General features: G+C 37.9%; 43 protein-coding genes (1 of these 43 cut by a window edge). 23 read left to right on the forward strand and 20 right to left on the reverse strand.

Annotated elements, in window-relative coordinates:
- Positions 1–120: 120 nt before the first annotated feature.
- The gene (locus I6F45_RS05635; RefSeq protein ID WP_197159912.1) at positions 121–1527 is read left to right on the forward strand and encodes an alanine/glycine:cation symporter family protein; all 1407 of its coding nucleotides are present in this window, start codon (positions 121–123) and stop codon (positions 1525–1527) included.
- Positions 1528–1665: 138 nt separating this feature from the next.
- Positions 1666–2685 (forward strand): patatin-like phospholipase family protein, encoded by a 1020-nt coding sequence (locus I6F45_RS05640; RefSeq protein ID WP_197159914.1) that lies wholly within the window; start codon positions 1666–1668, stop codon positions 2683–2685.
- Between the two features lie 26 nt (positions 2686–2711).
- On the opposite strand, the gene I6F45_RS05645 is transcribed toward I6F45_RS05640, so the two are convergent.
- Both I6F45_RS05645 and I6F45_RS05650 read right to left on the reverse strand, forming a co-directional pair.
- Positions 2712–3395 carry a hypothetical protein gene (locus I6F45_RS05645; RefSeq protein WP_197159916.1) on the reverse strand — a complete coding sequence of 228 codons (684 nt, stop codon included), beginning with the start codon at positions 3393–3395 and terminating at the stop codon, positions 2712–2714.
- 215 nt (positions 3396–3610) lie between these two features.
- Positions 3611–4174 carry a YSC84-related protein gene (locus I6F45_RS05650; RefSeq protein WP_007583197.1) on the reverse strand — a complete coding sequence of 188 codons (564 nt, stop codon included), beginning with the start codon at positions 4172–4174 and terminating at the stop codon, positions 3611–3613.
- Positions 4175–4323: 149 nt separating this feature from the next.
- Between I6F45_RS05650 and I6F45_RS05655 the strand changes: the two genes are divergently transcribed.
- Together I6F45_RS05655 and I6F45_RS05660 are read left to right on the forward strand one after the other, a co-directional pair.
- The gene (locus tag I6F45_RS05655; protein WP_007583195.1) at positions 4324–5535 is read left to right on the forward strand and encodes a tyrosine-type recombinase/integrase; all 1212 of its coding nucleotides are present in this window, start codon (positions 4324–4326) and stop codon (positions 5533–5535) included.
- Positions 5535–6728, forward strand: a complete 1194-nt coding sequence (locus I6F45_RS05660) for a cation:proton antiporter (protein ID WP_197159918.1) — start codon at positions 5535–5537, stop codon at positions 6726–6728. Before I6F45_RS05655 ends, I6F45_RS05660 begins: the two co-directional genes overlap by 1 nt.
- Before the next feature lie 185 nt (positions 6729–6913).
- On the opposite strand, the gene ydiJ is transcribed toward I6F45_RS05660, so the two are convergent.
- Complete coding sequence (ydiJ, locus tag I6F45_RS05665; protein ID WP_197159920.1) at positions 6914–9961, reverse strand: D-2-hydroxyglutarate dehydrogenase YdiJ; 3048 nt, start codon at positions 9959–9961, stop codon at positions 6914–6916.
- Positions 9962–10714: 753 nt separating this feature from the next.
- On the reverse strand, positions 10715–13090 hold the full coding sequence (gene ppsA / locus I6F45_RS05670) for a phosphoenolpyruvate synthase (protein WP_197159921.1): 2376 nt from the start codon (positions 13088–13090) through the stop codon (positions 10715–10717).
- Positions 13091–13247: 157 nt separating this feature from the next.
- Between ppsA and ppsR the strand changes: the two genes are divergently transcribed.
- Positions 13248–14057, forward strand: coding sequence for a posphoenolpyruvate synthetase regulatory kinase/phosphorylase PpsR (gene ppsR, locus I6F45_RS05675; protein ID WP_007583184.1), 810 nt, complete (start codon positions 13248–13250; stop codon positions 14055–14057).
- 63 nt (positions 14058–14120) lie between these two features.
- Here the strand turns inward: ppsR and I6F45_RS05680 are convergent, their stop codons facing one another.
- Positions 14121–15470 (reverse strand): class II 3-deoxy-7-phosphoheptulonate synthase, encoded by a 1350-nt coding sequence (locus I6F45_RS05680; RefSeq protein ID WP_165727946.1) that lies wholly within the window; start codon positions 15468–15470, stop codon positions 14121–14123.
- Positions 15471–16421: 951 nt separating this feature from the next.
- Here I6F45_RS05680 and I6F45_RS05685 point away from each other — a divergent pair.
- The gene (locus I6F45_RS05685) at positions 16422–17297 is read left to right on the forward strand and encodes a DNA replication terminus site-binding protein (protein ID WP_197159922.1); all 876 of its coding nucleotides are present in this window, start codon (positions 16422–16424) and stop codon (positions 17295–17297) included.
- A 69-nt stretch (positions 17298–17366) separates the two neighbouring features.
- On the opposite strand, the gene I6F45_RS05690 is transcribed toward I6F45_RS05685, so the two are convergent.
- On the reverse strand, positions 17367–18581 hold the full coding sequence (locus tag I6F45_RS05690) for a hypothetical protein (RefSeq protein ID WP_024591590.1): 1215 nt from the start codon (positions 18579–18581) through the stop codon (positions 17367–17369).
- Positions 18582–19354: 773 nt separating this feature from the next.
- On the opposite strand from I6F45_RS05690, the gene I6F45_RS05695 reads away from it, so the two are divergent.
- The 5 genes from I6F45_RS05695 to I6F45_RS05715 all read left to right on the forward strand — a co-directional run bounded on the left by I6F45_RS05695 (position 19355) and on the right by I6F45_RS05715 (position 27740).
- Positions 19355–20593 (forward strand): AAA family ATPase, encoded by a 1239-nt coding sequence (locus I6F45_RS05695; protein ID WP_007583176.1) that lies wholly within the window; start codon positions 19355–19357, stop codon positions 20591–20593.
- 15 nt (positions 20594–20608) lie between these two features.
- Positions 20609–21571: a transcriptional regulator gene (locus I6F45_RS05700; protein WP_197159923.1), complete on the forward strand. Its 963-nt coding sequence runs from the start codon at positions 20609–20611 to the stop codon at positions 21569–21571.
- Positions 21572–21997: 426 nt separating this feature from the next.
- Positions 21998–25144: a DEAD/DEAH box helicase gene (locus tag I6F45_RS05705; RefSeq protein ID WP_197159924.1), complete on the forward strand. Its 3147-nt coding sequence runs from the start codon at positions 21998–22000 to the stop codon at positions 25142–25144.
- A gap of 876 nt (positions 25145–26020) precedes the next feature.
- A complete protein-coding gene (rmuC, locus tag I6F45_RS05710) occupies positions 26021–27487 on the forward strand; it encodes a DNA recombination protein RmuC (protein WP_007583680.1) in 1467 nt (488 codons plus the stop codon).
- Between the two features lie 61 nt (positions 27488–27548).
- The gene (locus I6F45_RS05715) at positions 27549–27740 is read left to right on the forward strand and encodes a DUF3185 family protein (RefSeq protein ID WP_007583678.1); all 192 of its coding nucleotides are present in this window, start codon (positions 27549–27551) and stop codon (positions 27738–27740) included.
- A gap of 352 nt (positions 27741–28092) precedes the next feature.
- On the opposite strand, the gene I6F45_RS05720 is transcribed toward I6F45_RS05715, so the two are convergent.
- Complete coding sequence (locus tag I6F45_RS05720) at positions 28093–28500, reverse strand: MerR family transcriptional regulator (RefSeq protein WP_165739552.1); 408 nt, start codon at positions 28498–28500, stop codon at positions 28093–28095.
- 100 nt (positions 28501–28600) lie between these two features.
- On the opposite strand from I6F45_RS05720, the gene I6F45_RS05725 reads away from it, so the two are divergent.
- From I6F45_RS05725 to I6F45_RS05730, 3 genes are all read left to right on the forward strand, one after another.
- Complete coding sequence (locus I6F45_RS05725) at positions 28601–29839, forward strand: NADH:flavin oxidoreductase/NADH oxidase family protein (protein ID WP_165739554.1); 1239 nt, start codon at positions 28601–28603, stop codon at positions 29837–29839.
- Positions 29840–30190: 351 nt separating this feature from the next.
- Positions 30191–30478 carry a hypothetical protein gene (locus I6F45_RS21325; protein ID WP_231609616.1) on the forward strand — a complete coding sequence of 96 codons (288 nt, stop codon included), beginning with the start codon at positions 30191–30193 and terminating at the stop codon, positions 30476–30478.
- 9 nt (positions 30479–30487) lie between these two features.
- Positions 30488–31357 (forward strand): aldo/keto reductase, encoded by an 870-nt coding sequence (locus I6F45_RS05730; protein ID WP_331460639.1) that lies wholly within the window; start codon positions 30488–30490, stop codon positions 31355–31357.
- 590 nt (positions 31358–31947) lie between these two features.
- Here I6F45_RS05730 and I6F45_RS05735 read toward each other — a convergent pair.
- The 3 genes from I6F45_RS05735 to I6F45_RS05745 all read right to left on the reverse strand — a co-directional run bounded on the left by I6F45_RS05735 (position 31948) and on the right by I6F45_RS05745 (position 34300).
- Entirely contained in the window at positions 31948–32820 is an 873-nt protein-coding gene (locus tag I6F45_RS05735) for a nuclear transport factor 2 family protein (protein ID WP_197159925.1), read from the reverse strand.
- Between the two features lie 118 nt (positions 32821–32938).
- Positions 32939–33817, reverse strand: coding sequence for an AraC family transcriptional regulator (locus I6F45_RS05740; protein ID WP_197159926.1), 879 nt, complete (start codon positions 33815–33817; stop codon positions 32939–32941).
- A 54-nt stretch (positions 33818–33871) separates the two neighbouring features.
- Positions 33872–34300, reverse strand: a complete 429-nt coding sequence (locus I6F45_RS05745) for a PACE efflux transporter (RefSeq protein ID WP_024600346.1) — start codon at positions 34298–34300, stop codon at positions 33872–33874.
- A 90-nt stretch (positions 34301–34390) separates the two neighbouring features.
- On the opposite strand from I6F45_RS05745, the gene I6F45_RS05750 reads away from it, so the two are divergent.
- Both I6F45_RS05750 and I6F45_RS05755 read left to right on the forward strand, forming a co-directional pair.
- Entirely contained in the window at positions 34391–35266 is an 876-nt protein-coding gene (locus I6F45_RS05750; RefSeq protein WP_197159927.1) for a LysR family transcriptional regulator, read from the forward strand.
- 121 nt (positions 35267–35387) lie between these two features.
- Positions 35388–36395, forward strand: a complete 1008-nt coding sequence (locus tag I6F45_RS05755) for a zinc-binding alcohol dehydrogenase family protein (protein ID WP_166376679.1) — start codon at positions 35388–35390, stop codon at positions 36393–36395.
- 65 nt (positions 36396–36460) lie between these two features.
- On the opposite strand, the gene I6F45_RS05760 is transcribed toward I6F45_RS05755, so the two are convergent.
- Positions 36461–37408: a LysR family transcriptional regulator gene (locus I6F45_RS05760; RefSeq protein WP_166376680.1), complete on the reverse strand. Its 948-nt coding sequence runs from the start codon at positions 37406–37408 to the stop codon at positions 36461–36463.
- A 1-nt stretch (position 37409) separates the two neighbouring features.
- Positions 37410–38315, reverse strand: a complete 906-nt coding sequence (locus tag I6F45_RS05765; RefSeq protein ID WP_197159929.1) for a LysR family transcriptional regulator — start codon at positions 38313–38315, stop codon at positions 37410–37412.
- Between the two features lie 106 nt (positions 38316–38421).
- On the opposite strand from I6F45_RS05765, the gene I6F45_RS05770 reads away from it, so the two are divergent.
- Together I6F45_RS05770 and I6F45_RS05775 are read left to right on the forward strand one after the other, a co-directional pair.
- Positions 38422–39198 (forward strand): DODA-type extradiol aromatic ring-opening family dioxygenase, encoded by a 777-nt coding sequence (locus tag I6F45_RS05770; RefSeq protein ID WP_165727934.1) that lies wholly within the window; start codon positions 38422–38424, stop codon positions 39196–39198.
- Between the two features lie 80 nt (positions 39199–39278).
- The gene (locus tag I6F45_RS05775; protein ID WP_024591580.1) at positions 39279–39956 is read left to right on the forward strand and encodes a haloacid dehalogenase type II; all 678 of its coding nucleotides are present in this window, start codon (positions 39279–39281) and stop codon (positions 39954–39956) included.
- 61 nt (positions 39957–40017) lie between these two features.
- Here the strand turns inward: I6F45_RS05775 and I6F45_RS05780 are convergent, their stop codons facing one another.
- On the reverse strand, positions 40018–40893 hold the full coding sequence (locus I6F45_RS05780) for a LysR family transcriptional regulator (protein WP_165739565.1): 876 nt from the start codon (positions 40891–40893) through the stop codon (positions 40018–40020).
- Positions 40894–41012: 119 nt separating this feature from the next.
- On the opposite strand from I6F45_RS05780, the gene I6F45_RS05785 reads away from it, so the two are divergent.
- Complete coding sequence (locus tag I6F45_RS05785; RefSeq protein ID WP_002959229.1) at positions 41013–41513, forward strand: lactoylglutathione lyase family protein; 501 nt, start codon at positions 41013–41015, stop codon at positions 41511–41513.
- Positions 41514–41739: 226 nt separating this feature from the next.
- On the opposite strand, the gene I6F45_RS05790 is transcribed toward I6F45_RS05785, so the two are convergent.
- Complete coding sequence (locus I6F45_RS05790) at positions 41740–42120, reverse strand: hypothetical protein (RefSeq protein ID WP_010552898.1); 381 nt, start codon at positions 42118–42120, stop codon at positions 41740–41742.
- 725 nt (positions 42121–42845) lie between these two features.
- On the opposite strand from I6F45_RS05790, the gene I6F45_RS05795 reads away from it, so the two are divergent.
- Positions 42846–43778: a ChaN family lipoprotein gene (locus I6F45_RS05795; RefSeq protein WP_165739569.1), complete on the forward strand. Its 933-nt coding sequence runs from the start codon at positions 42846–42848 to the stop codon at positions 43776–43778.
- Positions 43779–43844: 66 nt separating this feature from the next.
- Here the strand turns inward: I6F45_RS05795 and I6F45_RS05800 are convergent, their stop codons facing one another.
- From I6F45_RS05800 to I6F45_RS05815, 4 genes are read right to left on the reverse strand one after another with little or no spacing between them, the layout of a single operon-like run.
- The gene (locus I6F45_RS05800) at positions 43845–44564 is read right to left on the reverse strand and encodes a HugZ family pyridoxamine 5'-phosphate oxidase (RefSeq protein WP_165739571.1); all 720 of its coding nucleotides are present in this window, start codon (positions 44562–44564) and stop codon (positions 43845–43847) included.
- The gene (locus I6F45_RS05805; protein WP_197159931.1) at positions 44561–45349 is read right to left on the reverse strand and encodes a heme ABC transporter ATP-binding protein; all 789 of its coding nucleotides are present in this window, start codon (positions 45347–45349) and stop codon (positions 44561–44563) included. The genes I6F45_RS05800 and I6F45_RS05805 overlap by 4 nt, the downstream gene beginning before the upstream one ends.
- A complete protein-coding gene (locus I6F45_RS05810; RefSeq protein ID WP_007583641.1) occupies positions 45346–46398 on the reverse strand; it encodes a FecCD family ABC transporter permease in 1053 nt (350 codons plus the stop codon). Before I6F45_RS05810 ends, I6F45_RS05805 begins: the two co-directional genes overlap by 4 nt.
- On the reverse strand, positions 46395–47204 hold the full coding sequence (locus I6F45_RS05815; protein ID WP_165727928.1) for a heme/hemin ABC transporter substrate-binding protein: 810 nt from the start codon (positions 47202–47204) through the stop codon (positions 46395–46397). Before I6F45_RS05815 ends, I6F45_RS05810 begins: the two co-directional genes overlap by 4 nt.
- Positions 47205–47344: 140 nt before the next feature.
- Here I6F45_RS05815 and I6F45_RS05820 point away from each other — a divergent pair, with 140 nt between their 5' ends.
- On the forward strand, positions 47345–49426 hold the full coding sequence (locus tag I6F45_RS05820; RefSeq protein WP_197159933.1) for a TonB-dependent hemoglobin/transferrin/lactoferrin family receptor: 2082 nt from the start codon (positions 47345–47347) through the stop codon (positions 49424–49426).
- A 677-nt stretch (positions 49427–50103) separates the two neighbouring features.
- On the opposite strand, the gene I6F45_RS05825 is transcribed toward I6F45_RS05820, so the two are convergent.
- Both I6F45_RS05825 and I6F45_RS05830 read right to left on the reverse strand, forming a co-directional pair.
- Positions 50104–51627: a sensor domain-containing diguanylate cyclase gene (locus tag I6F45_RS05825; RefSeq protein WP_165727926.1), complete on the reverse strand. Its 1524-nt coding sequence runs from the start codon at positions 51625–51627 to the stop codon at positions 50104–50106.
- 459 nt (positions 51628–52086) lie between these two features.
- Entirely contained in the window at positions 52087–56109 is a 4023-nt protein-coding gene (locus I6F45_RS05830; protein WP_197119010.1) for a rhombosortase-dependent M36 family metallopeptidase, read from the reverse strand.
- 149 nt (positions 56110–56258) lie between these two features.
- On the opposite strand from I6F45_RS05830, the gene I6F45_RS05835 reads away from it, so the two are divergent.
- Both I6F45_RS05835 and I6F45_RS05840 read left to right on the forward strand, forming a co-directional pair.
- Complete coding sequence (locus I6F45_RS05835; protein ID WP_024592711.1) at positions 56259–56783, forward strand: hypothetical protein; 525 nt, start codon at positions 56259–56261, stop codon at positions 56781–56783.
- 813 nt (positions 56784–57596) lie between these two features.
- Positions 57597–57671, forward strand: the start of a protein-coding gene (locus tag I6F45_RS05840; protein WP_165740907.1) for a glycoside hydrolase family 3 protein. The gene runs 1737 nt beyond the window's last position; 75 of the gene's 1812 nt are visible here — the first part of the coding sequence; the start codon lies at positions 57597–57599; its stop codon lies beyond the right edge, outside the window.

Genomic DNA, 57671 nt, shown 5'->3' on the forward strand with positions numbered 1-57671 from the left:
AACACTATTATGTTTAACGCATAATGAGCTGCCGGAGTTTTAAAGTTGAGTAGCGCTACATGCAGAGTTTAAAGTCGGTGCTAACATAAAGTAAAAGTATAAAATAAAAAAGGATTAGTAATGTTCGATACCGTCGTCAAAAGTGTAAACAACCTTTTGTGGGGAGAGGGTCAGGTACTTATTTATATACTTTTGTTTACAGGTATATGGTTTTCGGTACGACTAAAAGCAATTCAAATACTTAAATTTAAACATATGTTTAGCCTTTTAAAAGGCAGCAGTAAATGTAAAAAAGACGACATTTCATCATTCCAAGCGTTGTGTACAGGGCTTTGCGCACGAGTAGGGACAGGTAATTTAGCCGGTGTGGCAGTGGCAATTTCACTTGGCGGCAGCGGCGCTATATTTTGGATGTGGGTAATCGCCATATTGGGCATGGCAACAGGCTTTGCCGAAAGCGTACTTGGGCAAGTATATAAAGTGCGCGATAGTGGCGGCGAGTTTAGAGGCGGCCCTGCGTATTATATTCAACAAGGTTTGGGTAGCCGGGCGTTTGCAATTGTGTTTGCCGCGTGTTTGTTTTTAGGTTACGGCTTTACGTTTAGCGCAATGCAAACTAACACAATTACCGACGCGCTTAATTACGCGTTTGAAGTTCCTACATTTTATTCAGGTCTGGTTATTACCGTACTCGCAGGCTCAATTATACTAGGTGGCTTTAAAGCAATTGCCCGTTTTGCAGAGCGTGTTGTGCCAATAATGGGCATTGTGTTTGTACTTGCTGCCGTAATTATTACTATTATAAATTTCACGCAAGTACCTGCCATGCTTAAAGATATATTTTTATCAGCATTTGGTTTACAAGAAGCCGGAGCGGGTGCAATGGGCGCAGCAATTAAAAACGGTATTCAACGTGGTTTATATTCTAATGAGGCGGGCGCGGGTAGTGTGCCTCATGCATCAGCAAGTGCCAGCCCTATTCCTAATCACCCTGTAACGCAAGGTTACATACAAATGCTAGGTGTATTTTTCGATACAATAGTACTGTGTAGCTGTACCGCCGTTATTATTTTATTAGCCGATATAGACATTAGCGGCGAAATGGAAGGCATTCGCTTAACACAAAGCGCGATGACAGCTCACTTAGCACAAGGTGGTGTTTACTTTGTAGCAGCTGCAATTACCTTATTTGCGTTTACATCGGTGGTTGCAAATTACGCCTATGCAGAGAGTAACTTACACCTCTTTAAGCTCGACAACAAAGTAGGGCGCGGTATTTACACTTTGCTTTATTTATCAATGATGTTGTGGGGCGCATCAGCCACGTTAAAAGAAGTCTGGGATTTAGCCGATATTGCCTTAGGGTTAATGACAGTGGTTAATGTTATCGCTATTATACTGTTAACGCCGACTATTTTGTCTGTTACCAGCGATTACCACGCACAAAGAGACAAAGGTTTAGAGCCAGAATTTAAAATAAAAAATGTAAAAGTACAGGGTAAATGCGAAGATGGCATTTGGGACTGATTAACATATTTTAAGCACTTTTAACGATAAAAAGCGGTTTTATGGCAACATGAAATCGCTTTTTGATTTGAATAATTATTCACTTTCAGTTTTAAATAAACAACTAAAATAATCAATAATAAAGGCACAGTTTTTTAGATGATCGAGATCCACGCAGGTAAAACCGCAGCAAAAATAATAAACGAACAAGGCTTTAAACCAGAACTTTTCACCTCATTTTTAGGCGCAAGTGGCGGCCCAAAATGGTTTACCTTATTTGGTTTAGATAAATATATTTTTGGTGAATTTTTTAAAAACCGTACCCAACCACTTAATTTAATCGGCTCATCTGCAGGCGCTTTTCGCTCTGCGTGTTTTGCACAAAACGATCCTGTTGCTGCCATTGAGCGATTAGCAAAATCGTATTCGCAAACTAGGTACTCAAGTAATAAACCAACACCAAATGAAATAACAATAAAAGCGCGCGCATTACTTGAAGATGTTTTTGGCGATAACGGCGTCACCGAAATTATAAATAACCCCATATTTAAAGCGCACTTTATAGTAGCAAAATCGAATGGCTTTATTGCCAGCGAAAATAAATTAATACAGTTAATGGGTTTATCAAAAAGTTATATGTTAAACCGCGTTAACCGAAAATTATTAGGCTCGCAATATGAGCGTTTTATATTTTGCCCAGCAACAAGTGACTTATCAATTACCGACAGCTACAATTTTAAAACGCAAAACATAGCGCTTACTCAAAATAATTTAAAAGACGCGTTACTTGCATCGGGTTCAATACCACTTGTTATGCAAGGCATAAAAAATATTGCAGGCTCGCCGCAAGGAATATATCGCGATGGCGGAATAATTGATTACCACTTTGATTTAAAAATTAATAATCCAGGCTTAATTTTATATCCGCATTTTAATAGCGAACCAAAAGCAGGGTGGTTCGATAAAAATTTAAAACGTAAAGTATCACCACTTAATTACGATAACGTGGTAATGATTACTCCATCAAAAGAATTTGTAGCCGGCTTACTTTACGGCAAAATCCCAGACAGAAACGACTTTACCGATCTTGATGCAGATACACGCATTAAATATTGGAATACCGTGTTTAGTGAAACTGAAAAGTTAGCTGAGGCGCTTGATAAAAAGCTAAATAGTTAAAATTATTATAATTGTCGAATAAAAAATTACTGGATATAGAAATGATTTTCACTGTAGTCATAAAAATTTTTATTTGATACATTAATTTTTAAAATTGAATCAATATTATTATCTATATATTCATCAACAAATAGAACAAATCTAAATTCATCTTGAAGGATAAATGGTTCAACAGGACGTTTTCTAAGGAGGTTCTGATCATAAATTGATAAGTGCTCTTTTTCATTTAATTTATAAGAACCACCTAAATTACTTGAGGATATAAATACAGGGGAATACTGATAAATTACTTTCCCGAAAATATAACTTTTTATATCAAACTGCTTTTTTGCTTCATTTAGAATGTTATTTATAAATTTTTCAATATTATAAATACCAAATGTTTTAGGCCCAAAACCTCTTTTTGTTTTTTGCTCAATTGAAATACCATGAAAGGATATAATATAGGCTTTTTCAGGAGTTTCACCGATAAAACCTTCACCTTCAATTGAAGTAATATTAGAACGACTTGATTCAAAAGTAAGAGGTAAGCTAATTTTAGATGAACTCAAACCCTCTAATTTATCTTCACGAGCTATATCATCTTCAATATTTTGATAATAATGAGAAGTCCTAAGCCATAAAGATCCTGTATTCATTACAAAATCATATACTTCTTTTTCACATGTCCTAAATACTAATAATTGATCAGTATCAGTTTTTATAAACATTTAGCTTCCTTTCTATTATTAATTTCGTTACTTATATAATTGTATAATACAGATTAAAGACCGATATTAAACTAAATAAAATATACTGTATAGGGTTTAGATATAGTATCAAAATCAAAACAACCCATAAATTACGTTATGTTAAATTGGTTGAGTTTTAATAAAGCGAGCGTGATTATACAAACCAGCTCTCTTTTAGGAGAGTAATTTGGTGGTTAATTAAGCTCTGAATCAACCCAAAACTTAGTTCCCTTTAATACAGCTTGTAGTGCAAGGCCATTTTCGGTTACAGAATATACAGTAACTTGATCTGCAATCGCTTCGGCAACTAGTGCACCGCCTTTATCTTCATATTTTGCTGCTGCATCAGCGTTTCCGCCAAATGCCCAACCATGTTCAATAAATCTATTTAGTGCAGCTTGGTTATGAAAAACCATTACAACGTTAAAATCTTTAACGCCTAAACCAAGTCCTAAACCGGCTTCGCCCATATTCATGTAAGTCGATTTACCTGTGAGATTATTTCTAACAACACCGTAACCACCGCCAAAGCTAGCAAGCACTACATTTACATTTGCGTTATCGAATACAGCATAACCAGCAGAGTTAGCAATTTGTTTTTTAACATCAGGTTTTTCAGCGTATAATTTATCTAATGTGTTTGCTTTCATACTTTGTACAAGTGAACGTTTTTCGCTTGGCGATGCACTACCTGTAGTAGCACACCCAGTTAACGCAACAGTTAAAGCAAGTACACTTAGTATAATTAGTTTTTTCATAATGTTTTCCTTAATAAGATATAGCAACCAACAACCATAGAATAATCACGGTATTAAAATAATTAGAACTTTACTATGTCCAATACTAGACAGTATCGGACTTTGACGTTATTCTGTAAGTCTATTATTTAATTGAATATTTATACATTATGCTTGTTGCTTTGGTTGATACGTTAAAACAATTAAGATATCAAATTGCCCATCTAGATGACGGTACTCTCAATTCAGAATACCCAGAACTTGCATCCTTTATACAGGAAATTGGCTTGACTGTAACTGAATCAAAAGCCGATCTGACATTCTTGTATCAGTTTTTATATGTTTATGGCCGAAAGTCAGAAGCGACTTATAGTCGTTTTCGAAATGAGCTTGAACGCTTTTATTTATGGTCATGGTTAATAGCAGAAAAATCAGTATTCGATTTAAAACGTGAAGATATTGAAGCTTACGTTGATTTTATGGTCGAACCCGATAAAGCATGGGCTGCAACTTCAGTGCAATGGCGTTATAAAGATGAACAAGGAATTCGTCGATTAAACCAAAACTGGCGCCCTTTTATGCTTAAAGAATCCATTGCTAGTCAGCAAACTTTATCGTCTATGTTTACAGCATTAAATGTGTTTTATAAGTTTGCCTTACTAGAAGAAAAAACATTTGCTAACTTTGTCCCTGTTGTTAAAAAAAATAGTCCGTACTTAGTTGTTCAATCACAAATTCAAATTCCAGACACATTAAGCGATATTCAATGGGAATACGTTTTTGGTGTAACGCGTGATTTATGCGAACATAACCCTGATTTAGAGCGAAACTTATTTACGCTTGCATGTTTAAAAGGTCTTTATCTACGAATCTCAGAATTATCTGAGCGCCCACAATGGTCGCCGGTGATGTCCCATTTTTGGCAAGATAATGATGGTTTTTGGTTTTTACGTATTATGGGCAAAGGTAATAAATTACGAGATGTAACCTTAAGCGATGATTTTGTTGAATATTTAAAACGTTATAGACTATACAGAGGTTTACCTGCCCTTCCCCGTGTTGATGAATCAGATCCCTTGGTTCATAAAATTCGCGGGCAAGGTGGTATGACCGTAAGGCAAATTAGGCGTTTAGTTCAACAAAGTTTTGATTATGCACAGCAATCATTACTTGATGATGGTTTTAAAGATGATGCTGAACAACTTGGCGCTGCAACTGCACATTGGCTTCGTCATACTGGTGCCACACATGATGCGCAAACCAGACCGCTTAAACATTTATCAGAAGATTTAGGTCATTCTAAAATTGCGACTACCGATCAAATTTATATTCAAACAAATATTAAAGAGCGAGCAAAGTCAGGACTTAAAAGGAAAATTTAATGGAGTATTTAGTAATAGCATTTATAGGCGGATTATTTTTAATTTATTCTTTAACACTTCGCCAGTTAGAAAAAACAGAAGTAACAGGCCCAATGTTTTTTGTTGTTGGCGGAATATGTTTAGCTTTAGTGCTACCCAACGAAGGGCATAAAATAAAAGAAGGCGTTGATCTTTTATTACCATTTATAGAGCTTACGCTAAGTATTTTTTTATTTTCTGATGCAGCTAAATCAAAGTTGAGTGTATTAAGGCATAGTTTTCAGTATCCTAGTTTACTGTTGTTTGTTGCCCTACCCTTAACTTTGTTACTTGGTATTGCTGTTGCTTTATTTTTCTTTGCTGAGCTTTCACTTATTCAAGCAGCGTTGCTCGCTATTATTTTAACACCTACCGATGCGGCATTAAGTAAAGGGTTACTAGCAAGTACACAAGTGCCTGAAAAAATACGCGAAGGAATAAATACTGAAAGTGGTTTGAACGATGGATTATGCGTACCCATATTTTTAATATTTATATTACTCGCTAAAAATCCTGATTCAGCTATTACCGCAACACAAACATTAAGTGTGTTTGGACGAGAGCTTGGCTTGGCTTTATTAATAGCTATTACAAGTATTGCTGTTTTTATACCGAGTTTAAACTTTGCAATGAAACGTCATTACTTTGCACAAAATACCAGTCCGTTTTTATTACTCGGTTTTGCTATGGCTGTGTTTTCTGTCACTCAGTATTTTCATGGCAGTGGATTTATTGCGGTGTTTATTGCAGGCTTATTATTTGATAAATTTTCGACCGAAGAAGTTAGAACAGAATTAATTGAAGACTCAGAGCATATCGCAGATTTCACATCGTTAATGATTTGGTGCTTGTTCGGGTTTGTTTGTGCTTACTTAGTTATTCCTAAATTAAATACTGAAATTATAATTTACGCTTTGTTAAGTACAACATTGATTAGAATAATTCCAGTTATGCTGTCTCTGCAGTTTACGGCACTGAGTATCAAAGAGCGTTTTACATTTGCGTGGTTTGGACCAAGAGGGTTAGCATCAATTGTTTTTACATTGATGGTGATAGATACGCAAATAGAAAACAAATATCAAATAGCGACAATAGCAATGACGACTATTTTGTTTAGTGTATTTATACATGGTATTAGCACTAGACCTATTGCCGATAGTTTTGTTAAAAAATAATTATTTAAACTAGATAAATTAAGAATACGTATTAAAAAAGGCGTAACGGTTATTTTCATCACTGATGAAGTTAATCGTTGCGCCTTTTTGTATTTTATAAATAATTTACTAAATAGTTATTTAGATAAAACTATTTAAGTACTCTTATATAAGTGTTCTTATTTAAGCACTCTTATTTTATAAAGTTATTTAAGAACCTGTGCTAGTAATTCAATTGGGTGTTTTGGTTTAAATTGTTCAAAACGTTTAACTTGGCTACGACAAGAAAATCCCGTAGATAAAAGTTGCTCAGGTTTATTTTTATCTACAATTGGTTTCCAGCTCATTTCGTAAAGCGCACGTGAGTTATCTTGATTTTGTGCTTCGTGGCCATAAGTTCCCGCCATTCCACAACAACCTGTATTTGTTGTTTTTAATGTTAAACCAATATCATTGAAAATTGTTTGCCATACATTTGCTGCTTTTGGCAGCGCAGTTGTTTCAGTACAATGACTCAGTAATGTAAATTCGGTATCTGTATTTTGTTTTGCGCTTAGTGATTTAAACGATTGTGTTTCGAGCCATTCATGGGCAAGTTGCACATTAAATTCACCACGGTTATTTTCTAAAATTGTATTATATTCATCGCGGTAACACATAACGAGTGACGCGTCTAAACCGACTAACGGTGCATTAATATCATTTAATTTATTTAAAAACTCGGCTGCATTTTTAGCTGTAACTTTAAATTCATGTAAAAAACCTTTTACGTGTTGCGGTTTACCATTTGGTTTAAAAGGTAATAGCATTGGTTTTTTGCCAAGTTGGGTTATTAAAGTAATAAAACTTTCTACTAATTCCGCTTCGTAAAAGCTCGTAAATGGGTCTTGTACTATTAATACATATTCACTTTGTTGCTCTGCATTTAATTTATTTAGTAAATCAAAATCGAATTTTTGTGTTTTAGTAACACGCTTTGAAAGTGCAGGAATACTTAACTGTGGTGTATCAACATAGCCAACCGTTTTTTTAATAACATTACTAACTAATGATGTTTTAACAATTGGATTTATGACTTTAGCGAACTTTGCCATTAATGGCGCGCTGTTTTCTATGTTACCAACAAGGTAATCTTTTAGCGGGCGTGCATAATAACTATGATAATAATTTAAAAAGCGCGAACGAAAAGTGGGTACATCTACTTTAATTGGACATGCTGTTGTACATGCCTTACATGCTAAACACTCATCCATTGACGCTTTTACTTCGTGAGAAAAGTCGTAAATACCTTTTCGTTTTTCGCGGCTATGAACAAAACGTTCCCACCAGGTAATGACTTCACCTTTGTTAAGTTGCTTTTCTACTTCGAGTAAATCTACATTTTTTGACTCTTGTAGACGAAGCCATTCGCGCATTAAACTTGCGCGTCCTTTTGGTGAATTACGGCGATCGCCAGTTACTTTATACGATGGACACATAGGTGAATTTTCATCGTAATTAAAGCATATGCCATTACCATTACAGGTCATTGCATTGTTAAAACTGGTTTTAACTTCTATTGATATTTGCTTATCGAAGTGCGATCTCTTTTGTCCATCTACACTAACTAGTGAGTCTTCACTATCGATAGGAGTACATATTTTACCGGGGTTAATGCGATTGTTAGGATCGAAAGCTGTTTTTATTTTTCGAAGTTGCGTATATAAATGCTCACCAAAAAACTCAGGGCTATATTCACTACGGTAACCTTTACCGTGCTCGCCCCACATTAAACCGCCGTACTTAGCGGTTAGTTTTACGACCTGATCTGAAATAGTTCTAAGTAGTTTTTCTTGTTCTGGGTCACACATATCAAGTGCTGGGCGTACGTGTAAAACGCCCGCATCAACATGGCCAAACATACCATACTGTAAATTATGACTGTCGAGTAATGCTCTAAATTCGACAATATAATCTGCTAAATTTTCAGGCGGTACAGCGGTGTCTTCTGCAAAGGCGAGAGGTTTTTGGCTGCCTTTTACATTACCTAATAAACCCACTGACTTTTTACGCATTGCGTAAATTTTTAGTATATCGCTTTTATCACTGGTTAACTGATAACCAATAACGCCATTAGTTTGATTTATTACGCATTCGTCTAGAAGCTTACAAAGCGTGTCTACTTTGTCTTTTATATCATCGTTTGATACTGCATTAAACTCGACCATGTTAAGGCCTTGCATATCTTTATTTGGTACGTCAGTTATTAAGTCCGATACTAAATTCCAAATGATATCTTCACGCGCTAAGTTTAAAACTTTGCTATCAACGGTTTCTACCGATGTTGCGCGTGCATCGACTAAAAATGGTGAATGGCGAAGTGCTGAGTCAAAACTATCGTACTTAATATTAATAAGCGTTTTAAATTCGGCAATAGGCGTTAGGTTTAATTTAGCTTCAGTTACTATGCCTAATGAGCCTTCTGAACCCGTTATTAGTCGGCTCATGTCAAAGGTAAGTAAGTCATCACTTAGTACATGCTCTAGGTCGTAGCCGGTTAAAAAACGATTTAACCGTGGAAACTTAGCTAAAATAGCAGCGCGTTCATTAACTGATATATCTAAAACTGTTTTATATAAACTACCAATTAGTGAGTCTTGATTAGCTATAATTTGTGCTTTGTCGATGTCTATTGGGGAGGTACACATAGGTGTGCCATCAACTAAATAAGTTGTTAGCCCTAAAACATGATCGCTCGTTTTACCGTAAACTAACGAGCCTTGCCCCGATGCGTCAGTACTTATCATGCCACCAATAGTTGCCCTGTTACTGGTAGATAAATCGGGTGAGAAGAAAAAACCATAAGGCTTTAAAAAGTCATTAAGTTGATCTTTTATTACGCCGGTTTGAACGCGTACCCAGCCTTCTTCTACATTTATTTCGAGGATTTCGCGCATATAGCGAGACAAATCTACAACAATACCAGGTGTTAACGATTGTCCGTTAGTGCCTGTTCCACCGCCACGAGGACCAAAAGTTAATGATAAAAACGGGTCGCGAGATGCTGTTTGCAATGCGAGCTGAATATCTTTTTCACTTTTTGGAAAAATAACACCTTGCGGTATTTGCTGATACACACTGTTATCGGTTGAAGCGGTAATACGCGTTGCATAACTTGCGTCGGTATCTCCACTAAAACCTTGGTTTGCAATGGTATCTAGGTAGTTTGCGACAAGTTCTGTCGCGGCATCTTGCTGTGTAATTGTTGCTATCATGACGGCGATATTTTAGGGCATTTGACTAATTATATCATGGTGATGGCGAATAGAAATTGAAGATTTTACAGTTTGTAACACTCTTTTAGTCGATTTTAATGCAGCTTAAATTATACTCATACTAACAAGTAATGAGGTGTGTTATATGAAAAAATTACTATTACAGATCAGTGGCGTGTTATTTATTTTGCTAGGATTATTTTTTGCGATTGTAGCTAAGGCGTGTTGACCTTTGGTTGTTGAATTTGCAGCAGTATGTTTGGTTTTTAGGCAAGGCAGAGCCTATGTAGTGTGGTTGCTCCCCATAAATAGGCGGATAACGCAGCATAAATACCAAACATGCGCTGCCCAATGGGTTCTTTCTAGGGACGATTAACTCTTTGTTGCCTACATGGATGTAGGTAAGGGGCGTGAGCAGGACGCGGAAGCTTTGCTCGGTTTTTACTTAGCCCACTAGGTTACAAACCTCGCGCCGCGATTAAATCGCCCCTAGATTGAACAAATTTCAATCCACAAAGATCAACACGCCCTTAGCCTTCACTTATATTTTTTATGGCGGGTTTATTGTGTTTTTCGTTTTACTATCCTAAAGCGCGACATTACTTATCATTTTGTCAAAAGGCGTTAACTAAATCATGTGCCTATTTAGATAAAAAATTAGCCCGTTAATTTACTTTTAATTGAGTATAAAAAAATGCCAGCAATTTATTGCTGGCATTTTTATAGCTTACCTATTTATAGTTTACATATTTATTACTTTGCTAATTTTTTAGCTAGGTATAACCATGTTTCTATTACTGTATCTGGATTTAGTGAAACAGAGTCAATACCCTGCTCTACTAACCATGCAGCAAAGTCTTCGTGATCTGAAGGACCTTGGCCACAAATACCTACGTACTTTCCTTTTGCTTTAGCTGTTTTAATTGCCATAGAAAGTAGCTTTTTAATTGCAGGGTCACGCTCATCAAATAAATGTGCGATTAAACCAGAATCACGGTCAAGACCAAGCGTTAACTGTGTTAAATCGTTAGAGCCGATAGAAAAACCATCAAACATTTCTAAAAATTCATCTGCAAGTAATGCATTTGAAGGTAGCTCACACATCATGATTACTTTAAGACCATTTTCGCCACGTTTAAGGCCATGCTCTTCTAGTAGTTCAATTACGCGTTTGCCTTCTTCAAGGGTACGTACGAATGGGATCATGATTTCAATATTCGCCATATCCATGTCGTTTCTTACACGTTTTATTGCTTCACACTCTAGTGCAAAACAATCGCGGAAGTCTTCAGAGATATAACGTGCGGCACCACGAAAACCAATCATTGGGTTTTCTTCTTCTGGCTCGTATTGCTGGCCACCAACTAGGTTTGCGTATTCGTTTGATTTAAAATCAGACATACGAACAATTACACGCTCTGGTGCAAATGCACACCCTAGAGTAGAAATACCTTCAACCAGTTTTGTTATGTAAAATTCTACTGGTGATTCGTAACCGGCAATCATGTCAGTAATTTCTGCTTTTAATGCATCTGTTTGAGCATCAAAATTTAATAACGCTTTAGGATGAACGCCAATCATACGGTTGATAATAAATTCAACTCGCGCAAGGCCAACACCTGCATGCGGTAAGCGTGCAAAGTCAAATGCACGATCGGGGTTACCCACGTTCATCATAACTTTCATTGGAAGTTCTGGCATTTTATCAACGCGTGACGTTAGTATTTCAAAATCTAAAATACCTTCGTAAATAAAGCCGGTATCGCCTTCGGCGCACGATACAGTGACTTCTTGTCCCGCTTTAATTAAATCAGTTGCGTTACCACACCCTACAACTGCTGGAATACCAAGTTCGCGTGCAATTATTGCCGCGTGACACGTACGTCCACCACGATTTGTAACAATCGCTGCAGCACGTTTCATGATTGGTTCCCAATCAGGGTCGGTCATATCGGTTACTAAAATGTCGCCTACTTGTACCTGATCCATTTCTTTAATTGAATCAAGAACACGAACAACACCGCTACCAATTTTATGACCAATTGCACGGCCTTCAACAATAACGTTGCTTGTACCATTTAATTGAAAGCGTTCCATTACGTTAGAGTCTTCGTTTGAGCGAACAGTTTCTGGACGTGCTTGAACTATATATAGTTTGCCGTCGTTACCGTCTTTTGCCCATTCGATGTCCATAGGACGACCGTAATGTTTTTCGATGATTACAGCTTGCTTGGCAAGTTCTTGCACTTCTTCATCTGTAATCGAAAATTTATTTGAAAGCTCAGGGGCAACATCAACGATGTCTACTTGCTTACCGTGTGCTTTATCTTCTGAGTAAATCATTTGAATGGCTTTAGAACCAATGTTACGACGTACTACTGAAGGTTTATTTTTAAGGAGTGTTGGTTTATGAACATAAAACTCATCAGGGTTAACTGCGCCCTGTACAACCATTTCACCTAAGCCGTAGCTTGATGTAATAAATACAACGTCTTCAAAACCAGACTCTGTATCAATGCTAAACATTACGCCAGATGCTGACTTATCTGAACGTACCATGCGCTGAATACCCGCTGATAGGGCCACACCACGGTGATCGTAACCTTGGTGAACTCGATATGAGATTGCACGGTCGTTAAATAATGAAGCAAATACGTGTTTAATAGCGACCATGACTGAATCGATACCAACAACGTTAAGGAAAGTTTCTTGTTGCCCTGCGAATGATGCATCTGGCATATCTTCAGCGGTAGCTGATGAACGTACTGCGAATGATACATCTGCTGCAGTATCGCCATGGAGTTGGCTATATGCGTCGCGAATGGCTTGATCTAGGTTTGGTTGGAATGGTGTGTCGATTATCCATTGGCGGATGTCGGCACCGACTTTAGCGAGTGTATTTACATCATCAACATCGAGTGTATCTAGAATGTTGTGAATTTTTGCTGTGAGTCCTGATTGATCTAAAAACTCATTAAAAGCATCTGCGGTAGTTGCGAAACCACCCGGTACTTGTACACCAGCGTTTGCTAGGTTTGAAATCATTTCACCAAGTGAAGCGTTTTTACCGCCAACTCGAGGAACATCTTGCATACCAAGCTCTTGATACCAGAGAACGTATTCTTGCACGGATCTTTCTCCAAAAAAAACAAATTGTAGGTCTAACTGTGAGAGTTAAGAAAGAAAACCTTTTATAAAGGTCATCATCATTCTACACTGGCAATAGTCCTCACGTAAACCGTGAGAAACCCATTTTAGGGATTTAAACGCAATAAAAAGGTTAATTATGAGAACTGCTTTTTATATATCAGATGGAACCGCTATTACTTCAGAGGTATTTGGGCATGCGACTTTGTCGTTGTTTCCTATCGATTTTAATCATAAAACAATTCCATTTGTAGAAACTGAAGAGAAAGCGCACGAAATTAAAGCATTAATTAATGCAACCGCTGCAAAAACAGGCGAAAAGCCATTTGTTTTTTTTACTTTTGTTAACCACAATTTAAGTGAAATTATAAAATCGGCTGATGCAGTCACGTATGACTTTTTAACTACATATAGCGAAAAAATAGAAAAAGAACTCAATGTAGCCCCAGTTCCTAAAATGCATCGTACGCATTCTATCCACGAAAAAAGTTATGATTTTAGAATTGATGCGGTTAACTATGCACTTATGAATGATGATGGCGGAAATATTAAAAACTTTTCTGAAGCAGACATCATTTTAATTGGTGTTAGCAGAAGTGGTAAAACACCCACAAGCTTATACTTAGCACTGCAGTACGGCATCAAAGCGGCTAACTACCCTATTACAGAAGAAGATTTAGATAATGAAGGTTTGCCTAAATGTTTAGTCCCTTACAAACATAAGTTATTTGGACTGACGATTGACCCTGAGAGACTTGCGGCTATTAGGCATCGACGTATGGCGAACTCTAAGTATGCTTCAATTAAACAGTGTCGTATTGAGGTTCGCGAAGTGGAAATGTTGTATAAGCGTCATAAAATTGCTTACTTTAATTCTACGCATCATTCTGTTGAAGAAATATCTGCAAAAATATTGATAGAAACAGACTTGGAGCGACGTAAGTACTAACTTACTAATAAAATTAAAAACAAAAAAACCGCAACTAAGCGGTTTTTTTAGTATCAATAAATATTATTTACGTGCGTCTTTTAGTAAATCAGCTACTAAAAAGCCTAACTCTAATACTTGGTCGGCATTAAGGCGTGGATCACACTGCGTTTTGTAACGCTGTGCTAGGTCATCGTCAGATAAACCGTAAGCACCGCCAGTACACTCTGTAACGTGCTGGCCTGTCATTTCTAGGTGAACACCACCTGCGTATGAACCTTCAGCTTTGTGTACAGCGAAGAATTGACTAATCTCGCGCATAATATTGTCGAAGTTACGTGTTTTGTAACCTGATGTCGCTTTTTCAGTGTTACCGTGCATTGGATCTGAGCTCCAAATTACTTTACGGCCTTCTTGTTGAACTCTTCTTACTAGTGCTGGAAGTTTTTCAGGAAGTATATCTGCACCCATACGCGTAATTAGCGTTAAACGACCAGGAATGTTATCTGGGTTTAATGCATCAATTAAACGAATTAGGTCATCTGGGTCCATACCTGGGCCAACTTTAACACCAATTGGGTTTTTAATGCCTTTAAAAAATTCAATATGTGCATGGTCTAGTTGACGAGTACGTTCACCAATCCAAACAAAGTGAGCAGAACAATCGTACCAATCACCAGATAAGTGGTCGCGACGAGTAAGCGCCTCTTCGTAACCAAGTAGTAACGCTTCGTGAGAAGTGTATAAATCGGTTTCTTTTAAGCTTGGCGCAATTGTAGAGTTAATTCCGCACACTTCCATAAACTCTAGTGCGTCTTGAATTTTATCAGCAAGTTGTTGGTATTTTTCTTTAAGTGGATTTGCAGCAACAAAGCCCATGTTCCAACGATTTACCTGGTGAAGATCGGCAAGGCCACCTTGTGCAAAAGCACGTAATAAGTTTAACGTAGCGGCACTATGATGGTATGCAGTCATTAAGCGTTGTGGATCGGGTATACGTGCTTCTTCTGTAAACTCGATATTATTAATAATGTCGCCACGGTAAGATGGTAAAGACACGCCATTAATTGTTTCTAAGTCTGCTGAACGAGGTTTAGCGTATTGACCAGCCATGCGCGCTATTTTAACTACAGGGCATTTACCGCCGTAAGTTAATACAACAGCCATCTGTAAGATTGTTTTGAATGTATCGCGAATGTTAGCAGCATTAAAGTCACTAAATGATTCTGCACAGTCACCACCTTGAAGTAAAAATGCACGACCTTCGCACACGTCTTCAAGTTGTTTAAATAAGCTTCTTGTTTCTTCAGCAAAAACCAAAGGCGGAGCCGTCTTTAATTGGCCTTCAACTGATTTAAGTATTTCTTGATCCGGGTACTGTGGCTGCTGCAGTATTGGCAGCTCTCTCCAGCTATTTGGGTTCCACGATTGCATAATTTTTCCTCATTCCTACATTACCTGATAAGAAGAAATTAACGTATGCAGGCCCCTATGTTCAAGGACTAAATTCACTATTTTCCAATTATTTAGTTATGAGTTAAGTATAAAAGTAATCTTACTTAACCTAGGTGGTTATATAACATACACTTTAGTTTTATTTCGAAGAAACTAAAGTGTTTAAATACATGCGTTTAGAGCTAACTATTTACAATTTTAACGCATTGAGAATAAATAGTACATAAGGGTATGTTATACGTAATTTTACTGGGAACACATCATACTAAAATGGCGGCTTCTGTAATCTTAACTTTACGCGGGTAATTAATTAATAGCTATCAAGTGCTATGTGCAGACCTTAATATATGATATGAGCATTTGCAGTAATCATTTATCTGCGCTTTAAATCCTAGACGCATAGTCTTGTATAGCACTCGTATGCAGGACTATATTCACAAGTGCCACAACTTAAAGGTGTGGTAGGCCATTAAGTTTTCTCTTCAAAGTGATAGTGCTAATTTACAATTCATCATGATTAAAGCCCCTCCTGCTAGAAGTATCTTTAAAGAGGAACTGATATCAAAAAGCATTTGTAGTCATTGTAACCTTTAGCCTGATCACCGTACTGCCAACATGGTGTAATATGAGTCAGTAATAAATCCGCTTAACTCATTTTTCTAAACTTAGTTTTATCACCTACTACGTAGATAATCTAGTACTTGGCGTATTAGCCTTTTTATATACGACAAAGTAAATACTCCAATGTCATATGAATTAGTAAGGAGTTTCAATCTTTCTTCATTTATATATTCACACCTTAGAGAACACATCATACTTAATTTAATTGCTATGTACTACAAACCCCGAGTACTATTTGTTATTTATTTAGACAAAGCAAAGTGCATGTAATAATATAAAACTAGTAAGATGTGTTCTTTGAGGTGTGTAATGGTAACTAAGGTACAAATTAGAAGTCAGTTTGATTTAATGAATGAATTAACTTTGAGGTTGATTGAAGAACTAAAAGAGTGTGAATTCTCCAAAGCGGAATATTATCAATTACCAGATGTGAGTAGTTTCGATGAGAGTAAAGTTCCAGAATCTATACTTGTTTCTAAAATCACTGGAGTACCTGCTCAAAAAGCAATCCTAAACTCTTTTTCAGACATGTATAAAAAATCAGGATTAAGCAGTCGTGTTTTAAAAAGACACCCTGGTTTGCTCGTCATTAAAAATGCAGATAAACAAGCTTTAAATAATCGTATAGCTCAAGTAAATAAAGCTAAAACTACGTTTAAAGAATGTATTTTAGCTATTGATAGCAACGATGCTCGATTTGAAGCAGTTCACAATGCTATACCAAATTTAATAACGCTTGCTGCATATCGTAAAATTCATAGTGAAAGCGAATCGCCATTTTCGGTTAGGTTTACTTGGATGCACAAACACGCAACTAAAACGCTGACTAAAAAAATGGCTCTCGAAATGCTCGACAAATCGGCCAGTTATCGAAATCCAAGAATGATAGATCAACAAAAATGGCAATCACTTGTAGCTCAAGAACAATTACGGGTTGCTAGTTTAGGCGAAAAGGAAAAACTTAGAATTCGCCGCCCTACTAGAGTGAGTCCACAGGTTAATGTGAGATACACAGCGCAAAATCGCTATCATGTGAGTGCTGCATTACCCTTTATTCTGATTAATCCAGAACCAGACGTAAAATTAGGTATATTACCTGATTATCAAAAACCAGATACTCACCCTCGTAAGCGCGAGTATGATTTTTTGGTTGATAGGTTATATTTAGAACAGGTTGAGCGGTAGTCATTATGTTAAAAAGGCCACATAGTGTGGCCTTTTTAGTTATGCGTACAGTATTTAAAATGACGGTTATTATTTTTCTACTATTTCTTCAATTTTATCTTCATCAATCAGCACGGCATTTTCAACAATGCGTTTACCGCCTTGGATTTCAATGCGTTTATTGTGTTTGTTCAATGTAAGTATTTCATCGCAAAACTGATCAGACGGGTGCATTTCGTATGTGTAATCGATAATGTTACCGGTTTTGTCATCTTTAACGTTTGTAATGCTGTATTCTGATATTGCACCTTTTTCAATCAAATCTTTCATTGTGGTGGTCATATCACGACGAAGTGCTTTTAATTTATTTTCGGTAATATCATCAGTTGAATAAATAGATCCGTATTTTTCCATAATAGAAAGTAATCTAAAATGGTACGTTTTACCTGGTGCTGCATAACGCCAAAGGTGATACAAACGAAGCATCATCCAACGCGATAATCCACGTTTTAATTCTTGTGCGCTATTAAAGTAATACCCTTTGTATTCAAGGTTATCAATCATGTTATGAACAAATGCATTTAAACAGGCGACGCATTTTACATTGCCACCCTGACCTTTTTTGCCACTAAAATGCAGTGACGATAAAAAGTTCATGTTTGACTCGTAAAACGAATCATCTATATCAGAATTTTTAGTATCTGTTGCCGAATATTTAAATGAAAGTTTAGAACCTTGCAATGCTTCAAGTGACTCTTTTATTGCAGGATATGGCATTGACTGCCCTACCGCTTTGAGTTCTTGTGCTAATTCGTTCATAGAAAAAACAACCGCGTATTGAATACCGGATTTAAAATTAATTTTAACTATTTTGCCTTTAGAAGCTAAACGAATAAGTGCTCGCTCTACTTTTTCTTCTCTATCTGATGGCCAAACAAGGTATTCAACATCTTCGCCATCTTTGCGTGTACTTACAACAGCTGGCGTTATTTTTATTTCGCCATCGTACAAAATACCATCTACTTTTTCAGATATTTTACGCGTAATAATTGTTTTTTTAGGCGCTTCTTCAAGTGGCAATTTTTTATAGCCCGAGCGAACAAAGCGTCCCCACAAATCATAGTGATTAAACGTGTTTGAATATGCACGTAATCCATGTGCTGCATTTTCAATAGAAATTCGCACGTCTTTGTTGTCTGTAAATAGTGCTAAACTTTCGTTATCTATTGCACTTTCCACCCCGTGGATTTGGCCCCTAAGTGTATCGGGCAAGTTATCTACCGAGATGTTGACCTTTCGGCTCATTGTTCTTATTTCCATTTTTATTGCGACAGCTAATAACAACACATTAAGCAACAAAAGTTAAATGTTTAAGTTAGTATAAAAGTGATCTGACTTTAAATAAAACGTTTGGATCACTATTATACTAAGTGATGTACATTACTTACGATTTCAGATCATATTTATACTAACTGGACTATCACAAATCTAATTTTTACTAACTCAGCTGTTATTTTGTCCATTACAATGGCTTAATTTTAAAATTAAGCACGACAAATACACCAAAAAATATATTCCCCTGTGGATAAAGCCTTATCGAGTTAGAATAGATCTGATCTGTACCAAGTACAGATCAGATCTATACTAATTAAAAGCGTATTTTTATGTTGCGACTAGTGTATAACTTTATAATTTACTTAGTAAAAAACTGATCTGCAGGGCTCTTTTTGTTCATAACTTCATGCGTAACCTGTGTATAACTCTATATTTAAAATAGACCTTAGTAAAAAGCTGATCCGCAGGTAGATAAAGATCTGATCTTAACCAAGTATAAACCTGATCTGCTTTTTTAAACATTATTCATATAAATCATAATGTTATGTGCTAATTTTACACCCTTAACCTTTATTACCTTATATATTTAACCACCTTTAAACTTCTTTATTTATACTAAGCAATATTAAAGGTGTAAAAATATTTTTAGATGTCTTGTTTTTAAAATGCATGTCGTCTTAAATAGTTGTTTACAGCTATTTGAATGGACATTATACTAACTGCCTAACTTTGAGGAAGAAAGTATGTCTATCAACAATAACGCATTAAGTACCTATCGGCTTTTGAAAGCCACAGCTGAAGTTGCTGAAAAATCATTAGAAGGACGTATTCAGCACTACCGTGCCCATCTTAAATCAGAAGAAAAAGAATTAAGAACGTATACACAAAAAGCAGCTGCTGATTTATTAGGTTGTAATAATCGTACTTTAAAAAGACGTCATGATAATGGCGACTTCGATGATTTAAACATAAAACGCGGTGCTAACGGTCACTATGCTTACACATTAGTAAATATTTTTGCTATGGCCGATATAATGGACATTAAACCAGATCATCGTACTGGTGATGACAAACTGCAAGTTATTGTAATTAATTCTCTCAAAGGCGGCTGCGGTAAAACTACCAGTATGGTTAATATAGCGGCAGCGCTTGCAACTACAAATATTAAACGCTATCGCATTGGTATTATAGATTTAGACCCACAAGGCTCTTCTTCAAGCTTTTTTCCTTCAAGTGAGCACGACCCGATTACTGTTGGTGATTTAATGCGTGATTGCATAGATTTAGACGAGGGTGAAACATGGCCTGAATTTGTGTCTAACTCATTTTTACCAACGCATATCCCAAATATTCGTGTATTACCATCGGGTATGGATGACTTTTACTTTGAGCACGAAACGGCAACATTGCTCAAAGATACCTCAAATTATGAGCAAACTCGCCATTACCACAAGTTACTTGAGAAAGTAATTGATCCTGTTAAAGACGAGTTTGATATTATCTTAATTGACACAGCACCTACCCTTAACTTTATGTTTTATAATGCATTAATGGCCTCTACTGCGATGCTTATTCCTGTTCATCCGGAAGCTGTAGATTTTGATGCTAATAACAAATATTTAAAACGACTAGGTGAGATTTACCATACAGTTGCAGCACTTGGCCATGAGGGCTGGGACTTTATGCAATTTTTAGTGACCAACTATGTGAAAGGTAATCATTCACAGCGCGATATCGTTAAAGATGTTCGTAGTGCATTTGGTCGTCAAGTAATGAGCTACCCAATCAATCACAGCTCCGCGATTACCGCTAGTTCATCGTCTTTCAACACTATTTTTGATCAAAAAGCATCAGACAGCTTAGCAAGTCGTGAGTCATTAATGCGCGCTCAAGAAAATATTAAAGATGTGGTCGATGAGCTAGAAATGCTTATTCGTTCAAATTGGCAGTCAACTCAATCAACACTCAATACCCCTAAGTAAGGATGTTAAATAAAAATGGCTAAAAAACGTAAAAATGACACCCGCTTAGATCCATTTGCAACTGCTGTAGGCAGCAGTAGTCTTGATGCATTACTAGAACAAGCCAATGCTGGCGATGTAATTAGAATGCCTGCACCGAGTGACCCTGCTCGTCAAATTACGCTTGTTTGTAAAGTGATCGCACATGCTGATATTGAATCTACCACTGGTGTATATGGCAAAAATCGTCGTGTACAGGCACTTCTAAGCGAAAAGTCAGTATCAGACATTCTTCCTGCAATTCGTGAGGATGGTCGAAATCAACATCCTGCCCTACTTTGGGATCAAGGTGACAAAAGTTTAGTTCTGGCAGGTTCACGTCGTCGTATGGCCTGTATTTTAGGTAACGCAGATTATTTAGTACTTAGTTCAAGCGATTTTACTGATCAAGATGCAAAAATTTTAGCGGTGTCTTCAGATCAATACATTGCTCCTAGTTTATGGGAGCTTGGCCAAGCATACCAACAAACTAAAAATGAGCTTATTGAGCAAGGTAAAAAAGGATCTTACAGAGAGATTGCCGCGATAGAAGGTGTATCGCATACTGCAATTGCAGATGCAATTAAAGCTTATGAGCAAATTCCTGCTGATGTTATTGGGCTTTACCCTACTGCTAATCACGTAGGTCGCGAAGTCGCTAAAAAGCTTGTTAGCGCAAAGGAGCGAGACGAAGAGGCGTTTAATCAACTTGTTAGTGCCCTTACTAGTGATGAAGAGTTAAATGCGATTACAAGCGACGACAAGCGTGCAATGGCGATCACTAAATGCCTAACTTCAGAGCCACAAGTAGCTGTTAAGCGCGAAGCTGTACTAGAAAATAACTTTATATCGGTACAACGCAATTTAAAAAGCGGTGATGTCTCTATCAAAATTGATAATAAAGTAATGACAGACAAGCGCTTAGAGCAATTAACTAAGTTATTAAGTGCCTTTAATTAGTTAGTTAAATAATGATCTGTCAGGTATGTTTACTTAGTTAAATAGTGATCTGGCAGATTGTTTTGTTAGTAAAATTCTGATCTTTACTAGCCTATTTCCTCTTTAAATAATCATATTCCTCCTTCAAGATCACTTTTTTACTAACTAATCTCCTCTTTTTAGCTACATTCCTCCATTTATTATTATTGTTAGTAAAATCGTGATCTGTAATGCCTACTTTTATGTTTCTAACTATATGTAACTTCTACCATTGCAGTTGTTTTAAATATTATTTTGTAAAATTTGATGCTTATTTTTACTTACAAACCGATTTTTTACTAAGTTATCAGCTCCAACCAGTTTATATCTTGTTAATAGTGCTTTAGCTCAGAGCACATAAGGCATATACTGGCAGGATTATTTTTAAAATTTAATGCTTAGAGTGACATGTCTGCTAACTTATCAAAAAATGATTTAATGGCTATTTTTGAAGAAATTAAAAATGAGCAGGCTACCCAGTTTCCTCTGTCTGAACGCTTTATCAAAAAACTTTTCCGTGAAAATGTTTTAGATAAAGGCAAAGAATATTACAAGAAAGGTCAAATCACTTGGCTAGAACACACCCCTAATTTTTCTGTAGTCGACTCTACTGTACAAGTGGATAATGGATCATCGTTTAACCAACGTATTGAGATCAGTAAAGTACCAACTGGCTATTCTGTTGATACGCATTGTACGTGTAATGCAAAAACTAAATGCCGACACTTAGCTGCTATTTTATTTAAGCTCAAAATAGAGCACTCTGGTGAATATGGCGAAGATTATTTTATTAATGACTGGTTTAGCGAATTAAGCGCACTTAAAAGTGGTGATCAAAACACGCCATCGCAAGTATTATTATTTGTATTAGATATTGAAAATAACAAAGTATTCTTAACACCTAAAATAGCGAATGTTGAGACTAAAAAGAATTACACGCTAGGTCGAAACCTGACCGAGCAGCAGTTAAATAGTTTTGTAACGCCGAGTGACTTACTCGAAAGTGATTTTAGATTATTTAGTTGGATACGCTCACAAAATGCAGTGGGAAGTATTGAGCTAAAAGGCCAGTGGGGTTTTAGTGCCTTACAACAGTTGATAGCTACAGAACGCCTGTTTTTCCAGCGTTCTCGAGTGCCAATTAAGGCGCAATCGGGCCAAGCATTAAGTTTTAGTTGGGAGCAAGATAAAGATCTCTCACAATTAGTTATTAAGCTTGAGCAAACACAAAACTGGGCCTTATTAAAAACAACACCACCTACTTATCTCGATTTAGATCATTTAAAAGCGGGCCGTCTTCGCACCCCATTGAGTGCAGATGAAATAGCACATTTACAAACTATGCCTGCTTTGCATGACGCTAACTTTGATAGAATATATAAGCAGCTTGCCGATAACTTTGGTGCAGGTGTAATACCCCACCCTACTAATTTACAGCCAACATTGCCTAAAATCTCTAGTAATGCTGTTTTAAAAGTAACTATGGGCGATCAAGGTTTATCTCTTTCGTTGTTATTTAAGTATAAAAATAAAAACTATTTAGCAGGTGCTGCACCTGCAAGTACGATTAATAGTGCATTTGAAAATACTGTAACTAACGAACTAATTAACTTAGGATTTGAATTTTGTAAAGGGGGTTTACAAAGTGAACTGGTATTTACAAAGCAGTCTTCAATCCATTTGCATTGGCTAATATACGAAGTATTCCCTGGCTTTAAGCAACGCGGTTGGCAAGTAAGTGTAAGTAAAGTAACGAGTCCTAATCCGCAGTGTGAAGTTAGTTTACATGTACACCGCGCAGCAGGGCATCAAATGCACTGCAAAGTATTGCTATGTGATGCTAAAGCATCGCTGTTGTTTACTAATACTGACCCGCTATATCAGTCATTAAATCGCCAAAGTGAACTATTTTACTACTATCCGCTTGGTCGTGAGTTTGGGGTTATTAATAAGTCAGCAATTAACTTATTAAATGAATTTAAAGAGCGTTTTGAATTTGTAAAAACACGAGACGAATTTAATATTCCGCTTTCGTATTTACCTGAATTAGTAAAGCACACTGCTATAAACGTAGAGCTTCACGACGACTCATTAGAGCTATACTTACAAGAGCTAAATAGTCCCGATAAAGCAATTACTAAGGTTTCATTACATGGCTTAAATGACTCAGTAACACTTCGTGAGTACCAACAGCAAGGTGTTGACTGGCTTAGCTTTTTAAAACGTCACCAATTAGGTGGTATTTTAGCTGATGACATGGGCCTGGGTAAAACCTTGCAAGTTATTGCATTTTTAGCCAGTACATTTAACCGCCCGCAAGCAGGCCCTACACTTATAGTGTGTCCAACTAGTTTGGTGAGTAACTGGAAAAACGAAATTATTAAGTTTGCTAAAAGCTTAAAAGTCACCACTATTTTTGGTTCAAATCGTAACGATCCTTTACAGCACTTAGCGCAAGCGCAGTGTATACTTACTACATATCCACTTTTAAAGCGTGATATTGCATATTATTCGCCATTATATTTTGAAAATATAATCCTCGACGAAGCACAATACATTAAAAACGATACCGCACAGGTTTCGCGATTAGTTAAACGCTTAAATGCCGACTTTAAACTTTGTTTAAGTGGTACTCCAATCGAGAATAATTTACTTGAGCTTAAATCGTTACTCGATTTTGCTATGCCATCGTTACTTGGGTCTCAAGCCCACTTTAAGCAGCACTTTCAAACGCCTATTGAGCGTGAAGCTGATATGGAGAGAGCTGAGCAGTTAAAAGCGTTAATTATGCCTTTTATAATGCGCCGCACTAAAGCACAAGTAGCGCAAGAGCTGCCTGAAAAAACAGAGCTAACTAAAGAGTTTGAGTTTGAGCCTAAGCAAAAAGAAATGTATCAAGGTATTACACGTTCATTAGAAGAGAAGCTAATATACTTATTTGCCGAACAAGGCGCACAAAAAAGTAAACTTGCATTTTTAGAGGCACTTTTAAAGTTAAGGCAAATTTGTTGCCACCCTAAATTAATAGATCCAGACACTCAAGCAGGCTCTGCTAAGCTTGAATGGTTAACAACACACTTACCGCTTATGTTAAGTCTCGGTCGTAAAATTATTATATTTAGTCAGTTCACATCGGCACTTGATTTAATAGCCCAACGCCTCGAAGAAATAAACATTAACTTTAGTATGCTTACAGGCCAAACGCGCCACCGCGATAAAGTAATCGACGAGTTTACCAGTGGTAAAACATCAGTGTTTTTAATTAGCTTAAAAGCTGGCGGTACAGGCCTTAACCTTACACAAGCCGATACAGTTATTCACTTTGATCCATGGTGGAACCCTGCTGTAGAAAAACAAGCGACTGATAGAGCTTACCGTATTGGCCAAACTAACCCTGTATTTGTGTATAAGCTCATAATGAGTAATTCAATAGAGCAAAAAGTATTTAAAATGCAACAAGACAAACAGGCCCTTGTAGATGCGTTATTTACTGATAAATCAATGAGCTTTACAAAGTTTGATGAACAACAAATGTTATCGCTAATTAAAAACTAAATTGATTTAAAAAGTTTTGATCTTTTTATGAACTTAATTAAAAAGCGGACGTCTACTATTATGCTTGTTGGTTAATTGCAGTTAGCACAAGCATCATGTTGATTCCCCATTTAGTTACTAATTTTAGTAATGATTAAGCCAGCCCATTTTGAGTTGGCTTTTTTTATGCCTAAAATTTAGCGTTCGGCACTTATTTTAAAAGTTTTTACTTTTTTATGAACTTAATTAAAAAACGGACGTCTACTATTATGCTTGTTGATTAATTGCAGTTAATACAAGTTTTCATGTTGATTCCCCCCATTTAGTTACTAATTTTAGTAATGATTGAGCCAGCCCATTTTGAGTTGGCTTTTTTTATGCCTAAATTTAGCATTCAATTTTATTTTAAAAGTTTTGATCTTTTTATGAACTTAATTCAAAGAGCGGCGTCTACTATTATGCTTGTTGATTAATTGCAGTTAATACAGGTTTTATGTTGATTTCCCCCTATTTGATTACTAATTTTAGTAATGATTAAGCCAGTTCATTTTGAACTGGCTTTTTTTATGCGCATAATTTGATTTGTTTAAATCAATCCGAATAAAAATAAATGATCTTTCGTAAATTAATTTGAATTAATTATTTTGTTTTCCGGTCTACTCTAATGCCTGTTGTTATATAGCCTCACCCAGTAATATTAGTTATTTTGATGATTATGTATTTAAGTTGCAGCTTACTCGGGCACATGTTGATTTTCCCTTTGATTACTTAATTTAGTAATATTTGACCAGCTTATTTTGAGCTGGTTTTTTTATGTCTGTAATTTCTTTGCTCCCCTACTTCTATTGCGTGTTATTGGTTATGATGGCATGTCTCTAAATTTTATAAGTTTATTTTATGCTCACTCAAGTACTCACTAATATTGATTGGCTAAGCGCCGGTGCTGGTGTTGCGTTAGGCGTTGTATTTTACGGCGTTGTATCAACACAGCTTCGCAAAAAGCTACATCTACAAATAAGCGAACAGCAGCAACAGCTTTCCCTATTACAAAATCAATTTGATAATAAAGAGCTGCAATATAGTGCCTTGCAAGAAGATCACGAACTGCTAGAACATACTCACCAAGAACAGCGCGATGAAGCCCAGCATTTTAAAACGCGTTTTAGCGAACAAGAAAAACAAAGCATTCAATACAATCACTTTTGGCGTAAAGCCGAAGGCGAGCTTGCAGCGCTTCGTGAGCAATATAATCAACGCGATGTTGAATATAATAATATGCGCACTACCCTCGAGCAAAAACAACAAAGCTTTACCGAGCAACTCGCGCAAATTGAGCAAAGTAAAAATATGCTCAAAAAAGAATTTGAAAACCTAGCCAATAAGATTCTAGAAGAAAAATCACAAAGCTTTAAAACCTTAAATCAAGAAAGCATTGAACAATTATTAAAACCGGTTCAAGGCGAGTTAAAAGGCTTTAGAGAAAAAATGGAATCAATACATGTTGAAGACATAAAACAACGAACCGCGCTTAAAACCGAGCTATTGCATTTGCAAGCTAAAAGCCAAGCTATAACAGATCAAGCCGACAAGCTCAGCAACGCGTTACAAGGGCAAAAGAAAACCCAAGGTAATTGGGGCGAACTCATGCTCGAAAACGTCTTAGATAGCGCTGGCTTACGTGCTGGCGTTGATTATAAGCGCGAAGTGTCGTTTAACACTGAAGATGGCCGCTTACGCCCTGATGTAGTTGTTTACTTACCACAAGGCCGCCACTTAGTCATTGATGCTAAAACATCATTAAATGCTTATACACGCTATGTGAACGCTGAAAATGAGCTAGATGCTAATCAAGCAATTAAAGAGCATGTAAACGCCGTTACAGCACGTATTAATGAGCTTGCGAGTAAATCGTACGACCGTTTACCAGGGCTTAATTCGCCTGAAGTTGTGGTTATGTTTGTACCAATAGAATCAGCTTTTGTAGAAGCACTTAAATATCAAAGTGATATTTACCAACAAGCAATCGAAAAAAATATACTGGTAGCTACACCTACTACCCTGCTTACTAGTTTAAATATTGTTAAACAGCTTTGGCGTTTTGAAGAGCAAACCAAATACTCAAAAGAGCTGGCAAATCGGGCTGAGCGTTTTTATAACAAGCTCAATGGTTTTTTATTAAGTATGGAAGGCGTTGGTAAGCAGCTTGATAAAGCGAAAGAAAGTTACGACAAAGCGTTCTCGCAATTATACCGCGGTAAAGGTAATTTAATTAAACAAGCATCAGAGTTTAAAGAGCTTGGTGTATCGGTACAAAAAGAGTTACCTAGTGAGAGCGTTGAACGTGCGCAGCTAGAGCTTGATTAGATTTATTAAGTGTTTTCAATTAAGTATGTTAAATAATGTACGTTAGAAACCAGAGGTGTTTATGAATAATAAGATTATAGGTATTGTTTTAATAGTTATAGGTATCGCTTTAATTATGTGGGGATATGACGTTTATGATGCGGCGGCTTCGCAGTTAAGCCGCGCATTTAGTGGTGATACACCAATAGAAGCATGGGCGGGTATTATTGGCGGTGCCATCTGTGTGTTAATTGGCATTAAAAAGCTTAAGTAACATAAATAAAATACAGCTTACTGGGGCTTGTTGACCTTTCAGGATAAAATGTGTTCAATCTAGGGGCTATTTAATCGCGGCGCGAGGTTTGTAATTTAGTGGGCTCGATAACTGCTCCTGCGTTATTCTAATGGCTTACATCCATGTAATAATAAGTAAAAACCGAGCTACAAAGAGTAAATTGCCCCTAGGCAGAACCCTTAGGGCAGCGCATGTTTGGCATTTATACTACGTTATCGTCTGTTTATGGGGAATAACCACACTACATAGACTCTGCCTTGCCTAAATACCAAACAGTCTGCTGCAAATTTAACCTCAAAAGATAAACAGGCCCTGAATAAGCTGTATTAGTTTATTTGTAATCCATCACTTCTAGTAATTCATTTAATTTACTTTCTGGCAGGCATTCGCCTTTATCCCAATAAGAGTTTAGTAACGCAGTTAAACTGCCAATACGCTGTGACTTTTTCTGCATTTTCTCAATCAAAATGTCAGCTTCTTTTTGTTTTTTTTCTAAACGTTCGATTATTACTGTGTGGTTTAGCTCGCCGTTTTCGTTACGTAATAAAGGTATTTCGTTGAGTGAAAAACCCAAGCTTTGTGAAAATTTAATTAATTGCAGTTTTTCTAAGTTTTGTTGGGTGTACAGCCTATAACCATTAGCACTGCGAGTGGTTGGTGTTAATAACCCTTTGCTTTCGTAAAAACGAATAGTGCTGGCAGGTATGTTGGTAAGTTTTGCAAGTTCGCCTATTTTCATAACTAATAATAACTCCACTTTACATAAACTTAGTAGGTTGACCTTCAAGCTAACTTTAAGGTTATAGTTGTTTTAATGTCAATTTAATTAGCCAATAATTATGCGCAACCCTGTGTTTACCTCCTTTACCTTGCCAAGTGGTTTAGTATTAAAAAATCGTATTGCCAAAGCCGCTATGGAAGAAAACCTAGCACAAGAGGACCAAACACCCTCCCAAGCACTTAAAAACGTTTATAGCGCATGGGCTAAAGGCGGTACAGGGCTAATTATTACTGGCAATGTAATGGTTGATCATTTAGCGATGACAGGCCCTGGTGGCCTTGTGCTTGAGCAAAGTACCGATATTACTGCCTTTGCCGAGCTTGCTCGTTTATCAAAGCAAAATAATTGCAAAGTGGTGATGCAAATTAATCACCCTGGTAGGCAAGTATTTAAAAAAATGGGTGGAAAGGCTCTATCAGCGTCAAGTATTGCACTTAATATGGGTAAGCACTCGCACTTATTTGGCGTACCAAAGGCAATGACGCAAACCGACATTGACGATGTTATTACCCGCTTTACACAAACTGCACTACAAGCCGAAAAAGCCGGTTTTAATGGCGTACAAATACATGCAGCGCATGGCTATTTACTTGCCCAGTTTTTATCGCCACTTACCAATAAGCGCGACGATAAATGGGGGGGAAGTTTACAAAATAGAGCCCGTTTACTTCTCGAAATAACCCGCAGTATTAAAGCGGTTTGTTCCCCGACCTTTTCGGTTTCAGTAAAGTTAAACTCTGCAGATTTTCAACGTGGTGGGTTCGAACCCAGTGACGCGCAAGTTGTAGTGGATTTATTGAATGAACTCAATGTTGATTTTGTAGAGCTTTCGGGTGGTAGCTACGAAGCCCCTGCCATGCAAGGTAAAACAGGTGACGAACGCACACTTGCCCGCGAAGCATACTTTTTAGAGTTTGCAAAAGCGATTAGCCACCGCTCATCAATCCCAATAATGACCACCGGCGGCATTAGTCGCTTATCTATTGCCAACAACGTGATTGAAAGTGGAGTGGCCCTCGTGGGTATTGCCACTGCGCTTGCATACCAACCAAATTTACCAAACAAATGGCAAAATGAGCCACTGCAACTAGCCGTATTACCCAGTGTTACTTGGCAAGATAAAACCCTTGCAGGGCTTGCCACTATGGCACTGGTAAAAAGGCAAATACGCCGTTTAGGCCAAGGCAAACCTGTAAAAACAAACGCTTCACCAATATTTACTTTAATTAGCGACCAGCTACGTTCGGTTAAATTAACTAAGCGTTACCGCAATCGCTTTGCTAGAGAGATTAACTAAGCTTTGGTATTTACTCTTTTTATGTATTCCGGTTTTGTTTACTAATTTTTACACTTGAATAAATGTAACCATTTTTATGTTGTGTAAATGAGTATTAAGGCGTGCACCAATTTGGAAGTTTGCTTTTTTATCAAGCTATTAAAGTGCACTATTTTGTGCATATTAAAGTACTGTACGAGTAAAGAAAATAATCATTCTAAAATGTTAATTTAAGTGCGCGTTCAGCGTTTGTTAATTTAACCATCTTATTGAATTAATTGGTATTTATTGCTTTCCTCTCGCTTGAGTTTGGTTGGTATTTATACTAGTTTATAGCGTAGATATTTAACCTTACTTAAGGAGAATAGTTACATGGTATCTCGCAGAAATTTTATTAAAGCAGACGCTGCTTTAAGTTTAGGCTCTATTTTTAGTGCTTCAGCTTTGGCTGAACAATTAAAAGTAAAAATGTCTAACGGCAGTGTTATGCAAACTAAAGGATCAATAGATAAAAGCGCTGCTCTGCCCACAAACGATGTTACTAACGCTAAGAATTACCGGCCTGAATCAAGAATGGGCTTAGGCGGTCTTGCCGCTGGGAATGGCTTTAATACTATATCAAGCGATGCAGAAATTTTAACAATGCTAAATGCAGCATGAGATTCTGGTATTCGTCATTTTGATACGTCACCTTTTTACGGCTTGAGTTTAAGTGAAAGGCGCTTCGGTGATTTACTTCGAAACAAAAAGCGTGAAGATTATGTTTTATCCTCAAAAGTAGGTCGCCTTCTTACCCCTTCAGCAGAGCCTCTAGAAAATAGTTGGCATTGGGCTGATCACTCACCTTTTCATTATAAATATGATTACTCTGCATCAGGTACGCGTCGTTCAATAGAAGACACGTTACATCGTATTGGTGTCGCCTCACTTGATATTGTTTATATTCACGATTTATCACCGCAAAATAGTGATATGGGAGATGATTGGCTTAAGTATTTTGATCAGGCTGTAAAAGGGGCTATTCCTGAGTTAACTAAAATGCGTGATGAAGGAATAATTAAAGGCTGGGGTTTTGGAGTAAATACACCTCATGCTATTTATAAAGCGCTTGATATGTCAGACCCTGATATTTGCTTACTAGCGCTGCAATATTCAATTTTAGATCATAAGCAGGCACTTGATAAAACCTTTCCTATGCTTGATAAACGAGGTGTTTCAGCAGTCATTGGTGCTCCGCTTAATGGTGGTTTTTTAGCCGGTCGTAACCGCTTTAATTATTCACCTAAAATTCCTGGGCCTATGCAGCAAAAGTTTAATGCAATAAGCGACATTGCATCTAAACATGGGATTGATATTAAAACAGCTGCACTGCAATTCGCAGAGGCACCTTCAACGGTATCCTCAATTATTCCTGGCGCACGCACGGCAGAGCAAATTAAAGCTAATGTAGCCTCAATGAAAGTTACCATACCAAGCGAATTTTGGAGTGAATTGAAATCTAAACAGCTTATTGCAGAAAACGCCCCCATACCCACATAACAAAATAGGTGTGCCATTTGCTTGGCACACCTAGTTATAGTCAGTGTGGTTTATTTTTAAGCAACGCTTAGTAGTAAGTACATTGATTGTTGGGCATTTGTATAAGCGCAGCTTGCTGGCGTTTAAAAACGAAGTTTTTAAACTTAGCTTTTAAAATTAGTTATTAGGTGTTAGAAGCTCGGTTTCTCGCGTGAGCAAGCTCTACATGCTGTGTCTCGATAAATAATAGACACAAGGCGCAGAGCTAATAGGTAGGAAAAATCTACCGATTACACTACCTCAAGCAGTAAAATATTTTATATAACAGCTCGTAACCTTATAAACCAAATGAACATCTCAGTGAGTATGTTAAAAGAGGATTGTTTAGTTGTGGTTGGCCAAAAGCATCATTGCGTGCCTATTACATATTACGCGTATCGGTATCATGCTGCGTTTCACCCTGGCGGCGAGAGCGTCTGGAATAAATTAAAAGAGCTAAATGTATAACGCAAAAAGTTACTGTAAACCCCCATTACAGTTAGCCGGTAAATTGTAAAAGAGTAAATTAGCCCTACTTAATAAATTAAGTAGGGCTAATTAGTTTGGTTTAATTAAAAACCAAATTTACCGTTGCTGTTCTGCCATTGTGCTTTTGCAGGAATAGTTTCAATAGTGTCCCAGTGTTCTACAATTTTGCCATTTTCTACACGGAATAAATCATAAAACGATACATGCTTATTCATAAATGTACCTTCGTTTACTGCTAAAACAAAGTTACCTTGGCCTAAAGTAATATGGTTTTTGCTTACTATCATTGGCATGTTTAACTTAGCGAGTTCACCAAGCGCTTTACCTAAGCCGCTTAAATCGTCTGCAATTGCAGAGTTGTGCTGAATATACGCGCCTTTTTCACTGCTAATAAAGTCATTGATTTTAGCCATGTTGCCGTTAATTAAAATGGTATTTACAAAGCCTTTAACTAGCGCTTTATTGGCTTTTGTTTTACTCAAATCGGTAATCGCTGTTGCGCCATCTAACTGCGTACGGCCACTTGGATTTACAGGTGTAATGGCTTGTAAGTTATCCCAGTGTTCTATAATTTTACCGTTTTCAAACTTAAAAATATCAAAGCCAACTTTCGGACCAAAAAAGTTATATTCAGTATGTGTAACTGTGTAGTTACCATCAGAGAAAGCGCGTTTCACTTGCGCTTTTGCGCTGCCTTTAGGTAATTGCTGGAGTACTTCACCAAAACCTGCAAGGCCATCTTTAACGGCTAAATTATGCTGTGTGTATTGAGTTGGGTTTATATAGCTAATGGCTTTGGCATCGCCTGTTTCTATGCTTGAAATAACTGCAACCGCTTTATCTGTATTACTAAGTGTAGTTTGATCAGATGTGGTTTTTTGTACACTTGCACATGCAGTTAAGCTAATAACTGCAGTCGCTAACACACTGCGAGTAAGTAGTGATAATGGTTTCATTGTAATGCCCTTATTTATTGGTATGCAGGCATTTTATGTAATATTTATAATGTGCAGTAGAGTGTAAGTTGGCGCTAAAATGGTAAAAATCGAACCCTACCAGTCTAAGCTAAGTCGGCTATAAAGTAGTGGCACTATGGCGTACTTGAAACTGACTCGGTGTAGCTCCTGTTTGTTTTTTAAAATATTTTACAAAGTTGCTAGCATCTTCAAAACCAAAATCGTAAGCGAGTTTTTGTGTTGTTACATTGCTTATTATTAAGCGGCGTTTTATTTCTATTAAGGCAAACGCGTCAATCATTTGCTTTGCTGTAAGGCCGGTACTTAATTTACAAATACTATTAAGGGTTTTGTAGGTTGTATGCAGCTTGTTTGCATACCAGTTAGCATCGCGAATAGTTAAAAAATGGCTCTGTAGCAACTTATAAAAAGTACCCAATTTAATGCTTTGCTCTGGGTTGATATTATCATGACGCAGTTCTGGGCGTAGCCTATGCAATCCTAAAGCCAGCGCGCTAAATAAATACATAACAATGAGTGGGTCTGATTGCGGGTGTGCAATTTCTATTTCCATTTCGTTTATGGCATTTATTACCCGCGCTTGGCTATGTTTATTTAGCTTAAGTAATGGCGTATGTTGTTGGTTTAAATGGGTTGGTGTGTAATTTGGTAAGCGCATATTGGTATGCACGCGGTCTAAAAATGTTTGCGTAAACAATACAACATACCCTGTTGGTTGCTTACTAAAGTCGAACGCGTGCACTTGGTCGGGTTGCAAAAAAATAAGTGTGTTTGGCACAAATGAATATTGTGTAAAATCAACCATGTGCTTTCCCCAGCCCTGTTCTATATAAATAATCATATAAAACGAGACTCGATGCGGCATTTGCGGGTCGTGAGAAATTATATCTCGCTCATACAAATTACTAAGAGGCAATATTTCAAGCTCAGCTTGCGCTGACTTATCATGGTTAAAACCAATGTTAGGAATATCCATTCGGGCTTATTTTTTATGTGTTTTATAAAGTGTATGTGAGTTAGCTTTAGCTTATCAAGCACATTGCGATTTATTAACCCACTTTTTGTATGGCTGATGCTTATCGTACAGTACATTAAATATATACGTGTAAATGAGTATAAATACTAAAAAGCCTGCTTCTAATGCTGCAGCAGCCAGCCATGTAATATTTAAATACCAAGCGAGCATTGGCAGCGTTATTACAACCATACCCAGCTCAAAGCCACATGCATGAGTAACACGGGTTAGTAAGCTGCGATCTTTTCGGTTATGCCCTGCTATTTTATCAAACACTATGTTGTAAATGTAGTTCCACAACATGGCAAAAATTGATAAACCAATACCTACAATTGCCATTTTTCCTGTTGCAAACCCACCAAAATAAACAGATGCAGGAACAATAATAAATAATGCAATCATCTCAAATATTAGGGCCTGAAAAATACGTTCTAATGTGTTCATATATAAATAAGTTCTTTAGTGAATGACGAGACGGTTATTTTCATTCATTATTAAGATACATGTTAGTTAGCTAGTATCGGTAAAAGCGATATGTTTAGTATTGAACAACTTCAGGCATTTGTAGCTACCGTTGAGGCTGGATCGTTTTCGGCCGCAGCGCGTAGTTTAAGTAAAGCGCAGTCGGTAGTAAGTCAGCATATTATTAATTTAGAAATAGACTGTAATGCGACATTATTTGAGCGCACAGGGCGCTATCCACAATTAACCGAAGCCGGTAAACAGTTACTACCCCAGGCTAAGGCCGTGCTTAATCAACACCAGCGATTAACAAACTCTGCATTAGCACTAAACGAAAAAACACCAACCGAAATCACTATCGCACTTGACGAAGGGATCCCGTTTAAAACTATCGCGAGTATTATTAGCAAGCTGCAAAGTAAGTATCCTTACGTATCGCTTGAGTTTTTAAGTGCATCCAGCCATGACATAATTGACATGCTAAACAGCGAAAAGCCTATGACGGGTATTATTTTTAGTGAATTAAATATACCGAGTTACTTAGACTATGAATGTATTGGAACGGTAAAATTTGATTTATATGTTGCTAAGTCGCACCCTTTAGCGGGGATCAGATGTGAGAATATGGATGGTCTTCGGCTACATAGACAACTTCTTCTTCGTTCGCGCAATACACAAACAAGCAGCTTTCAGCTAAAAATTAGCCCAGAGATTTGGTATGCCGATAATTACTTTGTATTACTCGAGCTAGCAATACAAGGTAACGGGTGGTGCTTATTACCAAACCATGTAGCTCTAGATGCAGTACAAAGTGGTGAGCTGGTTAAACTTCCTCTTGAGTTTGAAGAAATGGGTTGGTTGGCTAATGTTGATGTATTACAGCATCAGCGGCATAGTAATCAAAAAGCGTTTAAAGCGCTTCGAAGTGTATTACGAGGGCTGTTATAAAATTTCTATTGTGGAATATTATTTCCATAATGATTGGGTTTTTTACCTCTTTTTTAACTGTGTCAATAAAGCCAAAATAGCGTCATTAACACAGCGTATTAAACGACGAGAGGCAAAACACATGAAAGCAATTGGATATCAACAAAACTTACCTGTTTCAAACGAGCTATCACTTCAAGACATCGAACTTGAAATGCCAACAGCACACGGCCACGATATTTTAGTGGAAGTAAAAGCAGTATCTGTTAATCCGGCTGATTTTAAAATTCGTGAATCAATGCCAGCGCCAGAAGGCGAATACAAAGTACTTGGCTTTGATGCTACAGGCGTTGTTAAATCTGTTGGCGAAAATGTGTCTTTATTTAAACCTGGCGACAAAGTTTGGTATGCCGGCGATGTAACGCGTTCAGGTAGTAATGCACAGTTTCAATTAGTTGATGAGCGTATTGTAGGTAAAATGCCAACGACGTTATCTAACTTTGAAGCCGCAGCGCTTCCTCTTACTAGCCTTACCGCATGGGAGTTGTTGTTTGATAGATTAAACGTAGCTGAAAATGATGATTCTAAAAGTATTTTAGTGATTGGTGCTGCCGGCGGTGTAGGCTCAATTATGGTGCAATTGTTAAAGCAGCGCACTAAGCTTAAAATTATTGCTACAGCGTCTCGCGCCGAAACCACGTCGTGGTTAGAGGATTTAGGTGCCGATACTATTATTAATCACCGTAATTTATTAAGTGAAGAGTTTGCAGCTAAAAATTTAGGTGAAGTAGATTATGTCGTTAGTTTAAATAACACTGCTCAACACTTGCCTGAAATAGTTAAAGTGATTAAGCCACAAGGTAAGTTTGCACTGATTGACGACCCTGAAACACTTGATATTGTGCCATTCAAAACCAAATGTGTGTCGGTACATTGGGAGCTTATGTTTACTCGTTCATTATTTAAAACAGACGATATGCAAGAGCAACACGTTATTTTAAATAACGTAGCGACGATGATTGACGAAGGCCTGATTAAAACAACATTTGGTGAGCATTTAGGCACTATTAACGCCGTTAATTTACGTAAAGCGCATCAGCATCTTGAAACGCAAACGGCTAAAGGTAAAGTTGTTTTAGAGGGCTTTTAAATAACCACTTTATAAGTATATTTTGAGTACACAAAAAAGCCCCTAACGGGGCTTTTTTATATCTGCTATTTGTATAACTGTTTGTAATTAGGCATATGTTCAACCCAAAATGGCGGTGTACCAATATACTCTTGCACGGTTTTAATAAACTCACTTACCAATGGGGTTTGTTTACGATGAGGGTAAAGCGCGTAAATACCTGTGCCCATAGTTGATAGTTTATAATTAGTTAAAAGCGGCACAAGGCCCATTTTATCAATAGGTTCTTCTAGATTAAATAAATCGAGCATTACATACCCAAGCCCTGCTTTTACTGCATCGACCATAGCGCGTACATCACTCACTTTGTAATTGCCTTTCATTTTATGTATTTTTTGCTCATCACCATGAGGCTCAGTGCTTAACTTAACTTGGTCGAGACTTACATCGCCATTGCCATAAATAATAGCGGGTAAAGCTAATAAATCTTCTGGCGTGCTTGGCATTCCGTGCTTTTTTATAAAATCATGTGATGCAACAAGCGCAAAGTGCATATTAGCAATTTTTCTAGCCATTAAATTAGAGTCGTTTAGTTTGCCTATTCTAAAGGCTAAATCGTAATGATCGGCAATAATATCGTTACGCTTATCGTCAAGCATCAAGGTTATTTTTACCTCAGGATACTTTTGCATAAATATATTAATAGCGGGCTGAATATACTGCTGACCAAAAAACATACCGGAGGTAATGCGCAAAATACCTTTTGGCTTTGCCTGATACGAGTCGGCTATGCTATGGATATCAGAAAGTGTATCGATAAGAATATGCGCTTGCGTTAAAATTTCCTCTCCTGCTGAGGTGAGCGAAAACGAGCGCGTAGAACGATTTAACAATTGCACACCTAAACTGGTTTCGAGTTTTTTAATTTGTTTAGACAGCGACGAATTATCCATATCATGCAGTGCTGCGGCTTTGGCAAATGAGCCTTTTTGCACTACATCTACAAATAACGTTAATTGATTAGTTATCGACATATCACTCTCCTAAATCCCAGTAAGGTGTATCGCCATAATAGCCACTTGCAAAATCAACAAACGCACGTACTTTACTGGGTAAAAACTGTCTGTTTGCATACACCATGTAAAGCCCCATTGGCTCGGGTTCATAGTCTTTTAAAATGCGCACTACTTTACCTTGAGCCAGTGCTTCCCCTGCTATAAATGTTGGCTGCATAGCAATACCACCACCCGCAATGGCTGTATTTAGTAGCAAATCACCATTGTTAGCCACAAAGTTACTTTCAAGCTTTAGCTCGCTTTTTAGCTCATTAACCCCAAATAATCGCTTTGTGGGCTCGCTGTGGGAATAGCGTAAATAATTATGTGACTGTAAACCTAAAAGCGTTTGTGGCGTGCCATGGCGTTTTAAATAGTCGGGTGACGCAAACACCGCTAGGTGTATAGGTGCAATTTTTTTAGCTATCAACGTTGAGTTTTTTAATACGCCAATGCGCAGAGCAATATCAATACCCTGCTCTACTATGTCTACATATTGGTCGGTGAGCCGTAAATCTAACTTTAAATTTGGATACTGCTTTTGAAAATCAACTAGCAAGCCTGCTAAATGCTTTGTACCAAACGACATAGGCGCACTAATACTAAGCACACCCGATACATTTTCGCTTAAGTTATTGAGGGAGTTTTCCATGTCTTCAATATCAATAACCACCTGCTGACAACGCTGATAATACTGATTTCCAGCCTCTGTAACACTTACTTTTCGCGTTGTACGGTGTAATAAACGTGTGCGTAGATTATCTTCCAGCGCAGAAATATATTTGCTGACTAACTGCGGCGAAATATCGAGTTTATCGGCCGCTTTTGAAAATGATCCTTCTTGCACAACGGCTAAAAAGGTCTTCATGGTGGTGAGCTTATCCATTTTTTAACAATGCCTTGTTGATAATGTATAAATAAGTATCATATTTATCGTCAAATTAGAAACTTATATAGTGTTTATAACACGTTTATTTGTTTAAGGTTTTAGTATGACTCAGCCAGCTTTATTTATATCTCACGGCTCGCCAATGATGGCTGTTCAGCAATCGGCTACGTCAGATTTTCTTGCATCATTAGGTCAAACGCTTAGTAAACCACGTGCTATTGTGGTTTTTTCTGCCCACTTTGATGAAGCGCACGATATAGTTATTACATCAGGAGATACGCCGCATACTATTCACGACTTTTATAACTTCCCCAAGCCCCTATATGAAATTCAATACCCAGCACCAGGAGACCCTAAGCTTGCTAATACTATTAGTGAGCACTTTTACAAAGCGGGTATTAAAACGGTGCAAAGTGCAGATCAAGGGTGGGATCATGGTGTGTGGATCCCGCTGCGCTTAATGTACCCAGCAGCTAATATTCCCATTGTTCAGGTGTCTATTAACACGCGTTTAGGCGCTCAGGCGATGTATAAATACGGACAGTTACTTGCACCACTGCGCAGCGATAACGTATTAATTATTGGCTCAGGCGGTATTAGTCACAATCTACGTGAAATATTTAAAAGCCCTGCTACACCTAATCGTGTTCAAATGGTTAATGAGTTTACTTATTGGGTTGAGCAAAAATTAATAGCGCAAAACACCCAGGCGTTACTTAGCTATTTAAATGAAGCACCCCATGCTTTATTTAATCACCCTACCCAGGAGCACTTTTTACCTCTTTTTGCAGCGCTTGGAAGTAGTGACGGTAAAGCCAAAAAAATACATGAAGATATAGAAATGGATATTTTAGCACTCGATGCTTATAAGTTTTATTAATTTGAGCGTTCGTTCAAATTAAGTTAAGCTGTAAGCAAGTACTCTAAAACCAACTTCATTTATTTTATTGCGGAGCAAACATGGCAACTACACTTGCATTTGACGTATACGGTACGCTAATAAACACTCACGGCGTACTGTCCTTACTCGACGACATGATTGGCGATAACGCCCAAGCATTTTCAAATACATGGCGCGAAAAGCAATTAGAGTATTCATTTAGACGTGGATTAATGCAAAATTATATTCCTTTCTCGCTATGTACAAAACACGCACTCGATTACGCCTGCTTAGCGCACAAAACCGAGCTAAGTGAAGATCAAAAGGGGCAACTGCTAGAGCTTTATAAAACGCTTCCTGCGTTCGATGATGTAAAAGCAGGCCTTGAGCAATTAAAAGCGAAAGATTACCGTTTGTTTGCATTTTCAAACGGCGCTGCCGACGCAGTTCATACCTTATTAGAAACCGCTGGCATTAGTGAGCTTTTTGAAGGGGTAGTAAGTGCCGACGACGTTAAAACCTTTAAACCAAACCCAGGGGTTTATAGCCACTTTTTACGCGAAACCAATTCAACAGGCGCAAACACGTGGCTTGTATCAAGTAACCCGTTTGATGTAACCGGTGCCATATCGCACGGTATGCGAGCGGCGTGGATTCAACGATCTAAAGATTCAATTTTTGATCCGTGGGAAATACAGCCAAATACTATTGCAACCGATTTACTCGATTTAAAAGCAAAATTAGAAAGCGTTAACTAATTTTCTATTCCCCCTTTTGCTTATGGTATTAAGTGCCGTGGGTGTAAAGGGGGTTTACGTTTTAACTATTTACTCCCGCCTTTATTAGCTCAATCACTGTATTCATACGTTTTGCCAACGGCCTATTTCGGTGATGGCACACATAAATAGATTCACTAACCGGACATTTTAAATGATGTGTTTTTATAAGTAGTGGTTTATTGAATGCGCCAACAGCATGAGCAGGTAATACCGTAAAACCCAGCCCTAAGCTTACAGGTTCTAGTATCAAACTAATTTGGTTAGAAAATCCCGTACGTCTTATTTGGTCAATATGCTCAAACTCACTGTAGTTTTCGCTTAGTAGTAGCTGCGCATGATGGCTTGCATCGGGGTGAGCAATAAACCCTAGCTCACACAGGGTTTGCCAATTAGGCATGTTTATACCTGCAGGCGTTACAAGTAGTAGTGGCTCTTGGCTTATTTTATGGCTGGTTAGTTCGCTAAATGTTGGAGCTTGAGTTAAAAACCCAATGTCGGCACTGTGGTTTGCTACAGCTTGTTCAACACTTACATTGGGCGCAAAGCGGTAATCAATAATTAGTTCTTTATGCTCAGATTGCAGTGCTAATAATTGATTATAAAACTTTAAACCACAACTGCCCGGAGATTGAATCTTTACCGCTCCGCTGTACGGCGAATCATCTTTTAATTGTTGTTCTAAAAATTGCCAATCTTTAAGAAGTAGGCTGCCCTGCTGATATAAGTTTTGGCCCTGAGGAGTAAGAGAAAACTGCTTACCATGGCGCTCAAGTAAAGCGCAGTTAACTTGCTGCTCTAGCTTTTTAATATGCTGACTTACGCCAGACTGGGTCATATAAAGGCGCTCAGCTGTTTGGGTAAAGTGATTTACTTCAACCAAAGTGCAAAAGGTGTTTAGCCATGTTGGATTTATCATTACAAAATGTACTCAAAATGATGATTAATGATAATTTTACTTAATATGTAGCGGTTCGTAAACTAACTCCATCAACTAGTCGTAAGACAAAATAAGTCACACGTTAAAGAGGAAGCATTATGAGTCATACATATCCACGTAGTTTTTCGCACATTGGTATTTCAGTACCCGACGTTGAAAAAGCCGTTGAGTTTTATACAAAGGTTATGGGTTGGTACACTATTATGGAACCTACTTTGATAACCGAAGATAAAAGCCCAATTGGTGAAATGTGTACAGAAGTGTTTGGTGAAAAATGGGAAAAATTCAAAATAGCACACCTATCTACAGGCGATCGTATTGGTGTCGAAATTTTTGAATTTAAAAACCAAGAAAACCCTAAAGACAACTTTGAATACTGGAAAACTGGTATTTTCCATTTTTGCGTTCAAGACCCTGATGTAGAAGGTTTAGCCGAGCGTATTGTGGAAGCTGGCGGTAAAAAACGTATGGAAGCCCCACGTTATTACTACCCAGGTGAAAAACCATACCGCATGATCTACATGGAAGACCCGTTTGGTAACATACTTGAGATTTACAGCCACAGCTACGAGCTAATTTACAGCGCAGGCGCTTACTAAATAGCACTTAGCTAAAAACAAAGACCGCAGTATTTATTACTGCGGTCTTTTTGTTTCAGTTATAGAGTTTTTAAATACACTTCACCGTCTTCTTATTCTCTATAACTTGTTTTTGCTTAGCTTGTGCAGCATGTTTTGCCCTGAGTTGAAAATATTATCAACCTCCAGAAAAACACTACCAATCGAACTGTGTCCTAGTGAATTTATGAACGACATAATGTATTTGTTAGGAACTTTTGCTCTTATCCACAAACAGGCTACATGTCAGTACCGCTGAGATTAAAAAACAAAACATTACGCTTAATGTAAATAATATAAAGTTTTCATTTTTTGATATAGCTGCTCCTTTAAGGAGTATTTCACCGCTATTAAGTGCATCTACTCCTACATAGATCATCAACGGAATTACAAAAAATGCATTGCTGAGCTTAATAAGTAAGTCCTTTGATGAAAGACTTACTAATTGAGAAGCATTATGCTCTTCCTCGTCTCTATTTAATAGTTCGGCTTTTAATAGCTCAAAGCGTTCAGGGTACAAAGCCCTATCAATAGACGTGATAGCTTCTTGCAATTCAGTAATAGAATATTCTGAATAATTTGGTTCCATCTATTAAACCTTCTCCAGTGCCTAACGCTTACATAAGCGGAAAAATATAGTTGACCAAAATGGTTTTAGGAACAAAAAACAGCCAGCTATAATTTTTTCATTTGATATTTACGTTAGGTTTTTTAGTTAACTGTATATAAAACAAGTATATATAGCTAATGGGCCAAAGTAAGAATATGGAAGCTACTAGTTTAAAGTGTCCATTTTTATATGAATGTGCTTGTGCTGAAAACCAACTTAATAAAGCTCCAATTACACATAAAATCTTAAGAATGTTACCAAACCAGTGTTCATTAAGGAAACTCATAAAACTGGTGTTTTGACTTGCAAATATAAATAACAAAAGAGCTGAGGTACCAAATAAGAGACAGCTTCTTGATTCTGAACATTTTAGTAAGAATAGGCTAAAACCATCTTCCATGTTTTCACTAAAAAGTGGATGCTTCATAGAACTCCATTTAACATCTAACAATTTTATAGGCCGCGAATCGAGCATACTTCTGCCGATGTCACGCTCATGTTTCTACTTTATACAGTTTTAACAAATTACCTAAGGCATTGCTATCAAAAGCTATTTAATATTTACAAGCAAAGTTAAGGCATATAAATGCGCGTTTCGCTCATTTCCTTGATTATGTAAGTAAGCAGCAGTTTGGCTGGCTTAATAGGTATTACAAGTATATGATATTGATAATTATTTGCATTAAAGTGTTTTAAAGGTGTGTATGAAAAAGTCTATGTTAACTCTGGCGTTAGTTACGGGTTTGAGTGGTTGTAGTACAACAGCTACGGAGCCTGATAAAAGCTCATCGCTTTATTACTCAGCACTTTATAATGCACAGGCAAAGCCTGTTAGCTCTGTATTATTAGAGCCCAAGTTATTAAATGCCGATGTGGTTTTAGTGGGTGAATTGCATACACATCCGGGCGTGCATTTATTTCAGACTGAGTTATTTGAGCAATTAAGCAAAAGTAATAAACGCACTGCGCTGTCGCTTGAGCAATTTAGCCGCGCGGATCAGCCTATTTTAAACCAGTATGTTAAAGGTGAAATTGGTGAGCAATACTTAATTGATAACACCCAAGCGTGGCCAAATTACAAAAGTGATTACCGTGCGCTGGTAGAGCTGGCAAAAACGAACAATAGCGATGTAATAGCTGCAAATGCCCCTAAAAATATAGTCACCTGTATTGGCAGGCAAGGCATAAGTTACCTAAGTAAACTTGATGAAACACAGCAGAGCTATATTGCAGCCACTATTGATACATCCCCCAGTGATTATAAACAACGTTTTATGACCTCAATGCACCATGGCACGCCAAGTCAAAACGAAAATTATTATGCTGCGCAAGTTACCTGGGATGAAACCATGGGGGAGTCTATCGTTAACTATTTAAATAATCATAAAGATGCGCAGGTAATGCATATAGCGGGCGATTTTCATGTGAAAAATGGCGAAGGTATAGCGCGCGTTATTAAGCGTTTAGCGCCAGAGCTTAAGGTTGTGTGGATATCGCCGGTTACAAGTGTGCAAGCTAACCAAACAGGGTATCAGTTGCAAGTTAACCCTTTGCCACCCCGTTATGTACAAAAAGAACATCAGCAAGCCGCTTTTAAAGCTTTAGCTAAACGAGGCGATCAAACAGTTTGCTTATAAAATGACGACATAGTTGGTGAATTTCTTAACCAGAGCTCAGGTTAACTATGTCGTCATGTATTTAGTTTAGTTATTGCGTGCTTGATTGGTTAGCGCAACCAGCGCTTTACGAACCTCTAACGGGCTGTTGCACTGGGTATTAAAATTAATAAAGTAATTACGCTTTTGGCTTTGTATATAAAAACCAGTGGGTAATAGGCCGCTCATTATTGGGGTGTTATCGGCTACGCCGTAGTGCTGCATTAATATGAGCGACATAGCATCTTGATGGTCGTCGTTCATGTGGCTTATCATGCTTTGCTGCTGGTTTTCATCCCAGTTTTTTGCCTCATCCTGCCATTCGTTTTGCTCAAGCCAAAATATTTTGCCAAAGCCACCAATGTAACGCACACGAATTACGTCTAATTGCCATAATTGAAAGTCGTGCGCATTGCGATAGCTAGCGGCTTCGGGGTATAGGGCAATATAGTTATCAAGTAAGGTGTGTGCTTGCTTACTTGGCACAATAGAGCCATCGCCTACAAGCGTTACTCGCCCGTGCTCGTTTTGATCGCCACTGTCGGCGGCATCAAACACAGTTAGGCTCATACGAGAGTCGTGCTTTAGATTTTTAGTGTGCTGGGCTATATCGCTAATAAAAAAGTAAACACGGCCTTGTTCGTCGTACATATAGGGGGTTACTGAGCCAAACGGGTAGCCGCGTAAATTATTAGAAATAGTCGACATGACACCGGCATTGGTTTTGTAAACCAAGGTGCGTGCATCGTTTAATGCTTGCTCTCTCATAAAAACTCCTGACGTTGAGAAAAAACCATGGGTGCATCGTTATAAGGATGAGGATTTACGTGCAGTTTCATGGCGTACATTTGTTGTAAGTTTTGTTCAGTTAATACGGTGTTTATAGGCCCACTTTGCAGCACTTTTTTGTTGTGCAGTAAAATAGCGTCGGTTGCATAAAGGCTGGCTAAATTTAGATCGTGTATTGCAATAATGGCGCTGTTACCCTGCCCTACAAACGCTTTAACGCAGCTGAGCAGTGCATGTTGGTGGCGCATATCAAGTGCTGATGTAGGCTCGTCGAGTAGCATTAGTTTTGGCTCGGCCGATTGTGTAAAGGCATCGAGCTGCGCTAAAGTACGCGCCATATGCACTCGTTGTTGCTCTCCGCCCGAAAGCGCACTTACGCGGCGAGTTAAATACTGGTTTAAATCCATAATAGCGGCGTATTTATGTACTTTTTCGCTTTGCATTTTTAATGACTCTACATACGGATAGCGACCCATTGCAATAAGCTCAAATACATTAAAATCAAACCCTACGTGGTTAGCTTGCATCATGACTGCGCGCTGTGTTGCAAGGCGTCTTTTAGCGTGAGAGGCCAGCGGCTTAGCATTAAAAAGTACACTGCCTGTAAAGGAGTGCATACCTGCTAAGGTATGCAGCAAGGTAGATTTACCTGCGCCATTTTCACCAAGTAGTGCTACAAGTTGCCCTTGTTTAGCGCTGCCATCAATAGCGTTTAAAACGCTATGATTATCAAAGCCAACGCTTAGGTTGTTAAACGTGATCATGACCAACCTCGCTTATTTTTCACTATTAAATAAATAAACAATGGCGCACCCAATAGCGCGGTAATAATGCCAATGGGTAGCTCTGATGGCATGATCACAATGCGTGCTAGCCAGTCAGAAAGTAGCAATACCACTACGCCAATTAGCATACAAAGCGGCAGCATATTACGTAAATGCGGCCCCACCATTAAGCGGGCAATATGCGGGACTACCAAGCCAACAAACCCTATTAAACCGGTAAGCGCTACAACCGCACCTACCCCTAATGCAACGAGTATAATGACATACAATTTAAGCTTATTAGTGTCTACTCCTAGGTACTGAGCTTGTGACTCGCCAATAAGGAGTAAGTTCATGGGGTTTTTTAACCGCCACAGGCCAATTAGGCTGATAAACAGTAACGGCGCAGCTTGAATAATCGTGCTCCAGCTTGCTCCGCCTAATGAGCCCATGGTCCAATAATTTATTAATCGTAGTGCGCTATCGTCGGCAAAAAAACTCAGTAGCCCAATAACAGCGAATGCTAACGCGTTAATAGCGACTCCTACCAATATAAGTGTGGTGATATTAATTTGCCCCTGCTGCTTGGCAATAAAATATACCAGCGAGGTAACACCAAGCGCCCCTAAAAACGACGCATAAGGTAAATACAACTGAGCGTTAAAATTAAACTGCGCGCTAAGTGCAATAAACGCCACTGCAACCATTGCCGCACCTGCACTAATGCCAATAATAGATGGGTCTGCCAGCGGGTTACGGCAAAGCGCTTGGGTTGCCGCCCCTGTTTGGGCAAGTACCAACCCTACTAATACAGCAAGCACAAAACGCGGCAAACGTATTTGCATTACGACATTTATTTGCAGCGCATCAAACTGATTAAAGTACTCGGGTGCAAGCCAGGCAATAGCTAAACGCCAATCCCATCCTGCAGGGCCGTACCCAATGCTTAGTAGCGCCAAAGCAAAAATACAAACAGAGGCTAATAGCATCCACTTATGAGTTTGGCTAAGTGTTATGGGCACAAAGCGGCTCAATGTTAGGGTGTTCATAAGCGGGTTTTATACTCGTTAAGCTCATTAATTGCTGTGGTAATACGTGGCGACATGCCAAGCGAAAGCAGGCTATCCATAACAAGTAAGTTACAGCTTTGCGCAGCTTTTAATAAGCGTAGGTTCGGTTGCTTACAAAAAGCCTGCTTGCCGCCAATGCTTTGTACAACATGCTTTGGCGCAACTAAAAAGTCAGGCTGATTTACAGCAAGTACTTCGGTATTAATTACTTTAAAGCCTGAATGTGTAGCGCCTATATTAGTAATGCCCGCATAGCTAAATAATAAATTAGGGACGGTTTCTTGCCCTGCGGCAACAAGCCCGCGCTCATTAGCTGAGAGTAAAAATAGCGCGCTGCGTGTCTGCACTTTTGCTTTTACAGGTAATGAGTTTGTAATGTGCGTAATAAGTGATTGCGCTTTTTGCTTGGCGTTTAAGTCGGTACCAAGGCGTTTAATTAGCTCAAGTAGCTCATTAACTGAGGTCGGCTTTTTATAATGAATTAGCTTAACCCCTGTTGCCTCAATTTGTTTAAGTGCTTGGCTTCGCCCTGCGCCTTCAAGCGCTAACAAGGTGGTTGGGCGCATAGAAAGCACGCCTTCTGCCGCTAAATCGCGGTAATAACCCACTTGTGGTAATTGCGTAGCTTGCTGTGGGTACATACTAGATTGATCAACCGCTACAAGGGTATTTTGTTTGCCCAGTGCATAAATTATTTCTGTAAGGGTGCCGCCAGCACTAATAACGCGCTCCTGTGCAATTGCAGGTTGAGCGACTAAAGCAAACAATATAAATAGGTATTTCATTACAAACTCCGGCTTTTATTTTTCGGCTATTATAACTAGTTAAATCTAAATGAAAATGATTATCATAATTAATTGATCTTAATTTGACTTAGTTGTAACATCCTCGCCATAAATAATAACTATTATCATTTGGAGTTAAAGTGAACCCCTCTACATTTAAATTTACTGCTATAGCAACCTTATTACTCGGATCTGGCACTGTATTTGCCGAAAACATAATTGACGAACATATTGTTGTGAGTGGCTCGCGCTTTGAACAAAAGCTTAAAGATGTAACAGGCTCAGTTACTGTTATTACCGAGCAAGACATAGAGCGTCAGCTAGCTGTAGATTTACAAACCATGTTTAAATACGATTCAAGTATTGCAACCACTGGCAGTGGTGCAGGCGCGCAAACACTCACCGTACGTGGTGTTGGTGGTAACCGTGTTGTATTTATAAAAGATGGCCGACGTACCAACGATGGCTATGCAGGCGGAGGGGGTTATTTAGTTGGTCGTAATTACTTTGATGTAGCAGGCGTAAAACAAGTAGAAGTAGCCAAAGGTGCTGCATCGTCTTTATATGGCTCTGATGCACTCGGTGGCATTGTGGTTATAACCACTAAAGATCCAAGCGATTACTTAAAAGATAACAGCAGCTTTGTAAAAATGGCGCTGGGGTATCAAGGTCAAAGCAACCAAATTGCCGCTGATATTACCGCTGCAAAAGACTTAGGCGACTTTGCTGTAAGCGCCGTTTATAGCCACCGCGACAGCGAGGAAGTACAAAACTACGACGAAAACTTACCCGGTTATGATGCAAAGTCGGATGCTTTATTAGTTAAATTTGAGCAACAGCTTGATGAAAAACGCACACTTAAATACACCCTTGATTACTTTAATCAAACAATTGAGCAAGTAATAACTTCCGCCATTCAAGAAACTGAAGAAGACGACACTAGTTGGTCATTGGCGCTAGATTACCATTCAGAGGTAGCAACAGCGGCATTTGATAAATGGTATGGGCAAGTGTCTTACAGTAGTTACGAGCAGCAAAGCGATCAAATTAGTGGCGCAAGTACCTACACCGATTATAACGACTATCGCTTTGAGCAAAATATTTTAGGTTTAAAAGCAGTATTTAATAAAGGGCTTAAAGGAGAAACCACCGATCATGAAGTGGTATATGGAGTTGATATCGACTTATACGACACCACCCGCCCTCGTTTTAAAACACGTATTTTAGCCGATGGCACCGTTGATTTTACCGATCAAAAACAAAAAGCATTTCCCGGAGCTGATACCTCTTTAATTGGCGCTTATGTGCAAGACAGTATTTCGTTTAATAACAGCGCGTGGTCGGTTATTGCAGGTGTGCGATACGATTACTACACCCTAGAGGCTAAAAGTGATGAGTTATACGCCGATGCACAGCTTGATGATATTACCGAATCTGCCTTTTCGCCTAAGCTAGGTGTTATATACCAAGTGGATGATAACTTATCGTTGTACGGGCAATACGTACGAGGCTTTAAAATACCACCACACGACCAAGCCTATCAAAGCCACGGCGTTGAGCCGTTTTATCAAATATTACCAAACGCCGATTTAGACCCTGAAAGCAGTGATTCGTTTGAGCTTGGGCTAAGATACGCCAGCAGCGATATTAGCGTAAACTTAAGTGCTTTTTATGCAGCATTCGATGATTTTATTGAAACCGCCGTAGTGGGTGTTGAGCCAACGTATATTCCTGGCGTAAACAAAACTTTGTATCAATATCAAAATATTAGCGAAACACAAATAAGCGGTGTAGAAGCCGGAATTGCCATGTATGTCGCTGAAAATATACTACTTGAGGCAAACGTGGCCTACGTTGATGGTGAAAACAAAGAAACCGATCAGCCACTTACCAGCATTAGCCCGTTAAATGGATCAATATTGTTAAGTACAGAGCTGGGTAATATTAACTGGACCGCTGCGTTGCGTTTAGCTAAATCGCAATCGGATGTAGTACTTGATGCAAACGATGATAAAACTACGCAAGGGCATAGCTACGGCGTTGTTGATTTATACGCAAACTACGAATGGCAAGCGTGGCGGCTAAATGTAGGTGTACTTAACTTGCTCGATAAAGAATATGTACCTTTTGAGTTGATTGCAGGTCAATCGCAAAGTGCTGATTTTAGCCAATACACCCAACCTGGGCGTAACTTTTCAGCAAGGGTAAGCTATCAGTTTTAATTAGGGCTAAACAAATGGCAATAAACGCTGCATGGGTATGCAGCGTTTATTGCACATATTTACTCAAGTCAAATTACTTAATGGTGAGTATACTCAGGTACACTTCTACATACTTAATGCCCATTAACACTTTATATAAACAGCACTTTTAAAGCCAAAATCGCCGTTATTTATAAATTAATTAATCGCAAAGTCTTGGTTTTCTAAATAGCTGGGGCGTTTTTAAAACATGCTGTTAGCTTACTTGCAAGCGTTGTATTTATTGCGCTGTCGCATTCTAATTCCCCGTTATACTCCCCCTTAGTAAGCGGCACTAATCTTAACGAGTCATAGCTTGGTTTACTTTGTATTTTATGAATTACCAAGCCTTGTTGCTGCGTTAGTTTTACTAATGAAAATGCATTTTTGTGTTTTATTAGTCGTGATTTTTCAACATATAACGGGTTTTAAAAAGTTAGTTTGGTAGTAAAACTGCTTTGGCATTAGCGTATTTACCAAATTTTTTGATTGATGACTTAGCGCTTACAAAAATAACTGTAAAGGGGGTTAACAGTCACTATAGCAAAGGCATAGTAATGATTTACAAGCCATCAAAAGCAGATGGCTGGCTTAATAAACTCTCTGTAAAGTATTTATCAATTTAAAGTAATACAGTGTATTACTTAACTAAGCTGCGCTTAGCTAATATCGGCCACTACGCATCGGTTACGACCATGCTCTTTAGCATGGTATAGCGCCTTATCGGCACATTTATATACTTGGGCAATATCAGTACTATGCTCAGGCCAGGTCGCAATACCTATAGAAATAGTGATTTTTCCTATGGTGTTTATTTCTGTCGATTCTACTGTTTTACGTAAACGCTCTGCTATTTTATAGGCACTTTGGCTGTTTTCATTTGGTAGTACAAGAACAAATTCTTCACCGCCGATTCTTGATACTATGTCGTCTCTTCTTGATAGTTTTTTAATTATATTTGTTAGCGAAACTAAAGTTTCGTCGCCTTTATCATGTCCAAAAGTATCGTTAACACGTTTAAAAAAGTCGATATCAATTTCTAATATAGCGAATGGGGTTTGCTTTAGCATAAGCTGGTTAAGTAGGCCGTTTAAGCTTCTTCTGTTATGCGTATCTGTTAAGGGATCTGTTTGTGAGTCATGGCGTAGCACACCTATTTGTGCTTGTAATAAAGTAACCTCTCTTAACATCGCTAACTTCAGTTCTTGACTTTCAAAATACCACGACTTCACGCTTTTAAGTTTTTCTAAGCTTTTTGGATCATCGAGTGTATTTGCGTTATCGGCTAATCGCTTTAGCGGCCTTGCTATAAAGTGTGCGAATAAACCAATAAAAATAAATGTGACTAATGCCATAGGTATTGTTTGTTTAATGACTTCAATAGTTAATGTATCTAGCGAAGAGAGCGTTGATTCTAATGGTCTTTGCGCCACTATTCCCCATTTAGATAAAGTAATGGGTGCGTAGCCTGCGAGCATCGGCTTATTTAAGCTATTAATAACCGTTGAAGTGCCTATTTCGCCATCTATAACAGCGTCAATCACAGCATTGTTAGCAATAACGTTGCCGATTCTGGCAGGTTCTGGGTGATATAAAATGCGCTTATTTGAGCTAACAACATAAAGGTACGAACCACCTTTGTAGTAATGTTGTTCTAAAAGCTCATTTAAAATATTTTTCTCTTTTAAATAAAGAGAGCCCCCAATATAACCTAAATACTTACCTTCAGAATCAAATAGCGGGTGCGAAATAAAAACAATTAAATTATCAGCTGCCGATAAATAAGGCTCACTAATTAATGGGCGTTTTTCTTTTAGTGCTTCTATTGCTCCTGGAGACTGTATTTGTTGGCCTATTAAACTTTCAAAGTGAGGCGACGTCGCTGCAACTACACCATGTAAATTAATCACAACAGAGTTAAAGCTATCCGTTTGATGATTTAAACGAATGGCTTCATCGTTTAATAATTTGGAGTTATTTGGTGATTGCTCAATAATTTTAGCTGAGTATTCAAGCTGCTGAAGCGCAGACTTTAAAAAGTTATCAGTTGCGGAGGCTAATTTTTGTGCATAGGCTAAATTACTTTTTAGCGTATATGATGTTAACTGCTCTTTTTGAACCTGATAGGTAGAATAAAAACTCCCTACCAATGTGCTCAGTGCTGCAGAGAATGCGAGTAGCAATATAAGAAATCTTAAATTTAAAGCGGGTAGTAATTTATATAGCAAAGCTGCATTCCAAAGCACTCAAATTCAGCGCGTATTATACGAAGTTAGGTATTATACCCGTTTAAGTGTTTTTAATTAAGTTGGTTTGTTCAATTTAGCGACTATGCGTTAGGGTATGGCGTGATAAATAATATATTCCAGTATTGCCATTTTTTATCCTTTAATCAGTAAAACTCTAGCCAACTAAGTGAACGCACCGAGGTTGTTTATTAAGCTTTAAGATATAAGTTGTTGATGTCGTATAAAAAGGCAATATGACTAATAGATAAGTCAAAGTGTATGGCCATGAAAAAGTTAATATGAGGTCAGGACTAAAAACATCACACTAAGTTTATAAAAAAGGCCAGAAGCAAAAGCTACTGGCCTTTCATTAAAGCCGTCATGTGTTTAGAGACGACGGGATGTTATTTAAACTTATTTACTAACGTTTTTACGACGTCTATTAAACCATACTAATGGAGTAAGTAATAAAGCTATAAAGCCAAAACTACCACCACCGCTAGATTTTGCTTCTGTTACAGGCACTGTTGCTACCGCTTCATTTTTTACCATTACAGTACTTTGTTGAGTCACAGTTGTTACACCATCACTTACGGCAACTTCAAAAACAAGCTCTTCATCTGCAGTAATAGCTGCAGGTGTGAAGCTCAAAGTTGCTGTATCAGTACCAGTGAGCGTAGCATCACTACCGCTAACCTGAGTCCAAGCATAAGTTAGTGTTTGACCATTGCGATCTGACGCTGTTGCTGTAATTGTTCCTGTAGCAGATTCAGTAATTTCCGCTGATGCGCTTTCTACTAAAACAAGTGGAGCTGCGTTATCACATGCTAGTGAATCACCCGCTACAAGTTCTGAAAATACAGGAGATAAAACGTTAGACATAGTTAGGTTATCAATCCACCAACCTAAATCACTTACTGCGCCATCTGATGAAATTCTAAAGCGTACTTTTACTAAGTTGCCGTTTAGAGCATCACCAAAGTTGATAGTTTCATAATTACCATACGCGCCACTATCTTGTACGTTATTACCTGTGTATGTTTCACGTTCTTGAAGCTCTTGAGAATCGTTTTCGATTAGAACAGCGTCATAGCCAACATCAAATGTGCCGCCAATTTCAGTAGCATCAACCCAGTCACCACCATTAACACTAACTTCTACAACACCACCATCCCAGTTTTCCTCGATACTATAGAAATGCCAGAATGAAATTTCAAAGTCGCCAGAGTAACCGACTTCGAATGACTTACTCTCTACTGCTACATCCGATTGGAAGCCATTATTTACAAGGCGCATTGCTTGTGTGCCTAGGCCAAAGCCACCTTGTTCAAAGAATGCAATATTACTACTATTATCCATTACTTGAGTGCCAGCAGCTAAATCACCACCAAACATTACGTTTTCTTTTAAATCTAATAGTGATGAACTTGCTACTTCCATATCATCAGAAACTACAGCTCCAACAGGCGTTTCTGACTTAAAGCCCATATTTACTTCAAACGTAAGTGTTTGATCAAGCGCTTCAACGATATCATCGTCTGTTTCAATTTCAGGGAATGTGACTTCAATTTCTAGTGTTTCAGCTGTACCCGCTTCGTTCAAAGTAACTTTAATATCGTTACTTGTTATTGCTTCGTACGGTTGAACTTCACCAAAAGTAAGTAGGCCATCATTTTCAAATGTTACATCATGATCGCTTATAACTGTCAGTTGTGCTGTTGTACCACTAAGTACTTCACTACCACGGTTAGTAATTGTTACGCTAACCGTACTCGTTTCGCCTTTATCTAAAATATTGTCGTTAGTACAAAAACCAAGCTCTGTACCATTGTACATGTTGTTTAAGTCAGCACTTGCAAAAGCATAGCTAGAAAGCTGTGTTTTATCTGATTCAACTACACCAGTAAGGTCTTCACTGAAACGATCTGGCGATACTGCGCCAAGACCCATACCACGTTTAGCAAATGCGCCTACCATTAACTTGTAATCAGCAGGGTCTACTGCATAGGCAGCAGCTAAAATAGCATCACGTGCTTCAGTGTAGGTTGGTGCTATAGGTGTTAATTTGTAACCTGCAACTAAGTAATCTGCCATTCGAGTTTGTGCTTCATTAAAGCCATGCTCGTTAATAAGCGTTACGTAGTTTTCCCATAATACAGTTGCCCAAATTTCGCCGGCAGCATGAGGAGAAGCCACGCTTGTTGGTGAAATACCAATATCAGCACCAGCATTTTCAGTAATATGTCGGAACGATAATGCATTTACATCTGTATCAGTTGAATAAGGAAGACGACGAATACCGAAGTAGAAGTCTTCTACAAATGTGCCGCTACCATATGCTTTTTGGAACTTATCGTTACCTGTGATATTTATATCGCTTTCTTTAGCGATAAACATTAATGAGTGGAAATCGCCCCAGCCTTCGCCCATTGCGCGGCCTTGGAAGTTAATAAGGCCTGATGAATTACCGACTAAGCGGTTACTAATGTAGTGACCCCATTCATGAGCAATAATACCATTATCAAACGTACCATCTTTTAATGTTGCTTTGGTAAACATGTTTACAGTAACAACTTCACTAGCATCAATTAGGTCATACATTGCATGACCATCAGCGTAATTTAAACCCATATTTGGAATAGTTACAGTATCGTCTTCACCGCCCATTGGTGCCGGTTCTGCTGTATCTGGGTCATTATTAACAACGATAGTTGCTATTGCACCCGCATCTTGTGCATTTTTTACTTTAATTGTAAATGAGCATGAGCCACGGTCTACAATTGCAATTTTACCCGCTAGTTCAGCTGCATTTATAGCAGGCTCACAACCATCATTCACACTTGTTGAATCTACTGTATTTCCATCATCTAAACGAACAACTTCTGCAGCCACATCACTGAATTGGTATTTACCAAAGCCAGATTCTTTTGTTGAAGCTAAAAGGCCTAAAGAGTCATGTGAAGTTACTGTAATACCAAAATCTACACCAACAACGGCATCTTTACTGTTGTACAAGTACATTTGCATACGTGGGCTAGCACCATCAGCTGGCGTAGACATATTTGCGTTATTACGACCTGAGTTATCTTGAGCCTGTGCTTCAATCGGGTCACCTTCTACGCCGCCACGACCAAAGTTAGATACTTGAGCTACATTTGACGTTTCATCAAAACCATGATCATAGAAAAAATCATGTAAAAAGTTATTCATATAAAACAAGTTAACAATAGCCGCTTTACGGTTTGCGTAGCTATTTGCAACTTCATCTACTTTATAAGGGTAGTCAAATGTGAAGTCTGCTGTTGTTTCAGCAGTAAAGTCACCTTCACTAAAGTCTTGAGGTGCAACCACATCTGCGTAAGCAAATACGTTATTACCTGATGTTGTCGTTGCATCATCAGCTAACCATGGGTCCATTGTGCTTAGTTTACTGTAGTAAGATAGAGATACCATTGGCGCGTCTAAAATCTCAGTCTCGTCTACTTGCCCTGGGCCATCTGCAGGAATTACGTCACCGTGCGGGCTTTCCATTGGGTAGCCATCTTGGTTAGCGTAAACACGGTAATTAAAGTCAGCTGCATGAGATTTCAAATCTTTCGCAAAATATACTTTGCTGTTATTCGAATCTACTACATAACTAAAGTAGTCACTTTCTAAAGAGCCAACTTCTGCTACTTCTACTTCAATGTAGTAAGCAGATTTAAGCTCGCCTGCAACTTCAAAAAATACTTCTTTTGCACGTGGTGTACCTAAAACAATCTTAGAGTCATCTAATGATTTAGCCTCATACTTTGCATATCCACCCTCGTTACCAATTTTACGAAGTGAGACATCAATATTTGCTAATTCACTAAATGCTTTTTTTATACTTTGCTCAGAGCTTACAAAACCCGTTAATGCAGCAAGTTTATTTTTAGATGACGACGTATCAGCAAAATAACCCGAGCTTGCTACTAGGTTGTACTCTTTATCCATTAACAAGTTGTATTCGCGGTTAAAAACTTCAACACCGTTTACTTGTTGCTTGTATTTTGCACTAATAGAACCGCGTTTTTGCTCTGATAAATCAACCATAACAGCAGAAGATGCTGTTGTTTTACGATTACTAATACCTGTTAAAGTTTCAATATAAAAGTCAGCAGCATATTGATTACGGTTATCAGCTGCGATTAAAGCCATGTCAGGCTTACGCTGACCTATTGCTTGCCATAAAAATGTTGCTTTACCCATTTGTGCATCGTAAATAGATTTTTGACCCGATACAGTGGCGCGTTCGGCTAAGGTTCTCTGCTGAACAGCAGCTAAAGAAGTACCCTGAGTAACTGCATTTGTAGCACTTACATCATAAAATCGGGTTTGTTCAGCGGCCGTTAGCTCACCTGCTGCTAATGTTGATGCTACAACTATGGCAATAGTTGTTAATTTAAATTGAGACATGTATCCACCTGTTTGTATTTATTATATTAAAGTACTTAATGTTTTTTAATTGATTATTTTATGTAAACGCATGGTTAAGTTGTTAATATACATACTTGAATGAAGCTGAATAGCTTTAAATTTAGAGAAAAGTAAACAAAGGTAAACGAATGCAAAAAATAATTTTTATAAGTTCAGTGCCAATAATTGCAGCTTTATTACTATCTGCATGTAATAACAGTGAAAAAACAGAGGTTAACAACTCTCAGGCGCTACCTAAAACAGCAGAAATCATTATAAAAGAACCATCTAAGAACCAGAAAACTGACACTATTTTTCCTAAAAAAGAAAGTAGTCAAGGTATTATGAAAAAAGCATCTAAAAGCATAAATTCATCGGGTGATAAGCTTATTTTTAACTCTGAGCAGTTATTTAAAGGCGACGTTATTTATAATCAGAACTTAAAGCAAAAAGGTGTAGTAACAGGTACTCTTACCATTACATTAAATACCGATTCTTTGCCTGATGAGTTAAAAAATAATTATGAGTTAGTTAAATCGACAGCTCACAATTACACATTACTTGTTGAAAAGGATGTTGATATTGCAGGATTATCTAAAGATCTAAACAATTATAGCTCAGTGAGCAATGTAGAAGTTGCAATTGATTACTCTCCTATCGAAACACACTTTTAATCAGCAACAATGCACTTACCACTACCATACTTATTAACATGGTAAAGTACTTTGTCAGCACATTTGTAAACTTGGTCTATTTCGTTACTACGCTCAGACCAAGTTGCAATGCCAATAGGAATTATTATAAATCCAATAGTTTACGTATTTATAGACTCAACGGTTTGACGTGATCGCTCCGCTATTTTGCGCACTTTGCTGTTCTTATTAGGTAAAAAAATACAAATTCTTCTCTACCTAAATGCGCCACAATATTGTCTTTTCAAGATGATTTTTAGTTGAATAGGCAGGTTATTGCATTGCTGATTCTAAAGAGTATAAGTTGTTGATGCTAGTTTATTAGCGCAGGCATAGTTATTTTTAGTGTAAGTTTTTAACTGCTCCTTTTGTGCTTGGTAGGTAGAATAAAAGCGACTTACTAAAGTACTAATAAAGGCTGTAATCGTTAAATGAAAAATAAGAAATCGAAGATTAAGGCTATTAATAATTCTTTCGAAAATGAATGCCATCCTAAGTATTAGGCATTCAATACTTGCACCTATAATTGAGCATAAAGCCTGCAATTACACCCTATTAAAAATTTATTACCTAATATCAATAAAGCCAGAAAAAATATAACTTTTCACTAAGTTCAAAACTATAATTTTTCTTCAATTTTTACAATACGTTAATGGTTTTTGTAAAGAAAACCTTCTTTTGCAGTTACTTTAAAAAGTAGTTAAGCTGCATACATTTATCTACTTTTTAGCCTTGGAGTGTGTTTTGTTAAATAAGTGTATTGTACCGTCTATCGTTTTTTTATCTGGGTGTTTAATGCCATTACAATCCTCGTTTGCTAAACCCGTGCTTTCTCTTGAACAACAACTTGGGCAAAAGTTAATACTCGAC

It is taken from the genome of Pseudoalteromonas sp. SWYJZ19 (genome assembly GCF_015864375.1).
GTDB lineage: Bacteria > Pseudomonadota > Gammaproteobacteria > Enterobacterales > Alteromonadaceae > Pseudoalteromonas > Pseudoalteromonas arctica.

Excerpts from the sequence above, each read along its gene's own strand:
- I6F45_RS05680 (WP_165727946.1), bottom strand. The coding sequence starts at position 15,470 with ATGCAATCGTGGAACCCAAATAGCTGGAGAGAGCTGCCAATACTGCAG.
- I6F45_RS05795 (WP_165739569.1), top strand. The coding sequence starts at position 42,846 with ATGAAAAAGTCTATGTTAACTCTGGCGTTAGTTACGGGTTTGAGTGGT.
- I6F45_RS05640 (WP_197159914.1), top strand. The coding sequence starts at position 1,666 with ATGATCGAGATCCACGCAGGTAAAACCGCAGCAAAAATAATAAACGAA.
- I6F45_RS05805 (WP_197159931.1), bottom strand. The coding sequence starts at position 45,349 with ATGATCACGTTTAACAACCTAAGCGTTGGCTTTGATAATCATAGCGTT.
- I6F45_RS05810 (WP_007583641.1), bottom strand. The coding sequence starts at position 46,398 with ATGAACACCCTAACATTGAGCCGCTTTGTGCCCATAACACTTAGCCAA.
- I6F45_RS05690 (WP_024591590.1), bottom strand. The coding sequence starts at position 18,581 with ATGAGCCGAAAGGTCAACATCTCGGTAGATAACTTGCCCGATACACTT.
- I6F45_RS05815 (WP_165727928.1), bottom strand. The coding sequence starts at position 47,204 with ATGAAATACCTATTTATATTGTTTGCTTTAGTCGCTCAACCTGCAATT.
- I6F45_RS05650 (WP_007583197.1), bottom strand. The coding sequence starts at position 4,174 with ATGAAAAAACTAATTATACTAAGTGTACTTGCTTTAACTGTTGCGTTA.
- I6F45_RS05755 (WP_166376679.1), top strand. The coding sequence starts at position 35,388 with ATGAAAGCAATTGGATATCAACAAAACTTACCTGTTTCAAACGAGCTA.
- I6F45_RS05775 (WP_024591580.1), top strand. The coding sequence starts at position 39,279 with ATGGCAACTACACTTGCATTTGACGTATACGGTACGCTAATAAACACT.
- I6F45_RS05720 (WP_165739552.1), bottom strand. The coding sequence starts at position 28,500 with ATGAAAATAGGCGAACTTGCAAAACTTACCAACATACCTGCCAGCACT.
- I6F45_RS05800 (WP_165739571.1), bottom strand. The coding sequence starts at position 44,564 with ATGAGAGAGCAAGCATTAAACGATGCACGCACCTTGGTTTACAAAACC.
- I6F45_RS05830 (WP_197119010.1), bottom strand. The coding sequence starts at position 56,109 with ATGTCTCAATTTAAATTAACAACTATTGCCATAGTTGTAGCATCAACA.
- I6F45_RS05645 (WP_197159916.1), bottom strand. The coding sequence starts at position 3,395 with ATGTTTATAAAAACTGATACTGATCAATTATTAGTATTTAGGACATGT.
- I6F45_RS05740 (WP_197159926.1), bottom strand. The coding sequence starts at position 33,817 with ATGGATATTCCTAACATTGGTTTTAACCATGATAAGTCAGCGCAAGCT.
- I6F45_RS05790 (WP_010552898.1), bottom strand. The coding sequence starts at position 42,120 with ATGGAACCAAATTATTCAGAATATTCTATTACTGAATTGCAAGAAGCT.
- I6F45_RS05780 (WP_165739565.1), bottom strand. The coding sequence starts at position 40,893 with ATGATAAATCCAACATGGCTAAACACCTTTTGCACTTTGGTTGAAGTA.
- I6F45_RS05785 (WP_002959229.1), top strand. The coding sequence starts at position 41,013 with ATGAGTCATACATATCCACGTAGTTTTTCGCACATTGGTATTTCAGTA.
- I6F45_RS05765 (WP_197159929.1), bottom strand. The coding sequence starts at position 38,315 with ATGGATAAGCTCACCACCATGAAGACCTTTTTAGCCGTTGTGCAAGAA.
- ppsR (WP_007583184.1), top strand. The coding sequence starts at position 13,248 with ATGAGAACTGCTTTTTATATATCAGATGGAACCGCTATTACTTCAGAG.
- I6F45_RS21325 (WP_231609616.1), top strand. The coding sequence starts at position 30,191 with ATGGTATCTCGCAGAAATTTTATTAAAGCAGACGCTGCTTTAAGTTTA.
- I6F45_RS05660 (WP_197159918.1), top strand. The coding sequence starts at position 5,535 with ATGGAGTATTTAGTAATAGCATTTATAGGCGGATTATTTTTAATTTAT.
- ydiJ (WP_197159920.1), bottom strand. The coding sequence starts at position 9,961 with ATGATAGCAACAATTACACAGCAAGATGCCGCGACAGAACTTGTCGCA.
- I6F45_RS05685 (WP_197159922.1), top strand. The coding sequence starts at position 16,422 with ATGGTAACTAAGGTACAAATTAGAAGTCAGTTTGATTTAATGAATGAA.
- I6F45_RS05760 (WP_166376680.1), bottom strand. The coding sequence starts at position 37,408 with ATGTCGATAACTAATCAATTAACGTTATTTGTAGATGTAGTGCAAAAA.
- I6F45_RS05715 (WP_007583678.1), top strand. The coding sequence starts at position 27,549 with ATGAATAATAAGATTATAGGTATTGTTTTAATAGTTATAGGTATCGCT.
- I6F45_RS05635 (WP_197159912.1), top strand. The coding sequence starts at position 121 with ATGTTCGATACCGTCGTCAAAAGTGTAAACAACCTTTTGTGGGGAGAG.
- rmuC (WP_007583680.1), top strand. The coding sequence starts at position 26,021 with ATGCTCACTCAAGTACTCACTAATATTGATTGGCTAAGCGCCGGTGCT.
- I6F45_RS05700 (WP_197159923.1), top strand. The coding sequence starts at position 20,609 with ATGGCTAAAAAACGTAAAAATGACACCCGCTTAGATCCATTTGCAACT.
- I6F45_RS05705 (WP_197159924.1), top strand. The coding sequence starts at position 21,998 with ATGTCTGCTAACTTATCAAAAAATGATTTAATGGCTATTTTTGAAGAA.
- I6F45_RS05745 (WP_024600346.1), bottom strand. The coding sequence starts at position 34,300 with ATGAACACATTAGAACGTATTTTTCAGGCCCTAATATTTGAGATGATT.
- I6F45_RS05770 (WP_165727934.1), top strand. The coding sequence starts at position 38,422 with ATGACTCAGCCAGCTTTATTTATATCTCACGGCTCGCCAATGATGGCT.
- I6F45_RS05735 (WP_197159925.1), bottom strand. The coding sequence starts at position 32,820 with ATGAAACCATTATCACTACTTACTCGCAGTGTGTTAGCGACTGCAGTT.
- I6F45_RS05750 (WP_197159927.1), top strand. The coding sequence starts at position 34,391 with ATGTTTAGTATTGAACAACTTCAGGCATTTGTAGCTACCGTTGAGGCT.
- I6F45_RS05655 (WP_007583195.1), top strand. The coding sequence starts at position 4,324 with ATGCTTGTTGCTTTGGTTGATACGTTAAAACAATTAAGATATCAAATT.
- I6F45_RS05695 (WP_007583176.1), top strand. The coding sequence starts at position 19,355 with ATGTCTATCAACAATAACGCATTAAGTACCTATCGGCTTTTGAAAGCC.
- I6F45_RS05835 (WP_024592711.1), top strand. The coding sequence starts at position 56,259 with ATGCAAAAAATAATTTTTATAAGTTCAGTGCCAATAATTGCAGCTTTA.
- I6F45_RS05725 (WP_165739554.1), top strand. The coding sequence starts at position 28,601 with ATGCGCAACCCTGTGTTTACCTCCTTTACCTTGCCAAGTGGTTTAGTA.